The organism is Dyella sp. 01N448 (genome assembly GCF_056399225.1).
Genome location: NZ_JBFTQX010000009.1, coordinates 57,672 through 114,863 on the forward strand (window position 1 = coordinate 57,672; position 57,192 = coordinate 114,863).

Sequence of the window (57,192 nt, forward strand, 5' to 3'; positions counted from 1 at the left end):
CACGGACGAAACGGCGGGTGACATCGGCGGATGGGTTCTCCCGCTTGGCGAAAGAGTCGAAATGCGATTGGCCTACACGAAACGCAGTGGAAATTTCGTCGCGGAGGCTCAGGCCTCTGCGAACACCATAGGACTCAGGCGTCTGCTCCGACCCTTCCTGGCGATCAATGGCGGCAACCATTGCGGGGGCTATCAGTGTGCCCTCCAGGCTCAGGGACGGCCAAGCAGACATATCAGTCATAGGCATGCGTGCCATCTGTTCAAACCTCGCTCGGCACGAGCACGAACAACCCGACGACATCCGGCGGGAGCACGGCCTCCACGCTCACGCGGGAAATGGAACCTGCTGCCACACGTAAGCGCGCATGATCCTGCATGAGCTCATTCGCACGGCTGCGCACAAAGTCCGCCAATGGACCTTCCAGCAATCTGGGCAAAACCTCCTTTGCCTTGGTGATAAACCTGTCGCGGGCGGCCGCGGCAAGATCCATGGCCGCTGGCGCATTCAGGAGACTGCGTACAGCCTCACCAGCAGCGATCACCTGATTCTCCTGGAGCGCCACCAGGGCGGCCTCCTCAGCGAGCAACATGCGCTCCTTGCGGGCGTGGACTGTCAATTTGAATCGAATGCGAAGCAGTGCGATATGTGTGACCTGTTCCACAACTGCCGCAGGCCAGGCACCAACGCGACCGATGCCTAGTGTGGGAAGCGCCTCCGGATCTAGCGACGCTTCGACCAGCGCCTCCGCAAGAGTGGCTGTCATGGGATGCATGCGGGTAAGCAAAGCGGAGCCCGAAGGCGCAGGTTCAATGGTTGCCAAACGAATTGACCCGACTAGGCCGCGCTCAGCAAGGCGATCCTTCAGTCCGGCTTCGAGAGCCTGAATGTGCGCAACAAGCACCGACTTGCGAGGCTCAAGTGGAACGCCGAAGCGGGACATGGTTCGCTCGACGAAGATCCGTGCCTCATCAGGTGAACCCAGAAGTGATCGGACCTTGCTCCACTCCTGCGCGACTTCCTGGGGCCTCATCGCGTTCTGTGCGAAACGGGCGCGTGACTTCTTCTCGTTCTCAGAAACATCGCGCCAGCGCGCCTCCACGGCACGTGCGCCTTCATCCAAATTGAGATCAAGCGCCATCTGCCGTGTTTCCCCGCGGCGCAGCATCATCGACGCCATAAGCGCATCAGTCATAGGACCGCGCTCATCGGGTAGGGGCACTGTCACGCCAGTCGCCTTCCGAATCTCCTCTGCTTTGCGCAGGATGACTTCGAGCACTGCACCGTCGATGGCACTGTCCGGCGAATACATCATGATTGAGCGGACGACTTCGGCTGGCTGTCCGAACCGGTCCACCCGACCCTCGCGCTGCTGGAGTCGGGTCGGATTCCAACAGAGATCGTAATGAACGACCGTATCGAAGATCTGCTGCAAATTGATGCCTTCTGACAAGCAGTCAGTCGCGACGAGAATGCGCTGGGTGCAGGCTTCGTCATCTACAGACACCATGTCGGCAACACGGTCACGTCGCTCATCCGGTGTCAATACGCCGGTGACGGCTTCAACCTTAAGTTTGGGGAAAACTTTGCAGAGACAATCGCGCACGTACTCTGCTGTCGCAATGAATCGACAGAACACCACAGGATTGGCGCCTTGACGGATTAGCGGTTTGATGCCGTCGATCAGCGCGGCGAGCTTGGGGTCTGGCGTGTGGACAAGCTCTTCAGCCATACCCAGGAGTCCCAAGAGAGCCGGGTCGGTACCGAAGATGGCGTTTGGCTCGATGTCGACAGCATCTTCGTCATCACCGTTCTCGTCATAGATTTGAGGCTCAAGGCGATCGGCCTGGTTCGCCGCGCGATTGCGTAGCGCGCTCAAAGCGGCCGCAGGAGACGACCCCACACACCTCATCAGGGCCAAGGTGCCCCAAAATGCGAGGCGGCGGTCGCGTTGACCCTCACCCGCTCTTGAGACGACGCTCAGGCAATAATCGAGTACCGCCTCCTGAAAAGCTAAGTGAACGCTAGAAAGCCGGTAAGGAGACTCGCTGGCTTCGTGTTTCGGGAAGGTCCGATCCTCGTGCCATTCACCGGAAACGAGGTCGATTCGGCGCCGTTGCACGAAGTGCTGCGCCAAACGTTCGCGATAACGGGTGTCGTCGAAGTTCATTCCTTGGAATGATGGGCCGATGAGTGAAAGCAACCTCGCAAAGGCCTCTTCGTCGCCTGAATGCGGGGTTGCCGTCAGCAGAAGCATGCGGCGCTGAGGGTCCTTTGCTAGCCCTGAGAGAAGTCCGAAGCGTTGCTGCCTGCCTTTATGAGTCCCCACGCAAGCATGAGCCTCGTCCACGATGACAAAGTCTGGACACGCACGCGCAAACGTCTCGCGACGCTTCTCAGCCTTGATGTAGTCCAGGCTCACAACAGTGAAGGGATAGGCATCGAATAGCGTCTGAGCGAGTGGAATGCCTCGCTCCAGGCGAGCCGCGCTACTGGAAGTGACGGCGACCGCCTCGATCCCAAAACGGATCTTCAGCTCGATCATCCACTGCTCCACAAGATGGGGGGGGCACAAGACAGTGAAGGCGTCTACTTCACCTCGATCCATGAGCTCCCGCAGGATCAGCCCAGCTTCGATCGTCTTGCCTATGCCAACGTCATCGGCGATCAGCAATCGCGGCACCTGCAGACGCAATGCCATCAATAAAGGAACCAGCTGATAGATTCTGGGTTCGAAGGCCAGATGTGCGGCAGACCGGAAGGGCCCGGCACCGCGTCGCAACGTCAAGCGCAAAGCATCGGCGAGAAGTGCTGCCTTTGTCTGTACGGTATGGTGAGCGTCGGCCGGAAGATCAAAACGTGCCGGTTCGACCGGCACGAGCTCGACAGATGGATCAAGCAGGACCGAGTCGCCTTCACTCCCCGACAGTGGACGCAACGCCAGGACGCCGCTGCGCGGCGCTGGCAACGCTACCCACTCCCGCCCGCGCGCGCGAACGAGATCTCCTGGGGCAAAGCTCATAGCCATTCCATCAATCCTTCAGTAAAGCGCTAAGGGCCTCTGGCACGCCAGCCGAGATTGAATCCGGCAACCTCACCAGCGTCCAGCCCTTGGATTCAGCGAGCGAGGCCGCCTCATGAGTCACGCCGACCGTACAGGCCGCGACGCAGTGACCACGCCAGGCAAAGCTTGCTTCGATGCCAGAGAATGAGATCGGCACCGCATCGGGTGCTGGCAGTCCTAACTCCCTAAAAGCGGTAACCCACCCGTCCGGATCCGTCGTTCTTGTAGACCCAGTGAGAATAGCAACCTGACCACGCGCGAGGTCTATCAATAGCTGCCTAGCTTCCTTGCTAGTGCGATCAATCAGCTCATGGTCAGGCTGATTGAAGTACGACAGCAAACACCGATAGCAGCCTCGGACGCAAGCTTCGCCTTGCCGATCCTGCAGTAGGGTCGCGTCGCCCTCAGTAATCGCTGCATCGACATTATCGAAGTGCATCAGATCCAGTGCCTGACGCGCAACCCGCCCCAGCGCCCGACTGTCTTCAACAAGCCGGCTTAAGACGCCGGCCCCTCCCTCGGTGGCCTCGTAGGCAAGGATAGCGCGGCGGTTGTCGCGTGCGGGCAAGGGCTCACCCAGTATCTCGCCCTCTTCGAGCTGGAAGACAACCTCGATGCCCCGCATCAGCGCGTGCTGCACCGTAGCAAGTGTTTGAGGCGCATACCCCTGTGGCTCGCGGACGCGCACCAAGAGCGCATTCTTCCGATCCCTGACGATTGGCACGATCCGAACGGGCAACACCACATCGGGCGGCGCATCCGGTCCCGGCTCTTCGTCTGTCGATTTTTCCCACCGTCCAGTACGCGGATCGATATTGAAACCAAGAACCGTCTTGTTGGCGCGACGCTTAAGCCCTTTGTTGATGCGGCTGATCTCTGCGCTGTTCGCGTACTGCAAAGTGAGCAACGGAACATCTTCGCATCTAAATTCGGCCTCGGTAATCTGGAGCCGGCCGTCCTTTGTAGGCCACGAGAACACCGTTTGGATGTCAAATCCTTGACGGACTCGCTCTTCGTCGTTGGCGGTGATCCGCTCGGTTGGCGCAGCTTCTACATTGTCGATGCGAAGCGTGCGCTTCACTGGCACCTCGCCCGCCATCAGACTGGCACAAGCGTGGCAGCGCTCAACTTCTCCTTCATGGCATGCCCCACAATTTGAGCAGATGTAAATGTCCTTAGTAGCTAGTTCGGAACCGTCACCGGAACGCACCTCTGGGGGGAGCTTCGCTTTGACAACTCGATAGGCCCGCCCCTCGTGATAGATCAGACTGCGTGGGCCGAACTCTGAAATGGCGAGGAAACGGGCACGCTGCAAATAAGAGCCGGTCTTCCCATCCCCGGGGACAAAGGCATACAACGGCAGACGCGGAAAGTTGTAGCCAGGCAAGAATCCTTCCGTGGCAAGGTACCGGTAGGAATAGAAGTCTGAGCCATTCGAGGCCGTCCCCTGTTCCAAAATGGCAATCTGGTCGCTGGCCTGCATTTGTGCAGCCTTGATTCGACGACGGTCAGCGGCCGAAAGGCCGGCGATCTCGGACCTTGTATTGGCTTCCAGCAGCTGCGTCCGAGCTGAGTCATACAGCTCACGCCAGCGGTCAAACGATCGATCGAACTCCTCCGGTGCTTTCGTTGCAACCGCTAGAACGAACTCTTCGGGATCAAGAAGCCAAGCCGGCTGGCGGCCGTCGACTGCAGCCAAAATCTCGTTGAGCACGCGCCTCATGGGTAGGTGGGCTCGAGAAGGCAGCCCAGACATTCTAGTGACGTCGGTGACCTCTTTCCTTAGTGGATATCCCTGCTTTGCAAGATCCAGGATCTTCGGAATATCTGGGGAGAGCGCCAGCTTGGTCTCTGCAAGCCACACGGCGTGCAAATGTGAGCGAACCAGTTCCTCGTTGGTGATATCTAGGGAAGGGGGACGCACAACTCCAGCGACCATATCGTTGCGGCGCTGGAAAAAGTACTGATCGTGGGGAGACTGAGAGGCACAGTAGGTCAGAATCACTGCAGCCTGACCGGACCGTCCAGCACGACCTGCACGCTGCGCGTAGTTGGCAGGTGTTGGAGGGACGTTACGAAGGTAAACGGCGTTCAGTGCAGAGATGTCGACACCCAGTTCCATGGTAGGAGAACAAAACAATGCCGGTAGGAACTGCGTGGACTCTCCTGTCGCCTTGATGTCTGCCTCGTTCTCTTTCAGACATTGACGATCGGCATCCTCAAAACGAAAGCGCCACTCACGCCATTCGCGCTGCCTCTGAGAAACCTGGGCTGTATGCTCCCGCCCCTCCATACCCCAGTAAGCACTCTTTCCCGCGCCTAGATCCTTGGCGATGGAGCAGTAGAGCTCATGAAAATATCGATTGCCCTTTGCCTCGCGATTGCGGATGGCCGCGCCAGGTACCAGACGCACCGCATTGGGCGACAACCGCCAACCACGAACGTCCACCTCAAGATCCACCGGCGACACTAAACCCTCTTTAGAAAGGAGTTCCATCAATCCGCTCATGACAGCGAGATAGTCGTGCTTGCGCAGCTTTGTTCCCAACAGGCTCCTGCGGTTAATTAGCCTGGCGATGCGGGACGTATGTCCTGCCCGAAGGATAGTTTGTTCCTCCCGTAGTCCGACTTCCGCGCGGCCCGGAGCTTCGAACAACAGCGTTGTCCGGCCCCGCGGATTCTCCTTCTGATCAATGGCCCATGGCGTACGTAGCAGCGATCTTGATTTTTGGGCGATGGTGTCAAGTATCGGAAGGTCGAGGACCTCCGTTCCAATTGCCAACCCTTCCAGCATTGCGTGCAGCAACGTCGTCAGCAACTCTCTGCGCTTATCCAGCTCGAGCGACCCGAGCTCGGGGAGGACTGCGCGCAGGCTATCGACGTCCTCGATTACGTCCTCGAGACCAACAAACTCGACGTCAATCAGTTTCAAAACTGCGAGGCTTGGATTCGTGTAACGCCAACCACGGCGCAGGTCCGCCCAGGTTCGGTGGGCCAGTACTTTTGCAAGGACACGTTGCGCGTCCTCTCGGGTGACAGCTCCGCCATTGGGGTCGAGCATCCAGTGGGTCCTGGCTGACCGATTGGCCGCGGTGAAGCCCAGGGCCTTCACTACACGAAGGCCGAACTCTTCCTCGGTCATTCCACCATCACCAGCGTCCAATACCGCTCGAAGGATGGCACCCCGAAGCAGGCTTACGAACAGAAAATCGTTGAAGTGACCTGCCTGGAGTGCTGCATCCTGACGGTTATCGGTGAAGCCAAGCAATTTGCGCTTTTCGGCAGTGAGACCATTTCCGTCGTGATTCATCCAATCAAGCGCTGTCGACACTAACAGTGTCGTGGCCGAGCTACGTCCTTCGCCGGATAGGCCGGCCAGCTTGCTCCGCTCACGTGTATTCGGATGGGGCTCATCGAGGCAACAGGGGCAAAAGGCGAATCTGCCCGGCAGAAACCAGAACTGGCGACCGGAAACGCACAGCCTACCGTCTGGTCCGACAACAACTGGCTGCGGGACGCGCTTCTTTCGTCCACTGCGGAGCCTTGGCACCTCGTTGCGGAACTCCACCCAGCTTTCCGGGTACGTCTCTAAGTCGCCGGTAAAGAGATACTCCGCGTCGCCCCCGCCCATTGGAGTCAGATAGCCGGCGACGTCGGTTGCGTCCTCTGCGTTAATGGGCGTGTCGTCGATATTGCGCGGCACGAACAGCGCGCCCCGTTCGGTCTCTATCTCGAGCACGACGTGGAACTCGTGACCACATGTCCGGCAAAATCGAGTGGGATAGAGACGATGGCCCGGTGCCTGTGGATCCTCGAGTTGTCCTTCAAACAAAACCCGGCGTGGAACATCGCCCAACGATGTGAACATTTCGCCCGCACCGGAAATGAAACGGTGCAGCTTAAAAGCCAGAAAGGCCCCCTCCTTCTCTCCACCACGGTCCCTCTCCGGGAGGCTGACCCTTGTCAAGAACTCCTCCAAGCGATGACGACAAACGTCTCGTGCGACACCGCTGGCTCCCGCGAGGGCGTCCACCGCCTGCTCGAGCGGCACTGGTTTTTTTCTCTTAAGTTCCTGGCCATCTTCCAAGCCAAGCGCGAGCTCCGTCCAGACAGCCAGTGGATGTCGTCGGAGTGCTTCGTCCGTCAGCTGTTCCGGTAGAGGGGCTCGAAGGACGAAGGACAGTCCGGACTCGACGGCTTTCAGGGTAAGTGAGTCATCGGTCGCACGCTGGAGCGACTCGTTGATGATCCCGTCAGGGCCGATGACCGTGCCAAACAACCTGGAGGCGACTTCCGCTACAGATTCGGCCCGGCCCGCTTCGGACTCCTCGCTCGACATTGTGGCTGAGGTGCCAATGCAGATCGGCGTACGGTCTGGGGCGCATCTGTCGCGCAGGCGTCGAACCAAGATTGCCACGTCCGCGCCTTGTCGACCACGGTACGTGTGCAATTCGTCAAGTACGATGAACTCGAGTCCTCGTGCATTTTCAATGACGCGCGCATCCGTCGGATCCTGTCTAGTCAGCAGTAGCTCGGCCATCATGAAGTTGGTGAGCAAAATGTCGGGGGGATTGGCAGCGATGGACTCGCGCTCATCCTGTGTCTCTTGCCCGGTGTATCGGCGTACGACTGGCTTTTGTCCATCCGGGATGCCCGAGTTCGAGATGAACTTTTCGATCTCCTTGACCTGGCTGTTGGCCAGCGCATTCATCGGGTAGACGATCAGGGCTCGGGTTTTGGGGGGCTGGCCTGCTTTTCGGGCGCGAACGACCGCGTCGACAATGGGAATGAAGAAGCACAACGATTTGCCCGAGCCGGTGCCCGTAGTTACCACGTAACTCTGTTGGCCACGAGCCTTTGCTATCGCCTGTGCCTGGTGGCTGTGCAAGCGCAGTGGGGACGAACCAAATCGAAAGATCCTACCCGTCGCCTCATCGAGATCGCCGGAAACCACGAGTTCCTCGACGGTTGGCCCGGCAAGGTAATGCGGATTCAATGACAGCAGGGCGTCGGGCCAGAACCTTCCTTCCGCATATTCGCGGTCAATGGCCTGCGCGAGATCATTCGCTCTGATCGTCGTGAAGGAGCGCGAGAACCGCTCGTAGGTCTCAATCACGCGATGGTCGAATTCAAAGGCCTTCATCATAGCTCCCTGTTTGGCTTTTCAGCCACGCCACCACCCAGGCCTACAGCCACCACGCAGAAGCCACGGCACAGGCTGAATTCCCTTAAAATCAATGGCATGGATGCACTACTAATGCTTCAATGGATTGATTCTATTCGGCCACGCCTTGTCGAGCGAGCTCTCCGGCGATCAGTCGAATAGCTGATGCGAAGAAGTTGCTCAGAGTGGGAGAGTCGGCCGAGCACGTGGTGCACGTCCGTCGGTGTGCAGGATGAGGGTGCGCCAGGTGGGCCAAACGTCCCGCAGGCCCGTGTGCGATCGCTACGCTTCCTTCCTTTTCATAGCGGTCGACCCCAGAGGCCAATTTGTCATCGTGCGAAGTCAACCAGCTAAATGTGCTGCATAGGGGACGGGGGTCACCAATTGGTGCCCCCGTCCCGGAAACCGAGACACCATCACTGGATAACACTGCGTGGATTAACCGCAGTTGGAATCTCTTTTAGCTGCATTGGCCGCGAACTTACAACTTTGTTGGAAACTCTATTATTGAGTTGAAAACTTTATTAGGTCGCACCAGTACCAGAGCGCGCGCCTGTGCCGTTACTCCACCGTCACCGACTTCGCCAAATTACGCGGCTGGTCCACATCGGTGCCGCGCAGTACTGCCACGTGATAGGCGAGCAACTGCAGCGGCACGGTGAACACGGCGGGGGCGATGAAATCGCCGCCGCCGTTGATGCGCAGCGTGACGCCGCGGGCGCCGTTGCCTTCGAGGCTGGCTTCGCCATCGGCGAACACCAGCAGTTCGCCGCCGCGGGCGCGCACTTCCTGCAGGTTGGACTTGAGCTTGTCCAGCAGCGGGCCGTTGGGGGCCACGGCGATGACCGGCATGTCTTCATCGACCAGCGCCAGCGGGCCGTGCTTGAGCTCGCCCGCCGGGTACGCCTCGGCATGGATGTACGAGATTTCCTTGAGCTTGAGCGAGCCTTCCAGCGCCACCGGGTATTGCGCACCGCGCCCGAGGAACAGCGCATGCTGGCGATGGATGAGGTGCGCGGCCAGGTCGATCACCTGCGGTTCCAGCTTGAGCGCGTCTTCGAGCGCACGCGGCAAATGCTGCAGCTGGGCACAGAGATCGATATAGCGGGTGTTGTCCATGCCGCGGTGCTGCGCAAGATGAAGCGTCAGCAGGGCGAGCGCGGCGAGCTGCGTGGTGAACGCCTTGGTCGAAGCCACACCGATTTCCGGACCGGCGCGCGTCATCAGCTTGAGGTCGGCTTCGCGCACCACGGACGATTCGGGCACGTTGCAGATCGCCAGCGTCCCCAGATAGCCGCGGCGACGGGACTCGCGCATCGCCGCGAGGGTATCGGCCGTTTCGCCGGACTGCGAAATCGCCACGAACAGCGTGCCATCGGGCACCACGGCCTCGCGATAGCGATATTCGCTCGCTACTTCCACGCTCACCGGCAGGCGTGCGTGTTCCTCGATCCAGTACTTGGCGACCAGGCCCGCGTGGTAGCTGGTGCCGCAGGCAATGATGTGCAGGCCGCGCACCTTGGCGAGCAGTTCGTCGCCGTCCACGCCGAAGATGTTCGGCAACACGCCATGCGGACCGATGCGCGCTTCAAGCGTCGCGGCCACGGCGTGGGGCTGCTCGAAGATTTCCTTCTGCATGTAGTGGCGATATTCGCCGCGTTCCACCGCGTCGGCCGAAAGCTCGCTCTCGTGCATGGAACGCTCGACCCGCTGGCCGTCGAGATTGAATATCTCCACCTGGTCGCGGGTGATCTCGGCGACATCGTCTTCGTCGAGATAGATGATCTTGTTGGTGACCTGGATCAGCGCCTGGGCATCCGAGCCAAGGAAGTGCTCGCCAATGCCCACGCCCACCAGCAGGGGCGCACCGTGGCGCGCGCCGACCACGCGCCCCGGCTCCGTGCTGCTGATCACGGCAATCGCATAAGCGCCTTCCAGTTCGCGCACGGTGGCCAGCACTGCTTCGCGCAGGCTTACGCCGGACTGCACATGCTCGTTGATCAACGCCGCCATCACCTCGGTGTCGGTTTCCGAGGTGAACACATGGCCGCGCGCCTGCAGATCCGCGCGCAGCGTGGCGTAGTTCTCGATGATGCCGTTGTGCACCAGGGCCACGCTGCCGGCCATGTGCGGATGCGCATTCGCCTCATTGGGCACGCCATGTGTCGCCCAGCGCGTATGCGCGATGCCGGTGCCGCCGGGAAACGGATCGGCCAGATACAAGGCTTCCATCTCACGGACCTTGCCCTTGGCGCGCACGCGCTGGACTTCGCCTCGATCCAAAACGGCCAGGCCCGCCGAATCGTAGCCGCGGTATTCGAGCGCCTTGAGGCCGGCGATGAGCAAGGGGGCCACGTCACGCTGGGCGGCGGCGGCAACGATTCCACACATGAGCTGTTACTCCTTAGAACGAACGCGGCCAGTCACGGTCGCGAAACCGCGACTTTGGTCGCAGCCGATTTCAGCAAACTTTCGGGGGCCATGGGCGGTTGATCCGATGGCCTATGCTGGACGCACGCTTACACGGTCTTCAATGCACCTTGCGGCGTAGATAGTTCAGCAGATCAATGCGGGTGATCAGGCCCAGGAACTGTTCGCCGTCCACCACGATGGCCACATGGCCGCGGTCGAACACCGGCAGCAGGGATTCGATCGGCGAGCGCACGTCCAGCATGTGCAGGCTGGTGATCATGGCGGTGGATACCGGGTCGCGGAATCTGGCTTCGTCCGCATGCACGTGCATCAGCACGTCCGATTCATCGAGGATGCCGACCAGGCGGCTGCCATCCATCACCGGCAGCTGCGACACGTCGTACAGCTTCATGCGCGTATAGGCCGTCATCAGCAACTCGTTCGGGCCGATCACCACGGTATCGCGCTGGGCGAAGGGACGCAGCAGCAGGTCGCGCAGGTCGCCCCGCTGTTCGCGCTCGATGAAGCCGTTGTCGAGCATCCAGTAGTCGTTGTACATCTTGGACAGGTACTTGTTGCCCGTATCGCATACCAGGGTGACCACGCGCTTCGGCTCTGTCTGCTCGCGGCAATAGCGCAGCGCAGCGGCCAGCAGGGTGCCGGTGGACGAACCACCGAGGATGCCCTCCTTCGCCAGCAGCTCGCGCGCGGCCAGGAAGCTTTCCTTGTCGGGGATGGCATAGGCCTTCTTCACGCGCGTGAAGTCGCTGATGCTCGGCAGGAAGTCCTCGCCGATGCCTTCCACCATCCAACTGCCCGACTTGGTCGAGAGCACGCCTTCGTTGATGTACTGGGCCAGGATGGAGCCGACCGGATCGGCCAGCACGAAGTCGGTGTTGGGCGAATGCTCGGCGAAGAATTTGGACAGGCCGCTGAGCGTGCCCGACGATCCGCAGCCGACCACGATGGCGTCGACCTTGCCATCGAGCTGTTCGAGAATTTCCGGGCCGGTGGTGGCGATATGCGCGGCCGGGTTGTCCGGATTGCCGAACTGGTTGATGAAGTAGGCGCCTGGCGTTTCGCGCGCGATGCGCTCGGCCATGTCCTGGTAGTACTCCGGGTGGCCCTTGGCCACGTCCGAGCGCGTCAGCACCACCTCGGCGCCCATCGCCTTGAGGTTGAAGATCTTCTCGCGGCTCATCTTGTCGGGCACCACCAGGATCAGGCGGTAGCCCTTCTGCTGGGCGACCAGCGCCAGGCCCAGGCCGGTGTTGCCGGCCGTGCCTTCCACCAGGGTGTCGCCCGGGCGAATCCGACCGGCCCGCTCGGCGCCTTCGATCATCGACAGGCCGATGCGGTCCTTGACCGAGCCGCCGGGATTGGCGCTTTCCAGCTTCAGGAAGAGCTCGCACGGTCCAACGTCCAGGCGCTGCGCGCGTACCATCGGGGTACGTCCGATCAGTTCAAGGACACTGTTGTGGACCGACATAAAAACTCCTTCCTGTAGGCAGCGGCTGCTTCTTGGCGACCGCTCGGGAGGACGATGATAACCGAGCGGCTCTCACCCTTCGCCGACCCCAGAAACAACGCGGCCCCGGAGCCGTGAGGCGCCGGGGCCGCGTTCATGCGAAAACGTCGCAGATTCAGTTGATGTGGTGCGCTCGGCTATCCCACATGCGCTGGAGTCGCTCCTTCGCGTGGAGTTTCTCCTTCTTCATGCCCGATAACGTCATGTCATCGATGGGAAGCACGCCGATTTCGGCGTCGTGCACCTTGCTGTCGAGTTCTTTGTGGTGCTGATAGAGCCGACGGAATTCGGCATCGGCCTTCATCAAAGCTTCGACATCATCACGCTGCTGGTTTTCAAACATGATGGAACCTCCTCTGGAGAGTACGGCGGGGACCGTTTTGGGGACACCCGCTGACGAGGAATCACGCACACGCACCCGCCATCCATGCCGGTTGTCCGGTCCATGGAGATCGATAAAGGAGGAAGGTTGGGCGCATGACTCACGTCGGTGACCCAGGCGCGGAGATGCCCCTGGGAACTTGACCCTACTCCCCGATCTGGGGTCATGCAAGCGTCATATGAGCGGCAGGAAATAGCGGAACTTTCCTAAAAAAGACTGCCAGAACAGTCTTTTGCACAAGTCGAACGGCGGCGTCGCGAAATTTGAACAGAGCGGCTCGCGGCCGGCGATATCTCAGCGACACAGGGACAAAACAAAGGCCGGCGGGTTGACCGCCGGCCTCGTGAACACCTGGGCAGGACTTACTTGCCCTGGTCCTTGTTGGTCGTGCTGTCGCCCTGCATCTGCTGGCGCATGGCGCGCGCGGCCTGCGCGGCCAGGTCCGCTTGCTTCTTGGCGGCATTGGCGACCTTGGCCTGGGCGGCGGCCAGCTTCTTGGCCTGGTCGGCCTGGGCCTGGGCCTGGGCGGCGGCTTCGGCGCCGGCAGCGAGCTGGCGGGCCGATTCTTCCTGGGCGGCCTGGTATTGCAGGCGCTGGCGTTCGAGCTCGCGGCGCGCCATTTCCGTCTCGCGGCGGCTGCCGTCGAGCTGGATCTGGTCGTGTTCGCGATCGAGCTTGCCGATCTGCAGCTGCGCGTCCTGCAACTGGGCCGTGGCGCGGGCCAGGTCGACGCGACGCTCGGCGATGTAAAGCGCATGCACGCGGTCACGCGAACGGGCTTGGGCCAGCTGATTCACGGCGTCACGGGCGCGCGCCTGCTCGGCCTGGGCATAGGTGCCGATGGACGGATCGCTGGAGAGCTGGTCGAGGCTATTGGTGAGCCGGGCCACGTCCATATCGTCCTTGGCCGCATGGACGCTGCCCACGGCGGCTACTGCAAACAGCAGCGTCGAAAGGCGGAGGGTCAGGTGTTTCATAGATGGCCTCCCTGGTCAGTGCTCGACGGAGGTGCCGGCTGGTCGGGATTGGGATTCTGCGGGTAGGTCTGGAAGCCCTGCCCCTGCGGTACAGGCTCGCCCAGCGCGGAACTCGGCGGCGCCGGCATATCGCCGGTCTGCTGTTGTTGCGGCAGGCCGGACGCCTGGCTCTGGTTCTGCTGTTGCTGGTCGGCCAGGGACTGGTCGATCTGCTCGCGCAGCTGCTGGTTGGCCGACGTCTTGTTCTGGATCTGCGCCCGGGCGGCGCCCAGGCGGGCCTTGGTGCGGGCCAGTTCGGCGCTGGCCCTGGCCTCGTCGGCCAGTTGGGCGGCGACGTCGTAATCGCGCTTGGCTATCGCGTTCTGGGCCTGCTGGAACTTGTCCTGGGCATTGCCCAGGTCGATCGGGTCGTAGACCGCCGCATCGGCATCCCGTGCCGCCTGCAGCTGCATCTGCGCCTGATTCATGATCCCGTCCGGCGGTGGCGCGGACGCGCAACCCGCCAGCGCCAGCGTCATGGCCAGCGCCAGGGTGGATACCGCAAGGCGCGCGAACTTGGGTCGCTGCCCTGGCGGGGAAAAGATGTGCACCATCACTCAGTCCTCTCAGAGTGTCACAGCGTATTGTGGGCGGGCATAATCCACTTTAGCAATGCGCACGGAACTAGGGGATTCGAGTGGACATTGGTTATTTCCTCAAGCTAATGGTTGACAAGGGCGCGTCGGATATGTTCCTGACGACGGGCGCCCCTGTGAACATTAAGGTCGAGGGCAAGCTTTACCCGCTGGGCAATACCGGCCTGCCGAGCGGCATGGTCAAGAAAATCGCCTATTCGCTGATGGACGAGGGCCAGGTACCGCAGTTCGAGCGCGACCTGGAGCTGAACATGGCGCTGGCTGTGAAGGAAGCCGGCCGTTTCCGCATCAACGTGTTCAAGCAGCGCGGCGAAGTGGGCATGGTCATCCGTGCCATCAAGAGCGAAATCCCCAGCATCGACCAGTTGCAGCTGCCGAGCATCTTCCGTGAATTGATCATGGAACCGCGCGGGCTGATCCTGGTGGTGGGCGCCACCGGCTCGGGCAAGTCGACCACGCTGGCGGCGATGATCGACCATCGCAACCAGAATTCCTCGGGCCATATCCTCACCATCGAGGATCCGATCGAATACCTGCACCGCCACAAGAAATCCATCGTCAACCAGCGCGAAGTCGGCCTGGATACGCACAGCTATCACGAAGCCCTGCGCAACGCGATGCGTGAAGCGCCCGACGTGATCATGATCGGCGAAATCCGCGATACCGACACCATGGAAGCGGCCATCGCGTTCTCCGAAACCGGTCACCTCTGCCTGGCGACGCTGCACTCGAACAACGCCGACCAGACGCTGGAGCGCATCCTCAACTTCTTCCCGGAATCGGCGCACAAGAACGTGCTGATGAACCTCGCGCTCAACCTGCGCGCGGTGATCAGCCAGCGCCTGGTGATCGGCAAGGACGGACGCCGTCTGCCGGCTACCGAAGTGCTGCTCAACACGCCGCTGATCCGCGACATGATTCGCCGCGGCCAGGTGCACGACGTGAAGGAAGCGATGGATCGCAGCCTGCAGGAAGGCATGCGCACCTTCGACCAATCGCTGTATCGCCTCTACAAGGAAGGCCGCATCGAGCTCGAGGAAGCGCTCAACAAGGCCGACTCGCGCGATGGCCTGGCACTCAAGGTGCGCCTGTCCGATAGCGGCGGCAACACGGAAAACACCGAGCTGGCGGGTAACGATCCGTACGGGCTGGGCTTCTAAGTTCGATCCTTCAAGTCGAGGGGCGCACGCCGCCCCGCGCACTTTGCTCAGACCGCCGCCGGCGCATCCGGCTGTGCTTCCGGCGCCGCCCGCTGGAACGCCGGCAGCGCCTCGCAGGCTTCATGGATGCGACGAATGGTCGGGTAATCATCCATCGGCAGCTTCCAGCGCACTGCGTTATAGACCTGCGGCACCAGGCACGCATCGGCCATGCCGGGCGTATCGCCATGACAGAACCGGCCCGTCGCCACGTTGCCCGCCAGCATCGTTTCCATCGCCTGCAGGCCCAGGCTGATCCAGTGGCGGGACCACACGCCCTTGGTGGCATCGTCGACCCCGAGTTGCGAGCTCAGGTACTGAAGCACCCGGAGGTTGCCCAGTGGATGCAGGTCGCACGCGATGACCTGTGACAGCGCCCGGACACGTGCCCGCCCGACCGGGTCCGAAGGCAGCAACGGCGGCTCGGGACGGGTCTCGTCCAGGTATTCCATGATCGCCATGGACTGGGTGAACACCCGCCCGCCATCGACCAGGGCCGGCACCAGCTCCTGCGGGTTCAAGGCCTGGAAGTCCGGCAGATGCTGCTCGCCGCCGTGGTTCACCAGGTGTACCGCTTCGGACTCGTACGGCAAGCCCTTGAGGTTCAAGGCGATGCGCACGCGGTAGGCGGCGCTCGAGCGCCAGTAGCCGTACAACACCAGATCCTGCCCCATACCTTGTCCTCCAACCACGGTGAGGTTCATAGGATACCTGTCATACGGTTTGCATCACCGCGAACCGGGCGGGACAATAGGCGGTTCGCGCCCAACGGCGCCGCATTCATGAATCCAAACCAGGGAGTTGCGCCGTGTCCGTTACCCGCATGAGCGATCTTGATCTGCGCGGCAAGCGCGTGCTGATTCGCGAAGATCTGAACGTACCGATCGAGAACGGCCGGATCACCTCCACCCAGCGCCTCGATGCGGCGCTGCCGACGCTCAAGGCCGCCCGCGACGCCGGCGCCAGGCTGATGGTGCTGTCGCACCTGGGCCGCCCGAAGGAAGGCCAGTTTGACGCCGAGTCCTCGCTGGCGCCCGTCGCCAAGTGGCTGAGCGACAAACTGGGCCAGCCGGTGCGCCTGGTCGCCGACTATCTCGACGGCGTCGACGTTGCCGAAGGCGAAGTGGTGGTGCTGGAGAATTGCCGCATGAACGTCGGCGAGGGCAAGGACGACAACGCGCTGGCGAAGAAGTACGCCGCGCTGTGCGACATCTTCGTCATGGACGCCTTCGGCACGGCGCATCGCGCGCAGGCTTCGACCCACGGCGTGATCAAGTTCGCCCCCATCGCTGCGGCCGGCCCGCTGCTGTCAGCCGAACTGGACGCGCTGGGCAAGGCGCTGGAGCATCCCGCCCGTCCGCTGCTGGCGATCGTCGCCGGCTCCAAAGTCTCGACCAAACTCACCTTGCTGGAAAACCTCATCGGCAAAGTCGACCAGTTGATCGTGGGTGGCGGCATCGCCAACACCTTCATCGCGGCCATGGGTTATTCCGTGGGCAATTCGCTGTACGAACCCGACCTCATCGGCGCCGCCAAGAAAGTGATCGCCGACGCCAAGCGCCGCAACGCTGACGTGCCGCTGCCGGTGGATGTGGTCGTCGCGCCGGAGTTCTCGGCGCATGCGCCCGCCACGGTAAAGCCGGTGGACGCGGTCAAGGAAGGCGAGCTGATCCTCGACATCGGGCCGGAGACCGCGCGCCGTTATGCCGAGATGATCGCCAAGGCCGGCACGGTGGTGTGGAACGGTCCGGTCGGCGTGTTCGAATTCGACGCCTTCGGTCATGGCACCGAGACCCTGGCCCGCGCCGTGGCCGCCTCGCCGGCGTTCTCCATCGCCGGCGGCGGCGACACGCTGGCCGCCGTGGACAAGTACGGCATCGAAAAAGATGTGTCGTACATCTCCACCGGCGGCGGCGCCTTCCTCGAATTCCTCGAAGGCAAGGAGCTGCCCGCCGTGGCAGCCCTCAAGGCGCGCGCGGGCAAGTAATGCTGTGTCTGTTTGATCTCGATGGCACGCTGATCGATTCGGAGATCGGCATCCTGGGCTGCGTCCGCCATGCGCTGACGCAGCTGGGTGTGGCGCATCCCCCGGAGATGCGCCACTGGATCGGCCCGCCGCTGCGGCACAGCTTTGCGCCGCTGCTCGACCACGATCACGAGCGCATCGAACAGGCGGTGGAGTTCTACCACGAGCGCTTCCACACCATCGGCTGGCAGGAGCACTCGGTATACCCGGGCATCGAGGCGATGATCGGGCGCCTTCAGGCCGCCGGCCACACGCTGGCCGTGGTCACCAGCAAGCCGGAACGGCACGCGCGGCCGATCATCGAACACCTGCCGTTCGGTCCCGCATTTAGCCGTCTATATGGCCCGGACCCGAGCAGCCCGCACAGCGAAAAGGCAACCATGATTGCCGCCGCCCTGGCCGATTTCGGCGCCGAGCCGGAGCACACAGTGATGATCGGCGACCGGCACTTCGACATCGACGGCGCCGTGGCCAACCGCGTTCGCGGCATCGGCGTGCTGTGGGGTTTCGGCAGTCGGGCGGAACTGGAAAAGGCCGGCGCACATGCACTGGCTAGCGATCCCGAGGAACTGGGCAACCTCCTCCCGCCCTGACCTAGGCCGAGCGCCCGATTGTTTCTTTCCAACGCCCGCTGGCATGCTTGCCGGGCCGTTGGACGAGGGGGCGGCGCAGCCACAGGGATCAGACATGACGCAGCACGACGCCGCGCCGACGCACGGCAGCGGTTCTGAGCAGGAAACAGTGACGGCGCCCGCCCCTACGGTGGCGGCCGAATCATTCAAGGTGGAATTTGGCCTGCGGGTAGGCCTCAACACCACGCCGGCCGATTCGTTCCGTTTCGTCGGCAAGGGCAGCATCGCCTTCTCCGGCGATACCGTGACCATCGCCGGCGGCCGCAAGCGCCCGTTCATGACGAGCCTCAAGGAAACGCACCGGTTCGCGCGCAACGACATCATCAATGCAGCGCTGTCCGGCAAGACCGTACGTTTTCAGGTGCGCGGGGAAAACCAGCCGCTTCGCACGGTGCAGTTGTCGGCTGCCTCGGTGCCACAGGGCCTGGCGATCATGGCGCACTTGCCTGCGGAGCAGACGCAGGAGTTCGCGCAATCGCAGGCGGCTGTCGCCGATTTCCACCGACGCCTGGATCAGTTCAGCCCGCGCGCACCGGTCACGCCGACCCTGGTGGCCTTGAACGTAGCCATGTTTGTGGCGATGTGCATCGGCGGGATGAACATCCTCACGCCCGATGGCGAAACGGCGGTTCGCTGGGGTTCCAACTTCGGCCCGATGACCATCGGCGGCCAATGGTGGCGCCTGTTCTCGGCCACCTTCATCCACTTCGGCATCATCCATCTTGCGCTCAACATGTGGGCGCTCTTTCAGAACGGCCGCACGATCGAGCGCCTGTTCGGCAGCACGCGTTTTCTTCTGTTGTACGTCTTTGCCGGCCTGACCGGCAGCGTGGCCAGCCTGCTGTGGAATCCGCAGGTGAACAGCGCGGGTGCGTCGGGCGCGATCTTTGGCATCTTTGGCGGCTTGCTGGCATTTGTCATCAATCCTCGCAACGACGTCCCCAAGGAAGTGATGGCAGAGCATCGCAACAGCACCCTGCTGTTCGCCGGCTACTCGCTGTTCTACGGCTTCGCGCACAGCGGCATCGACAATGCCGCGCATATCGGCGGCCTGGCGGGCGGATTCCTGATGGGCCTGCTGCTTTCCCGTCCGCTCAATGCCGAACACCGGATCAGCCCGAATGTGCCGCGCCTGTTGCTGGCCGCGGTCTCCGGCGTCGTCGTGCTCGCAGCGATGCTTTGGCCGCTGGCCAATCCCAACAGCCAACGACAGGCGACGGCGCGCTTCGAGGGCAGCCTGATAACGTTCGACGCGCGCGAGAAAACAGTGATGGAAGCCACCACGGCGCTCTACGAAAAGGCCCACGCCGGAGCCATCTCGACGCAGGCCTTCGCCGACGGACTCGAGAAGGACGTTGCACCGCAGTGGGACGCCATGTACGCCGACGTGGTGGCCGTCAAGCTTGCTCCTGACAATCGTGACTACACCTTCCAGCAGGCCGTGCTGCATTACATCGATGCACGTCGCCAGGCAATTCACGCCTACGCCCATGCCACTACCGACGGTGGCTCGGCGGCGGAGCAAGCCGTGAAGGAGGCCAACCAGAACACGCAGGACGCGCTGGCGGAGCTCAATCGTTTGACGGCGGCCAGAAAGTAAGCGGGCGCACGCATGAAGAAAAAGCCGCGATTGTCGCGGCTTTTTTTGTTTTACCGCTCAAGGATCGACAGCATCATGCGGCTAAGCCCAACCCTTGTGGGAGCGCACCCTGTGCGCGACTGCAACCTGCAGGATTCCTGCTTTGTCGGGCCGTCGCGCACAGGGTGCGCTCCCACAGGTCGGGCGTCACGCGTCGTCGATCAAGCTAGACAAATCGGTCGAACCCACATCCACGCCGGCCTGTGTCAGCAGCGTCGTCACCTGTCCGCGATGGTGCGTCTGGTGATTGAAAAAATGCATGGTCAAAAAGAAGTACGGCTTACGAAAGGCTTCGCCACGGGTGTTCTGATAGGCCAGCGCGTGATCGAGATCTTCCTCGCTCACGGCGTCAGCCCATGCCTCAATCACGGCATCGAGAAAGCGACGATGCGAGGTCAAGGCAGCCAGATCGCCAAAGGGTTGCGCGGCGAGATCGCGTTGAATGGGCACGCCCCGCAACGGTTCCAGCGCCCCATAGTTCGCCGGATGCGCGGCGAAGCGTTGCAGCCAGATCGTGTCGGCCACCGCGATATGGCTGAGCGTGGCATGGATCGAACCGAAGAATGCGCCGCGATCCGTCATCACATCGTCAGGCCGAAGCGAGGCCGCCGCCGCATAGATTTTCTCGTTCATCCAGCGGTTGTAGGCGGCCATTTGCCGTAGGTGGTCGCGGCGCGAGGGAGCGTGTGTATTCATGGCTCAGCGACTTTGTTCCTGGAAAGCGCCAGGGTAACCAGCGGCGCGCAGGGAATCACGTGCCGGTGGGCGCACTCATAAAAAAAGCCGCGGCATGCCGCGGCTTTTTCATTCAACGCAATCGACTTAGCCGAGCACGCGCTTCACCGCATCGACCACATGGGCCACGGTGAAACCGAAGTGCTCGAACAACTGGGGCGCCGGTGCCGAGGCACCAAACGTGGTCATGCTGACCACGTCGCCGTCCAGGCCGACGTACTTGCGCCAGAAGTCGCCAGTCGCCGCTTCCACCGCGACGCGCGCGCGGCACCAGCCCGGCAGGATGGCCTCGCGATATTCCAGCGGCTGCGCATCGAACACTTCCGTGCACGGCATCGACACCACGCGCACCGGCACGTTTTGCTGCGCCAACGTGCGGGCCGCTTCCATCGCCAGCTCCACTTCCGAACCGGTGGCGATCAGGATGGCCTTGAACTTGGTGTCCTGCGGATCGGACAGCACGTAGGCACCGCGTGCGATATCGGCCACCTGCTGCGTGCTGCGCTGCTGGTGCTTGAGGTTCTGGCGCGAGAACACCAGGCACGCCGGGTTGCCCTTGCGTTCAATCGCGAGCTTCCACGACATCGCCGATTCCACCGCGTCGCACGGGCGCCACAGCTGGTTGTTCGGGATGTAGCGCAGCGCGGCGAGGTGCTCGACCGGCTGATGGGTCGGGCCGTCTTCGCCCAGGCCGATCGAGTCGTGCGTGTAGACGTGGATGGCGTGCGCCGGAATCAGCGCGCTCATGCGCACGGCGTTGCGCGCGTAGTCGGAAAACACCAGGAAGGTGGCGTCGTACGGAATGAAGCCGCCGTGCAGGGCCAGGCCGTTGGCGATCGCGGTCATGCCGAACTCGCGCACGCCGTAATACACATAGTTGCCCTTCGGGTCGAAACCGTTGCCGGCGTCGACGCTGCCCTTCCACTTGGTGAGGTTGGAGCCGGCAAGGTCGGCCGAGCCGCCGATCAGTTCCGGCAGCAGCGGCGCGAACGCGTCGATGGTCATCTGCGAGGCCTTGCGCGAGGCAATCTCCGGGCCGTCGGCCTGCAGCTTGTCGACGAAAGCCTGCGACTTGGCCGCCCAATCGGACGGCAGCTCGCCCGACACGCGGCGATTGAATTCCGCGGCCAGCTCCGGGAAGGCCGCCGAATATTTGGCAACCGCGTCATGCCACTTCTGCTCGCGCTCGGCACCCGACGTCTTGTGATCCCAGCCGGCGTAGATCTCGGCCGGAATCTCGAACGGTGCGTAACGCCAGTCCAGCGCGTCGCGTGCGCCGGCCACTTCGTCCTTGCCCAGCGCGGCGCCGTGGCTTTCTTCCTTGCCCTGCTTGTGCGGCGCGCCGAAGCCGATGATGGTCTTGGCGCAGATCAGGGTGGGCTTGTCGGACTGGCTGGTAGCGGCGGCGATGGCCTTCTTGATGGCATCGGCGTCATGGCCGTCGACGCCGCGGATCACGTTCCAGCCATAGGCCTCGAAGCGCTCCGGGGTGTTGTCGGTGAACCAGCCGTGCACTTCGCCGTCAATGGAGATGCCGTTGTCGTCGTACACAGCGACCAGCTTGCCGAGCTTCCAGGTGCCGGCGAGCGAGGCGACCTCATGCGAGATGCCTTCCATCAGGCAGCCATCGCCCAGGAACACATAGGTGTGGTGGTTGACGATCTCGTGGCCCGGGCGGTTGAAGTGCGCGGCGAGCACCTTCTCGGCCAGCGCAAAACCGACCGCATTGGCCAGACCCTGGCCGAGCGGACCGGTGGTGGTCTCCACGCCTGGGGTTTCGCTGGCTTCCGGGTGGCCGGCGGTCTTGGAATGCAGCTGGCGGAAGCGCTTGAGCTGATCCATCGGCAGGTCGTAGCCGGTCAGGTGCAGCAGCGCGTACTGCAGCATCGAGCCGTGGCCGTTGGAGAGCACGAATCGGTCGCGATTGAACCACTTCGGGTTGGTCGGATTGTGCTGGAGGAAGTCGTTCCACAGCACTTCGGCGATATCCGCCATGCCCATGGGCATGCCCGGGTGGCCGGAATTGGCCTTCTCCACAGCGTCCATGGCTAGGGCGCGTACGGCATTGGCAAGTTCGCGACGGGTTGTCATCTAGGGGTCTCCGGGGAAGGCGGCCATAAAAGTACGCATTGTCGCCGATCCCGCTTACCCCTGTCGCCACCAGGGATGCTCTGAAGTCATGCCGTCCATGTGGAATAGATCAGAGCATCCCCACGCCCTCTTGCCCAAATGTTAAGAAAATTAACTCCGCCTTAATAATGAACTAACCAGTATTGAAACTAATCGACCCACTCACCATCTAAGTAAAAGTACCGGGTCCACAAGGTACCCAGCCGCGCTCCACCGAACCCCCGGCGCCGCGGACTGGCCCAATAAGATGATGAGGAGTCCCCCATGAAGAACACCATTCTTGCTCTCGCCCTGGCTACGGCCGGTCTCGCGGTCGTCCCGGCGGCTTTCGCCCAGGACGCCGCTCAAGGCAACGCCCAACAGGGCTGGTACGTCGGCGCCAACGCCGGCTACGCCCAGACGCAGAAGGGTCCTTACGACAACGGCAATTTCGCCGGTGGCGTGAAGGGTGGTTACCGCTTCGCCCTCAACCCGGATACCTCCCTGGGTGCGGAAGTGGGTTACGTCTACCTGGGCCGCGCTGACGCGCGTGGCCAGTACACCCAGAATTACGCCAACTACAACGGCGACAACGGCAAGTCCAAGCTGCAGGGCGCGACCGCCGGCCTGAACCTGCGTTACAGCTTCAGCCCGAACTGGTACGGCGAAGTCCGTGGCGGCGCCTTCTTCGCCAAGGGCTCGGGCCTGACCAACGACAAGACCAACCCCGAGATGGTCAACTTCAACAGCACCCGTTACTACGCCGGCCTGGGTGCGGGCTACAACATCAACAAGAACATCAGCGTCGGCCTGAACTGGGATTACTACGACGGCAGCCAGAGCGACAAGAACATCCACCTGCCGACCAACCTGTACAGCGTCAGCGCGGAATACCGCTTCTGATCTTTCAGATAGTGCGAAACAAAAACGGGCGCCGCGAGGCGCCCGTTTTCTTTTGCAGCGATGAGAAGCGGTCGCTTACTTGGCGTTCCACTGACCCAGCGCGGCCAGGCCGTTGTCCTTGGCGCGAGCCAGGACCGTCTTCTGCGCGTCGGCGAAGTTCGCCTTCATGTCCTTGGACCACAGCTTCAGCGCGGCCTGCTGCATGGCGCGGCCGTAGGAGAAGCTCAGCGGCCACGGGTGCGGGCCCATGCGGTTCATCGCATTGAGGTGAGCGGTGGACTGCTCGTCGGTCTGGCCGCCCGAGAGGAACACGATGCCCGGCAGCGTGGCCGGCACAGTGGTCTTGAGCACGCGCACGGTGGCTTCGGCGACTTCTTCCACTTCGGCCTGCTCGTCCGAATCCTTGCCCGGAATGACCATGCTGACTTTCAGGATGGTGCCTTCCAGCATCACGTTCTGCTCGTACAGCGCGTTGAACAGGCTGCGCAGCACGGCTTCGTGCACTTCGTAGCTGACTTCGATGCTGTGGTCGCCGTCCATGATCACTTCCGGCTCGACCATCGGCACCAGGCCGGCTTCCTGGCACAGCGCGGCATAACGGGCCAGCGCGTGGCAGTTCGCTTCGATCGCGGTGGAGGACGGGTTGTCTTCGCTGATGTTGATCACGGCGCGCCACTTGGCGAACTGCGCACCCAGCTTGACGTACTCGGCGAGACGCTCACGCAGGCCATCGAGGCCTTCGGTGATCACGTCGCCCGGGAAGCCGGCCAGCGGCACCGGGCCCTTGTCGACCTTGATGCCCGGGATGATGCCGTTCTTCTTCATCACCTGGGTGAACGGCACGCCGTCCTTGGTCGACTGGCGGATGGTTTCGTCGTACAGGATCGCGCCGGAGATGTGCTCGCTGAGGTTCGGCGCCGTGAGCAGCAGCTCGCGGTAGGCGCGACGGTTCTCTTCGGTGTTGTCGATGCCGACGGCCTCGAAACGCTTCTTGATGGTGTTGGTCGACTCATCGATGGCGATGATGCCCTTGCCGGGCGCAACCATTGCGAGGGCAACGCTTTCGAGATCTTCGATGCTCATGACAACTCCGGATACTTAGGCGGTGTGGGCCGCACAAGGTGATGCCGCCCGGGGGCGGCAAGGTCGTGAAAGGCCGCGATTATAGGTCATAAGGCCGCCGAGGGCCGGATTGGCCCTGAACGGCGCCAGCGCTGGGCCGGCGCGGCCCTCAGGCCTGGTCGAAGTTGGGCAGCTTGCAGGCGTCGATGATGGCCTGCTTCTGCGCGGCATCGGCGGGCAGGTTGAACGGCACGATGTAATAGGTGGTCACCGGCTCATGCGTGCTGTTCTTCAGCGACGGACCATAGCGAAGATTGGTCACCACGCTCTTGGCCACGGCGTCCAGATCGCTCTGCGGAACCACCTTGCGCACGGTGACGTTCTGCGGAACGCCGTCGGTGCCGATCATGAAGCTCACGGCGACGCAGCCGGGCTTGTCCATGTTGCGGCCGCTGTTGGGGATGTCCGCGTCGACCTTGGTGTTGAGCATCAGCCAGTACGCCTGGATGTGCTCAGGGCCGACCATGCGGGCCTGGGATTGCGCGATGGCCGGAGAAACCATGCCGGCAAAAGCCATGGCGGCGGCCGAACAGATCGTTAAAAGCTTCATTTGCATGATCGTCTCCCAAACCGCGGCGTGCGGCACGCGGCTAGTTTAGCCTTCACGAGCCTCGTCGACTGCAATGGCCACCGGCTGCCCAGCCGTTCGCAATTGCTGCAGATACGCCGTCAAGCCACGTGCGCCAAGCGTCAGCGCGAGACCCGCCACCGTGGCCACCACGTACTCCACAAACATGGTCTTTTCGTAAGGGGGCACAGATACCGGCACGCCACCTTCCATCATGTGGTTATAGGCCAGCAGATTCAGGCCATGCGCCAGCATGCCCGCAAGCCCGGTGATGAGCTTGTAGATGCCCGCCACCGAAAACGCGATGTACTGCAATTGTGTCGCGCTGATATCGCTTTCGAACACATCACGGTGGGCGCTACCTGCCGCCCACCAGGCCAGTAGCCCGGGCTTGATCCACAGGACAAAGGCGAGCACGAGACCCAATCCATCCAACACCAGGGCATCGATCGCCACTTGTCCATCGGCGCGAATGACGAATAGCCGTGGCCATTGCTCGATCAGACCTACCGCCATGAGCACGGCGCCTAGCCTGATGGCCATGCAAAGCACGCTGTACAACGTCGTTTTCATGCATCCCCCTGATGGATTGCCTGACGAAATCCTGCCTAGACAGTATCAGGTTGACGGAGAGCCATCGTCCGCCGACCGGGCCCACACCCGGTCGGCGGACGAGGTATCTCAACGATCGCTTAGAGGTCGCGCAGGCACTCCACCACGCCTTCAGCGCCCACCGAGAGCAGCTTGAGGGTGTTGGTGCCGCCGCCCTGGCCGATGTGATCGCCATGGGTCAGCACCACGCGATCGCCCTCGACGAGCTTGCCGGCGAGGAACAGCTGGCGCACCGCGTCGCGCGCCGAACCGGCCGGCGTCTGCGAGATATGCGTGAACTTCACCGCGGTGACGTCGCGGAAGATGGACATGCGGCGGCGCGCATCGTCGAACGGCGACAGCGCATAGATCGGCACCGCGCTGCGATAACGCGAGAGCCACTGCGCCGTGGCGCCCGACTCGGTCAACGCGACGATGGCGCGTACGCCGAGCTGGCTGGCCAGCACCATCGCTGCGAGCGCAATGGCCTGGTCGGTACGATCGAGCAGATGACCCTGCGTGGCGGGATCTTCCTTCGGCTCGAACTGGCGTTCGGCGCCCAGGCAGATGCGGCGCAGCGCGGCCACGGCCTTGTCCGGATGCGCGCCGGCGGCGGATTCTTCCGACAACATCACCGCATCGGTACCGTCGATGACGGCGTTGGCCACGTCCATCACTTCGGCGCGGGTCGGGATGGGCGAGCGCACCATCGACTGCAGCATCTGCGTGGCGGTGATCACAGCGCGATTGCGCTGCACCGACTCGCGGATGATCTTCTTCTGCAGGCCCGGCAGCTCGGCATCGCCGATTTCCACACCCAGGTCGCCACGCGCCACCATCACCACATCGGAGGCGTCGATGATTTCGCCGAGCACCGGAATGGCGTCGGCGCGTTCGATCTTGGCCACCAGCGAGGCCTTGCCACCGGCTTCTTCGAGCAGGCGACGTGCCTCGTGCATGTCGTCGGCGGAGCGCACGAAGGACACGGCGAGGAAGTCGCAGCCGATTTCGGCGGCGAGCTTGATGTCTGACTTGTCCTTCTCCGACAGTGCGGTCACGGACAGGCCACCGCCCTGGCGATTGAGGCCCTTGCGATCGGACAACTTGCCGCCGATCAGCACACGGCAGCGGATTTCCTGGCCGACCACCGCCTCGACGGTGAGCGCGACGAGACCGTCGTCGAGCAGCAGCACGTCGCCGGCGGAGACGTCCTTGGGCAGGTCGTAATAGCTGACGCCGACGCGCGTGGTATCGCCCAGCGGCGCGCCCGGGCTGCAATCGAGCACGAAACTGTCGCCCACTTTGAGTTCGATCGGGCCGTTGGCGAAACGCTCGACGCGAATCTTCGGACCTTGCAGGTCGGCGAGCACGCCTACCTCGCGACCCAGCTTGGTCGCCGCATCACGCACGGCCACCGCGCGGGCGCGGTGATCGTCCGGCTGGCCATGGGAGAGGTTCAGGCGAACCACATCCACGCCTTCGGCGATGATTTTTTCGAGCATGCCAGGCGCATCGGTAGCAGGACCGAGGGTGGCAACAATTTTTGTGCGGCGCAGCGGATTTTCAGTAGTCATACATCGAGACTAGCAAAATCACGCGGATCTTCCAGAGGGTTGGCGCAGGCTTTTTTGTCCTGTTTTCCTTTGCCCAAGTGGACTGCTTGTGGCATGCGTACCACAGGCCTGCACTGGTATTGCGCATTGACAGTGAGAATGGGGTCAAGACAAATAACTGGTCTGCTCGATGGACGCAGAGACGTCCAAACACTGGTGTCATGGCGAGCCGTCTTCAATTCCACTCTGCCGATCTTCAATGGCCGCAGAGGCATCGGGCAGCAGCCGCCTTTGCGGCGCCCTCCTAGGCGGCGCCATTTCATTTTGCGCCGCACCAAACATGCTAGAAAAATGATCAGCCACGGATGACACCCCTGCACGTCGCATGGACTTGCGACAGCCCATCGGCCATGCGCTAGCATCGCCGGGCGGATGGAGGGATCCGCGAAAGGGACTTAAGGGGAACGCTCATGCCACGTTTCATCCGCACGGCCTTGTTGGCCGCCATGGTTGCTGCCTGCGTGGCGCCCGTCTCGGCGTCGTCCACTGAGGGCGCCGCCAACACCCCGCCGTCGGTGAGCGATTTCATCCGCCCCGCCGAGTTCAGCGAGGTGCAACTCGCACCCGACGGCAAGCACATCGCGGCGCTGGTGCCGCGACCGGACACCCCGTACGAAAACATGCTGGCCGTCATCGATACGGCCACCAGCAAACCGGTGGCGACCATCCGCTCCGGCAGCCGCACCATGATCCGGCGCTACCGTTGGGTCAACGACCACCGCCTGGTCATGGCGCTGGCCGTGCGCACCAGCAGCCTGGAAAAGCCCGGATACACCGGCGAGCTGATCGCCTTCGATGCCGATGGCAGCCACGGTGTTTACCTGTTCGGCGCGCGCGGCGGTACGTATGCCGACAGCAATCACATGCTGCATGGCGGCCAGCGTCGCGAGGCCTATGCGAGGTTGATCGATACAACCCCGCTGCAGGATGGCCGCTACCTGCTAGTGCAGACCCAACCGTTTACCGATGACCCGGCCGGCAGCGTGCCCTCGATCGAGCGCCTGGATACAGTCAGCGGCGACAGCAAGCGCGTGATCGGCGGCCCGGCGCCGGATACGGACATCATCGTGGATCACCAGGGTGAGCCGCGCGCCGCACTCGGCGGTACTTATCATCGGCCCAAGTTGTGGCTGCGCGAGGCCGGCAAGGACTGGAGCTTATTCAACGACTCGGGCAAGACCGGGGTCTCGATCGTGCCGCTCAGTTTTCAGCGCGATGACCACCGGCTCTACGTGCTGGTGTCGCATGAGGAAGGCCCCAGTTCGGTCGAGCTGCTCGATCTGCAGACCGGCCAGCGTAGCCCGGTCTACCGCGGCGTCTTTGGCGATCCCGGCGCCGGCCTCGCCACGGCGGACGGCAAGGACGTCTATGGCATCGTCACCAATGATGGCGCGCGCGGCATGCACTACCTCGACCCCGCCAGTCATGAAGCACAAATCAGCGTAGCGGTGGGCAAGAGTTTCCCTGGTCAGTTGGTCGAGCTCACCTCGTTTACCGACGATGGCGGGCTTGCCATCGTCAAAGTCAGCGGCGATCGCGATCCAGGCGATTACTACTTGTTCGATCTGGACAAGCAGCAGGCCCGCTACCTCTTCAGCGAACGTCGCTGGCTTTCGCCCAAGCAGATGCACGCGATGACGCCAGTCGAACTGGCGGCGCGCGACGGCGTGACCTTGCACGGCTTTCTCACCGAGCCATCGGGCCGCGGCCCCTTCCCCTTGGTCGTGGTTCCACATGGCGGCCCGCATGGTGTCGCCGATCGCTGGGACTTCGATGAGGAGACGCAGCTATTGGCATCACGTGGTTATGCCGTGCTGCAAGTGAACTACCGCGGCTCAGGCGGTTTCGGCTCGCATTTTGAGGCGCTCGGCTATCGCCAGTGGGGAGCCTCGATGCAAGACGACCTGACCGACGCCACCCGCTGGGCCATCCATGAAGGCCATGCCGATGCCCAGCGCATCTGCATCTATGGCACCAGCTATGGTGGCTATGCCGCTCTAGAGGGTGCGGTACGCGAGCCCGACCTGTATCGATGCGCCATTGGCTATGCCGGTATCTACGACCTGCGCATCCAGCTGGACAAGAGCGACACCAAGCGCTCCGACGCGGGCGTCGACTACCTGAAGATCGTGCTCGGAGACGATCGCGCCGAGCTGTTGCGCCGCTCGCCCTTGGCCGGCGTAGACCGCATCAAGGCCAATCTTTTACTGATCCATGGCGGTCTCGATGCGCGCGCCCCGTACGCCAACTTCAACGTCTTCACCTCGGCATTGGACAAGCAGGGAAAGCACTACGAATCGCTGACCGAGGCGCAGGAGGGGCATGGCTTCTTCCTGCAGGAACATCGCCTGGCGATGTACAACAAACTGCTGGACTTTCTCGACCGCAACATCGGTCCGGGCAGCAACGGCGCGACAACGAGTGCCGCGCCGTAACGTTCGCCCACTCAGCCCTTGGCAAGCGTCAGGTTGAGCACCTCGGCAAGGCGACGGCCCGCTTCGCGCAGGCGCAGCTCGGCGATCGGCAGCTCCTTCTCCACATAGGCCTGATCGATCTTGTGGCCATCGGGATAGATGTCGCGCGAGATTGTGCACGACTCTTCGGCCCACTGCGCGTACGCGTTGTCGAACGGCGCGATCGGCTTGGGCAGGGTGACGGTGCCTTCGGCCTCCAGCTTGTCAGCGTAGGCCTTGTAGTCCAGGCCGCGGGTCTTGAGCAGGCCCGAGTCCCACACGCTATGCAGGTTGGTGCCCTTGTCCTGGAACTGCACCTGGTAGGCGTTGCCGCCCTTGTCGTCGCGCGAACCACCGTGCAGCGGCTGATGCTCGTCGCCGATGAAGTGCACCACGAACTTCAGCGCCTCCAGTCGCGTTGCATCCGACTGGCTCTTGTCGCCAAGGATCTTCACGTAATGGTCGATGCCCTCGACCACGCACTGTCCATCCTTGCAGTCGCGCGGCGGCGTGTAATTGCAGTCGCCGGCGGTGAAGTCGACGTAGTGCAGTGCGCGCGTCTGCTTCCACAACGCGTCCTTGGTCGGGTCGTTGCGGATTTCATCCGGCCAGCTGGCGATGTCGGCCAGCGCCTTGGTGTGCTCGGGCGCCAGCAGGCGCTCCACTGCCGCTTCCGCCGCCGGGCTCAGGTGACGCTGGGCCAGATCGGCCACCACGCTATGGCCTAGCTGGCCCCAGGCATGGACAGCGGGCGTCAGGGCGAGGCAGATGAAAGCGGCAGCGGCAGTTCGGCGCAGGAATGGCATGGTGCAGTGGATCTTGTCAGGGGAAAAGCGAAGTCTGCCACAGCCTCGTGACAGCTCCGCGCCAACCTCGGTCAGACGGTCTCCGGCAGCGGGAGCAGCTTCCCTTCCCCGTCGTGCACGCTCACATCCACCTTGATGCCCTGGCGCACGCTCTGCGTGGCGATGCAGAAATCCTCGAACTGCGCCAGCGCGCGATCGAGATGCGCGAGCACTTCCGCCTTGTCGGCCAGCTGCAGGTCCACGCCGATGTGGGTGACGCGCAGCCGGCCGTGCTCGTTGCGGGTCATGGTGAGCTTGGCCTTGGCGCCGATCTTGCCGGGTGAGTTCTTGTACTTGCGCAGCGCGAACAACAGGCTGGCCGCCAGGCAGTTGGCCACGGCGGTGGCAATCAGGTGCGTGGGGTTGGGCCCCGCATCGCCACCCAGCGGCGAGGTTTCGTCGGTGATGAGGTCGGGAATCGCCGTGCCGTCGAAACGGACGCGGAATTCATAGTCCGACACCTGCTCCAGGGTGATCCCAAAGCTCTGTTCTGCCTCGCTCATACCACTCTCCTGCTCGGGCCGCTGCCCGAAAGTAGCCGATTCAAGCGCTTCTGGGCTCCCCTGAACAGCCCCTTCCGGGGGAAACCGCGGCCCGGATGGGACCGCCCGGCCGGTTCAGGCTAAAATGACGGTTTTACGGCGGTCCCACAGCCGCTACTTTCGCCATCCCATCGGAGGACGCTGTCCCATGGCAATCAAGGTCGCCATCAATGGTTACGGTCGCATTGGCCGCAACATCCTGCGCGCGCTGTACGAAGCGGGTCGCACCAACGAGATCCAGATCGTTGCAATCAATGACCTCGGCGACGCCGAGACCAATGCGCACCTGACCCAGTACGACACCGCCCACGGCAAGTTCCCGGGCACCGCGACGGTGGACGGCGGCGATCTGATCGTCAACGGCGACCGCATCAAGGTCTGCGCCGAGCGTGACCCGTCCAAGCTGCCGTGGGGCGCCCTGGGCGTCGACGTGGTGCTGGAATGCACCGGCCTGTTCACCTCCAAGGCCAAGGCCAGCGCGCATCTCGCCGCCGGCGCCAAGAAGGTGATCATCTCCGCCCCGGGCGACAAGGACGTGGACGGCACCTTCGTCATCGGCGTCAACGACGACAAGCTCACCTCCAAGCTGGAAGTGATCTCCAACGCTTCGTGCACCACCAACTGCCTCGCTCCGCTGGCCAAGGTGCTGCACGAGAAGATCGGCATCCAGCGCGGCCTGATGACGACCATCCACGCCTACACCAACGACCAGGTGCTGACGGACGTCTATCACTCGGACCTGCGCCGCGCCCGTTCGGCCACGCACTCGCAGATCCCCGCCAAGACCGGCGCCGCCGCCGCGGTAGGCCTGGTGCTGCCGGAGCTCAACGGCAAGCTCGACGGTTTCGCCATCCGCGTGCCGACCATCAACGTGTCGGTGGTCGACCTGGTGTTTGACGCGGCGCGTCCGACCACCAAGGAAGAGATCGACCAGGTGATCAACGAAGCCGCCAATGGCCCGCTGAAGGGCATCCTGGCCGTCAACACCAAGCCGCTGGTGTCGATCGACTTCAACCACAACCCGGCTTCGTCCACCTATGACGCCACGCAGACGCGCGTCATGGAAGGCACGCTGGTCAAGGTGCTGTCGTGGTACGACAACGAGTGGGGCTTCTCCAACCGCATGCTCGACATGACGGTGGCGATGATGGCTGCCAAGTAAGCCAAGCGCATCGCTGTGAATGCAAAAGCCGGGCATTGCCCGGCTTTTGTTTTTCTCGCCCTGGCGCGCAACACGCCATCGCACCGCGCCCATGGATGTGGGGCGAAGCGACTCAGCCCAGCGCGGCGAGCGCGGCGTCATAGTTGGGCTCGTGCGCGATCTCGCCCACCAGTTCGCTATGCACGACCTTGTTGTGCTCGTCGAGCACCACCACGGCACGCGCCGCCAGACCCGACAGCGGGCCGGACGCAATCGACACGCCATAATTCTTGAGGAAGTCGTGACCGCGCAGCGTCGACAGCGTCACCACGTTGCTGAGGCCTTCCGCGCCGCAGAAGCGCGCCTGCGCAAACGGCAGGTCGGCGGAGATGCACAGAACGACCGCATTGTTTAGCTGGCTGGCGTCCTGGTTGAAGTGACGCACAGACATGGCGCAGGTCGGCGTGTCGACACTCGGAAAGATGTTCAACACTTTGCGCTTGCCGTCGAAGCTGGCGAGCGTGACGTCGGCAAGGTCCTTGCCGACCAGCGAGAAGGCCGGTGCCGCTTCACCCTTGGACGGGAAATGACCGTCGACCTGGACCGGATTGCCTTTGAGCGTGACGTTGGACATGGGACACCTCGTTGGATGGGGTCCACAAGTAGAACATGCCGACGGCCGTCAGGACGATAGGCCGCCCGGGCCGACGGGTTCAGATCGTGCGCGAGTAGCGTGGCCTAGCGGCACTCTTGCCCAGATAGGCGTCAAAGCACATCGCAATATTCCGCAGCAGCGGCCTGCCGCGCGGCGTCACCTGGATGTCGTCGCCATGCCGCGCCACCAGGCCGTCATCGATCAGGGGCTGCAAGCGATCCAGGTCCTGGGCGAAGTGAGCCTCGAAGTGCAGGCCGTGACGTTCGCCGAACTCCCGCATGTCCAGTGTGCCGTGACACATCAGTTCACCGATCAACTGGCGACGCACCATATCGTCGCGGCTCAGCTCGATGCCCTTCTTCACCGGCAGCTGGCCCGCCTCCAACGCCGCGTAGTAACTGAGCAGATCGCGGGCGTTCTGGCTGTAGGTGTCGGCGATGCGGCCGATGGCGCTGACACCCAATCCCACGATGTCGCAATCGCCATGCGTGGAATAACCCTGGAAGTTTCGTTGCAGGGTTCCTTCACGCTGGGCGCGCGCGAGTTCGTCGTCCGTGCGCGCAAAGTGGTCCATGCCGATATACACGTAGCCCGCCGCACCCAGCTTTTCCCAGGCCAGCCCCAGCAGCGCCAGGCGAGTGGCTGCGTCGGGCAGGTCGCCATCGTTGATCCGCTGTTGGGCCTTGAACAAATGCGGGAGGTGCGCATAGCCGTAGATCGCCACGCGATCCGGCGACAGCGCGATCACCTCGTCCAGCGTTCGATCAAAACCATCGAGCGTCTGGCGCGGGAGCCCGTAGATGAGGTCGACGCTCGCCGAGGTGAATCCCCAATCGCGCGCCGCACTCAATACTTCGGCCGTCTGCGCCACGCTCTGCACGCGATTGACTGCCTTCTGCACGGCGGCGTCGAAATCCTGGATGCCCACCGAGATGCGATTGAAGCCTAGTCGGCCGAGCTCGCGGATATAAGTCGCATCGACGTCACGCGGATCGATCTCGATGCCCCACTCGCGTGAGCACGACTGCTGCATATCGAAGTGTCGCTCGAGCATCTCGAACAGGCGTTGCATCTGGGCGATATCGAGAAAGCTCGGCGTGCCTCCACCGAGGTGAAGTTGTCGCACTTCCCGCCCGCGTTCAAACAACGGACCAAGCAGTGCGAGCTCCTTTTCCAGATAGTCCAGATACTGCGTCGCCTTGCGCGCATCGCGGGTGATCACGCGATTGCAGCCGCAGTAGAAGCACGGACTGAAGCAGAACGGCACGTGCACATAGATCGACAGGGGGCCAGCGCGTTCGTTGGAATCGTGCACGGCTCGACGCAATGCGGATTCGCCGAAGCCGTCATGGAACTGCGGTGCCGTGGGATAGCTGGTGTAGCGCGGGCCGGCCACGTCGTAGCGGGCAATGAGCCGGGGATCGAACTCGGGCGCGATGGTAGGTTGACGCATGGGCGACAGTATCGTCGCCGGGTCCCGACCAGCGCCTGATGGGCATCATCGTGGCGCGTCACTTTGCCGCCCGCCGCCGCGCAAGGCGACGGCGGGCCGGTGGACTCAGCGCTAGAGCGGCGCGATGGCCTGTTCGATCGAGCCGAAGATCGACGCGCCCGAGGCATCGGTCACATCGATGCGCAGCGTGTCGCCAAAGCTCAGGAATGGCGTGCTCGGCTTGCCGTCACGCAGGGTCTCCACCGTGCGCTGCTCGGCCAGGCACGAGGCGCCCTTGCCGGTGTCTTCGTTGGCGATGGTACCGGAGCCGACGATGGTGCCTGCCGTGAGCGGACGCGTCTTGGCCGCGTGCGCCACCAGCTGGGCGAAATTGAACTGCATGTCGACGCCGCACTCGGCCTCGCCGAACCACTTGCCGTTGAGCCAGGTGCGCATCGGCAGATGCAGTTTTTCGTCCTGCCAGGCGTCGCCCAGTTCGTCCGGCGTCACCAACACCGGCGACAGCGCGGAGCGCGGCTTGGATTGCAGAAAACCGAAACCCTTGGCGAGCTCGCCGGGAATCAGGCCGCGCAGCGAGACATCGTTGACCAGACCCACCAACTGGATATGCGCCGCGGCCTGCGCAGGCGTCAGCGCCATCGGCACATCGTCCGTGACCACCACCACCTCGGCTTCCAGATCGATGCCGTAGTCCTCGCTCGGCACGACCACCGGATCACGCGGACCCAGGAAGCCGGCACTGGTGGCCTGATACATCAGCGGATCGGTGTAGAACGACTCCGGCACCTCGGCGCCACGTGCGCGCCGCACGCGCTCGACATGCGGCAGATAGGCACTGCCGTCGACGAATTCGTAGGCGCGCGGCAGCGGCGAGGCAAGCGCCTGCATGTCGAGCACGAAGGCACCAGTTGCGGTGCCTCCATTCAATTCTTCGTACAGCGCGTTCAGGCGCGGCGCGGCACTCGACCAGTCATCCAGCGCAGCCTGCAGCGTCGGCGCGATGCCGGTGGCCTTGACCGCCTGGGTCAGCGCGCGATTGACGACGATCAGCGTGCCGTCCCGACCGCCTTCCTTCAATGAACCCAATTTCATGCTATCGCTCCAACGGGCAGCTCTCAGCTGCACCCTTCCACGTAATCGATTTGTGGCGGCACGCCCACGCGCCACGCCTTTACCTTGCCGTCGGCGCCGATGTCGAAGATCAGCACGGCACCGCTCTCACCATCCACACGAAACACGCTGGCGTCCGGATCGTAATTGTTCGCCCCTTGCTTGACCTTGCCCGCATAGAGCGCCATCACGTCCGCCTTGGCCATGCCGACCTTGCCACCGCCCGGCGCCGTTTCTTTGTCGCCACGCACGTCATAGCGAACGAAACGACCGTGCTCGAGCATGAAGGTGAGTTCGAATGGCGGCTTCGCCCACACCGGAGCGTACATGGCGCAATCGGAGCCCACTTGCGCCCCGCCCTTCAACTCGCCGCCCCAGGCTTTGCGGAACGACGGCTCGTCCATGCCAAAACGCATGTCGCCAAAGCCCTGCCAACGGGCCTGACTCAGCGCGTCGCGATCACCGGGTGCCGTCGCGGTCGACGCGGGAGCCTGCGCCGGTGCCTCGTCGTGCGACTGGCACGACGCCAGCATCACGCATAGCCACAACAGGCAGAACCGGCGCAACGTCATCGCTTCAAGCTCCGCCGAAATGCTTTTGGATGCCCTGCCAGCATTCGTAGTAATTGCCCTGCAGCTCCGGCGATTCCAGCGCTTGCCTGGTCGGATGAATCACGCGGCGCGTCTCGAACATGAAGGCCATGGTGCCCGTGATGACATCGGCCTGCGACAGATCGCGCGTCGACGCCTTCTCATACGTGGCCGCATCGGGACCGTGACCGCTCATGGAATTGTGCAGCGAGGCGCCGCCCGGCGAAAAGCCTTCGGCCTTGGCGTCGTACTCGCCGGTGATCAAGCCCATGAACTCGCTAGCGATATTGCGATGGAACCAGGGCGGACGGAAGGTGTGCTGCGCCACCAGCCAGCGCGGCGGAAAAATCACGAAGTCCATGTTGCTCACGCCTTCGCTGTCGCTGGCCGAATGCAGCACCAGGAAGATGCTCGGGTCGGGATGATCGAAGCTGATCGAGCCGATGGTGTTGAAGCGGCGCAGGTCGTATTTGTACGGCGCGTAATTGCCGTGCCAGGCCACGACGTCCAGTGGCGAATGATCGATCGCCGCGCTCCACAGCTTGCCCTGGAACTTGGCGACGAGTTCGAACTTGCCTTCGACATCTTCAAACGCCGCCACCGGCGTGAGGAAATCGCGCGGGTTGGCCAGGCCGTTGCTGCCGATCGGGCCCAGATCGGGCAGACGCAGCATCGCGCCGAAGTTTTCGGCGATGTAACCGCGCGCGCTGTCGTCCAGCAGCTCCACGCGAAAACGCACGCCGCGCGGAATCACGGCGATTTCCAGCGGTTCAAGCTCGATGACGCCCATCTCGGTCGCCAGTTTCAGGCGCCCTTGTTGCGGCACGATCAGCAGCTCGCCGTCGGCGTTGTAGAAGTAGCGGCCCTGCATCGACCGATTGGCGGCATAGACGTGGATACCCACGCCGGTCTGGTCCGCCGCACCGCCGTTGCCCGCAACGGTGAACAGGCCATCGAGGAAATCGGTGGGCTTGGTCGGCAGCGGGAACGGGCTCCAGCGCAACTGGTTGGGGTTAGCCGGCACCTCGTTGAAGCGGTTGTGAAAGCGGCCGTCGGGCATCGCCTCGAACGGATGGTGCATGGCCGCGGGGCGGATGCGATACAACCAGCTGCGGCGATTGCTGTGGCGCGGGGCCGTGAAGGCCGTGCCGGAAAGCTGTTCCGCGTACAGGCCATGGGGCGCGCTCTGCGGCGAGTTCTGCCCGTCGGGCAGCGCGCCGGGCAAGGCCTCGGTGGCGAATTCGTTGGCGAACCCTGTTTGGTACTGCTGGTGGCTGGCTGACATGAAAGCTCCGCAATCTGCCGAGGCGAGAGGTCACAACGCGACCCACGCGATCCTATTACTCTTGGCTTACGACTGTTGGCACCGCCTCGCGCAAGGGAAGAGGCGACGTTCATTCACTGCAATGACACTCAAGGAAACCGCATGTCCGACTCGTACTCCTCGCTGGGCCAAGCTACCGGGAATCCCTCGATCCAGGACCTCAGCCAACCGCTTGCTTCAGGCAAGGGATGGATGAAGTTCGTCGGCATCGTCTTCATCATCCAGGGCGCCCTCACCGCCATAACCCTGGTCGGCATCATCATCGCCTGGCTGCCGATCTGGATCGGCGTGCTGGTGATGCAGTCGGCCGGGGCGATCGAGCGTGCCCAGCTCAGCGGCGATGCCGTCGCCCTGAAAGAAGCACTTGCCAAGCTGCGTACTTACTTCGTGATCCAGGGCGTGCTGATTCTGGTCGGCATCATCCTGTGGGTGCTTGCGATGTTCTTTTACGGCGCCGTGTTCCTCACCATGCTGCACGGCGGCGGCTCCTGGCGCTGAACCGGCGGCACCAAGGCCGCCCTCCATGGGCGGCCTTGTGGCCAAGTCTTACAGGAAGCCGCGCTTCATCTGGTCGCGTTCGATCGACTCGAACAGCGCCTGGAAGTTGCCTTCGCCAAAGCCCTCGTTGCCCTTGCGCTGGATGATCTCAAAGAAGATCGGGCCGATGTTGTTCTGCGTGAAGATCTGCAGCAGCTTGCGCTGCTTGGTCTCCACGTCGGCATCGATCAGGATCTTGTTCTTGGCCAGGCGCGGCACGTCCTCGCCGTGGTTGGGGATGCGCATGTCGATCACGTCGAAATACGTATCCGGCGTGTCGAGGAATTCCACGCCCGTCGCGCGCATCGCTTCCACCGTCTCGTAGATATTGTCGGTGAACAGGGCGATGTGCTGGATGCCCTCGCCGTGGTACGCGTCGAGGTATTCGTTGATCTGCGACTTCGGATCGCTCGACTCGTTGAGCGGAATGCGCACGATGCCGTCCGGCGCGGTCATGGCCTTGGACACGAGACCCGTCTTGGCGCCCTTGATGTCGAAGTAGCGGATCTCGCGGAAGTTGAACAGGCGCTCGTAGTAATCGGACCACTTCTGCATGTTGCCGAAGTAGAGGTTGTGCGTCAGGTGATCGATGAAGGTGAGGCCAAAACCCTTCGGGTGCTGCTCGGCGCCGGCGATCGGCTCGTAGTCGCCGTCGTAGATGCTGCCCTTGTCGCCGTAACGGTCGATCAGATACAGCATGCAATCGCCGATGCCCTTCACGGCGGGCGCGTTCACGGCCTTGGTGGCTTCGGCCTTCTGGTTGACCGCTTCGCCGCCGTTGCCGAGCACCACGCCGAGCACGTCCTTGGACGGCTTCTGGAAGCGGATGGCGAAACCGGCCGCGCATGGACCATGGGCCTGGGCGAATTCGGCGGCGTAGGATTCGGGGTCTTCGTTGACCAGCAGGTTCACGCCGCCCTGGCGGTAGACCGTGATCGGGCGCGACTTGTGCTTGAGCACGGCGCTGAAACCCATCTTCTTGAACAAGGTGTGCAGCTCGTGGCCGCGACCGGCTGGCGCGGCGAATTCGACGAATTCAAACCCATCGATACCCATGGGGTTTTCGAAGGTGGTGACCTGCATGCCAAGATTGGGCTGCGCGCTCATGGGGCTCTCCGGGTGGATGGCTGCTCAATGGCCTACGTCCAAGCGTGCGACCATTCTCATAAGCCCTACGTTATAGTTACATATGAAACCATTTGCAAGGAGCGCCGCAGCAGTGCCCGACGAACATCACCCCGACCACGCACCGCTGGAGCTGGAACATTTCCTGCCCTACCGGCTCTCCATCCTGTCCAACGCGGTCAGCCAGGCCATTGCCGACGACTATCAGCGCCGCTTCGACCTGAGCATGACGGAGTGGCGCGTGATGGCGGTGCTGGCACGTTTCGACGGCCTGTCCGCGCGGGAGGTGGCCGAGCGCACCCTGATGGACAAGGTGGCCGTGAGCCGCGCCCTGTCCAAGCTGGTGGAAACCGGCTGGGTCACCCGCGCCATCCACGACGGCGACAAGCGCCGCTCCGTGCTGGGCCTGAGCGAGGCCGGCTGGGCCATTCACGAAGTCGTAGCGCCGATGGCCCGCGAACATGAGCGCAACCTGCTGTCCAAGCTGGACGACGAGGAGCGCAGCTGGCTGGTGCGCATCCTGGACAAGCTGCAGGCGATCGAGCCGAAGTGACCGCTCAGGGGCGAGTGAAAGGGCGCACGCTGCTCCTTCGCCCCTACTTCACCCCGTGCATCAACCGATTGATCAACGGCGCGATCACGAACAGCAGCACGCCGGCACCCGCCAGCAGATAGAAGCTGAAGGTGAAGCCGCTGAGCGCCGAGGCCACGGTCATGCCGCTCTCGCCGCTGATATGGCCGGCGAACAAGCCGGACAAGTTGTTGCCGATCGCGGTGGAAAGGAACCAGCCACCCATCGCCAAGCCCACCAGCCGCGTTGGGGCGAGTTTCGTGGTCATCGACAAGCCGATTGGCGACAGGCATAGCTCGCCCGCCGTCTGCAGCACATAGCAAAGCGCCAGCGGCCAGAACGGAATCATGCCGTCGCTGCTGACCAGCTCATCCAGCGCATACATCAGCACCACGAAGCCCAGCGCATTGCCGAGCAGACCCAGGCCGAATTTGCGCGGAATCGAGGGCTCGATGCGCCGCTTGTCCAGAAAGCCCCAGGCCACCGACACGATCGGCGCCAGCACCACGATGGCCACCGGATTGACCGACTGGAACCAGCCCACCGGGAACTCCCAGCCGCCGAACATCTGGCGATCCACGATGTTCTGCGCAAGGAAATTGAACGAGCTGCCGGCCTGCTCGAAGAACATCCAGAACAGCACGTTGAAGGCAAAGATGATCAGCATGGCGATCACGCGCTGCACCTGCACGTGACCATTGCGCACCGCCTCGATCACCAGCATCACGCCCACGCCGACGAACAGCGCAGTAAGCAGCCACTGCAGCACCACGGCGCCGGCCTTGGCCATCAGCAGGTAGAACACCGGGATCGCCACCAGCATGCCCAGCGACACGTAGACCACGCGCATGCGGTTGGCCTGGTCGGGTGCGGGACGGCCCACGCCCTTCAATTGGCGGCGACCGATCCAGAACCACAGCAGGCTGATCAGCATGCCCACGCCGGAGGCACCGAACACCAGCTTGTAGTTCTGCTGCATCGGGGTCTCGGTGAAGTGGCTGGCCAGCCAGCCGGTGAGCAGCGGCGCGATCAGCGCACCCCCGTTGATGCCCATGTAGAACAGCGTGAAACCGCGGTCGCGGCGCGAATCGCCCTGCGCGTAGAGCTGCCCCACCATCGAGGAAATGTTCGGCTTGAACAGGCCATTGCCGACGATGATCGTGGCCAGACCCACCAGGAAGATCTGCTCATTGGGCAACATGATCATGAACAGACCCACCGCCATCACGCTGGCGCCCAGCAGGATGGAGCGCTGGTAGCCGATGATCTTGTCCGCCACGTAGCCGCCGAACACGGCGGTGGCATACACCAGCGCCAGATAGGCGCCGTAGGTGCGGCTGGCGAAGGCCTGGCCGGAAGCATCGCCGTTGAAGAACGCCGCCACGATGTACAGCGTGAGCGCCCAGCGGATGCCATAGAACGCAAAGCGCTCCCAGAACTCCGTCATGAACAGCATCCACAGCGGGCGTGGGTGACCGAGGGTCTGCGGGTAGTCAGGCACCGTCGAGGCGCTGGTTGTGTTCGTACTCATGTGCTGCCGTCATCCGTCGTAATTTCTTGCGCAACGACTTCTAACCGGGACACGTAACGCCCGTCAAATGCACTGCACCAAAAAGCGAGGAGTGAGTTGAGAGGAGTGAGAAGTGAGAGAAAGCCGCAGACCAAGCTCTACTCTCACTTCTCACTCCTCTCCCCTTACTCCTGCTTCATCGCACCCTGTGCATCAGGCGATTGATCAGCGGCGAGATCAGCAAGAGGAAGACGCCTGCGCCTGCCAGCAGCCAGAAGCTGAAGGTGAAACCCGCCAGCGCAGACGCGGCCGTCATGCCACTTTCGCCACTGATGCGCCCGGCCAACAGGCCCGACAAGTTGCCACCCACCGCCAGCGACAGGAACCAGCCGCCCATGGCCAGACCCACCAGGCGCGGCGGCGCCAGCTTGGTCACCATCGACAGGCCGATCGGCGACAGACACAGCTCACCGATGGTCTGCAGCACATAGCAGGCCGTCAGCGGCCAGAACGGGATCAATCCCTTGCTGTTGACCGAATAGGTGAGCGCATACATCAGCGCGGTGAAGCCCAGGCCGTTGAACAACAAGCCGAGGCCGAACTTGCGCGGAATCGACGGCTCCTTGTGGCGTCGCGCCAGGAACGACCACACCTGGGTCACCAGCGGTGCCAGCACGATGATGGCTAATGGGCTCACCGACTGGAACCAGCCCACCGGGAACACCCAGCCGCCGAACATTTCGCGATCGACCATGTTGGCCGCGAGGAAGTTGAACGAGGTGCCGAGCTGGAAATAGAACATCCAGAACAGGATGTTGAACGCAAAGATGATCAGCATCGCGTACACGCGATGCAGCTGCACGCGGTCGTGGCGCATCGCCTCCACGATCAACATCGCCGCCACGCCAATGAACAGCAGGCCCAGCAGCCACTGCAGGCCATTGGCGCCGACAAAGGCCAGCAGCAGATAAACCAGCGGCACCGCCACCACGATGCCCAGCAGCACCCATAGGACACGCATGCGGCTGGCCGCTTCTGGCGCCGGACGACCCACCCCGTGCAGCCCGCGGCGACCAAACCAGAACCAGAACAGGCTCAGCACCATGCCCACGCCGGCCGCGCCGAACACGATCCGGTAGTTCTCCTGCATCGGCGTGTCGGAGAAATAGCTCGCCAGCCAGCCGGTGAGCAGCGGCGCCAGCAACGCGCCGCCGTTGATGCCCATGTAGAACAGAGTGAAACCACGGTCGCGGCGTTCGTCCGTCGGGCCATAGAGCTGCCCGACCATCGAGGAAATATTCGGTTTGAACAGGCCGTTGCCCACCACGACCATCGCCAGGCCAAACAGGAACAGGTCCTTGCTTGGCAGCATCACGACGAACAGGCCCAGCGCCATGACCGCCGCGCCGATCAGGATCGAGCGCTGGTAGCCGATGATCTTGTCCGCCACGTAGCCGCCAAAAATGCTCGAGGCGTAGATCAGCGCCGTATAAGCTCCGTAAATTTTGCTGGCCCACGCTTCGCCGGACGCATCGCCGTGATAAAAATGCGCCACGATGTACAAGGCCAGGGCCCAGCTGACGCTGTAAAACGCGAAGCGTTCCCAGAACTCCGTCATGAACAACATCCATAGCGGACGCGGATGCCCCAGCGTCTGCGGAAAATCAGGCGCCGACGCGTGCGCGGTCTCAGTGGTGTTGCTCATGCATGCCCCTTTGCAAACGAAACGGCGCTGCACGCGCCGTCAGTAGTTATCGAATGATGAATGTCGAAGATGACACGCACGATCAGGTGCCCAGTTCGGTGCGCACGTCCAGCAACTCCGGGAAAAACTCCAGGTCCAGCGCCTTTTTCAGGAAGGACACGCCGGAGGAACCACCGGTACCGCGCCGGTGTCCGATGATCCGCTCCACCGTTTTCATATGGCGGAAACGCCAAAGCTGGAAACTCTCTTCCACATCCACCAGCTGTTCGCACATGTGGTATTCGGGCCAGAACGTTGCACGGTTTTCGTAAATGCGCTTGAGCACGGGCAACAGGCCGTCATGCCGCTGATAAGGCTGGGACCAGTCGCGTTGCGTCAGCTCGCCCGGCACGTCGTGGCCGCGCCGCGCCAGATAGCCGAGGAATTCGTCGTACAGGCTGGGCGCTTCCAGCACGGCGCGCAGCGTGTCCTGCGCCGCAGGATCGTACGCAAACACCTGCAGCATCTGCGCGTTCTTGTTGCCGAGCAGGAATTCGATCTGCCGGTACTGCAGCGACTGGAAACCCGAGGAAGGCCCGAGCACACCGCGAAATTCCAGGTACTCGGCGGGGGTAAGCGTTTCCAGCACACCCCATTGCTCGAACAGCTGGCGCTGCACCTGTTTCACGCGCGCCAGGATCTTCAGGCATGGATCGATCTCATCGCGGCGCAGGTGCGCCACGGCGGCCTTCAGCTCGTGAATGATCAATTTCATCCACAGCTCGGCCACCTGGTGCTGCACGATGAACAGCATTTCGTCGTGGTGCGCCGGCTGGCTCAGCGGTTGCTGGGCCGACAGCAGGGTGTCCAGCCGCAGGTAGCCGCCATAGGTCAGTCGACCATTCAGGTCGAGTTCGATACCGGCCTCGAGGTCGCGCTGATTCTCGGTCATGGCCTTCCCTGTAACGGAAAAGCGTCATGGTAACCGGTGTTTGGGCCCACCCCGTACCACCCCGCATGCTGCACCGTGCCTTGCAGCGCAACATGCCCCCCTGTAATCATTTCCGTCTTGCTCAGGGCTTTACGTCCGCTGCTGGCCCCACTGGATGGGCCGCCGACGCCCGGCACCCCACTTTCTCATTACTCACTCCGGGAGCGAGTCGTGTCTATCGCCGCCAAGTTTGAAATCGAATACCTCCAGTATCTCGATGCTGAAGGCAAGCAGGTCCGTGACGATCTGCCTGAATTCGCCAAGGATCTCGACCACATGGTCGAGCTGTACAAGCTGATGCTGTCGACCCGCGTGTTCGACGCCAAGTCGGTCGCCCTGCAGCGCACCGGCAAGCTGGGCACCTATGCCAGCTGCCTGGGTCACGAAGCAGCGCATGTGGGCATCGGCAGCGCCATGAAGCCCGAAGACGTGCTGGCCCCCAGCTACCGCGAATACGGCGCGCAGCTGTATCGCGGCGTGCAGCCGCGCGAGGTCTACATGTACTGGGGCGGCGACGAGCGCGGCAACGACTACCAGAAAGAACCGGCCCGCCACGACTTTGCCTGGTCGGTGCCGATCGCCACGCAGTGCCTGCATGCCGCCGGTTCCGCGCTGGCGTTCAAGATCCGCAACGAGAAGCGCGTGGCCGTGTGCACCATCGGTGACGGTGGTTCGTCCAAGGGTGACTTCTACGGCGCCATCAATATCACCGGCGCGCAGAACCTGCCGATGGTGGCGGTGATCGTGAACAACCAGTGGGCCATTTCGGTGCCGCGCAAGATCCAGTCCGGCGCACCGACGCTGGCGCAGAAGGGTATCGCGGCCGGCCTGTTCTCCATCCAAGTCGACGGCAACGACATCATCGCCGTGCGCAAGGCGATGGAAGACGCGCTGGACCGTGCACGCAACGGCCAGGGTGGTTCGGTGATCGAGGCGGTGACCTATCGCCTGTCCGATCACACCACCGCCGACGATGCGCGCCGTTACCGTGGCGAGCAGGAAGTGAAGGACGCCTGGGCGAAGGAGCCGATGAAGCGCCTGCGCAACTGGCTGGTAGCCAAGGGCGTGTGGGACGACGCCAAGGAAGAAGCCTGGAAGGCGGAATGCGACGACTGGATGGACAACGAGGTGAACGCGTACCTCGAGACCAAGACCCAGCCGGTCACGGCGATGTTCGACTACACCTTCGCCGAAGTCCCCGCCGATCTCGCCAAGCAGCGCGATCTCGCCATCCAGCTCGACAAGAAGGCCCATTAAGTCATGGCACAGATCACCCTTATCGAAGCCGTCACCCAGGCACTCGCCTATGAAATGGCCCACGACGAGAGCGTCATGGTGCTGGGCGAAGACGTGGGCGTGAACGGTGGCGTGTTCCGCGCCACCCAGGGCCTGCAGGAAAAGTTCGGCGAACTGCGCGTGCTCGACACGCCGCTGGACGAAACCACCATTGCCGGCGTCACCGTGGGCCTCGCTGCCCAGGGCATGAAGCCAGTCGCCGAAGCGCAGTTCGAAGGCTTCATCTACCCGATGATGGAGCAGATCGCCTGTCACGCCGCGCGCATGCGCAACCGCACGCGCGGCCGCATCACCGTGCCGGCCGTGTGGCGCGCACCGTGGGGCGGCGGCATTCGCGCGCCGGAGCATCATTCGGAAGCGAACGAGCACCTGTTCACCAATATCCCGGGCCTGCGCGTGGTGATGCCGTCGTCGCCGGCGCGTGCCTATGGCCTGCTGCTCGCCGCGATCCGCGATCCGGATCCGGTGATGTTCTTCGAGCCCAAGCGCATCTACCGCCAGTACAAGGAAGAAGTGCCCGATGACGGCGAAGCCTTGCCGTTGGACGTGTGCTTCGTGCTGCGCGACGGCACCGACGTCACCCTCGTCTCGTGGGGCGCACAGGTGAAGGAAGCGCTGGAAGCCGCCGATGCGCTGGCTGAGGAAGGCATCAGCGCCGAAGTCATCGACGTGGCCACGCTGACCCCGCTGGACTTCGACACGATCGCCGAATCGGTGCAGAAGACCGGCCGCTGCGTGATCGTGCACGAAGCCCCGAAAACCGCGGGTTTCGGCGCCGAAATCGCCGCACGCCTAGCCGAGGAATGCATGTACGACCTGCTCGCGCCGGTCGAACGCGTCAGCGGCTACGACACCCACATCCCGCTGTTCCGCCTGGAAATGAAGTACATGCCGAGTGCCGAGCGCGTGGTGGAAGCCGCCAAGCGCGCACTGGCTGCCAGCTAAGAACATGCCCTTCGATGTCCCGGCCATGCCGGGCATCGCACAATGAACACTCCGCCTGACCACGGAATCAATCTCATGGCCGACATCAAGACTTTCTATCTGCCCGACCTCGGCGAAGGCCTGCCCGACGCCACCATCGTCGAGTGGCACGTGAAGGAAGGCGACACCATCAAGCTCGACGCACCGCTGTGCTCGATGGAAACCGCCAAAGCCGTCGTCGACGTGCCTTCGCCGTACACCGGCAAGGTGACCAAGCTGCACGGCGCCGCAGGCGACATCATCGAAACCGGTTCGGCACTGGCCGAATTCGAGCCCGATCCGAACGCCAAGCAGCGTGCCGAGGCCGAGTCCACCGGCCACCACCACGGCCCCAAGAAGGGCACCGGCAGCGCCACGGCCGATACGCACAAGGTCGTTGCCTCCGATGAAGGCGGCGAGATCGACAGCGGCAATGGCAAAGCCGATCGCGAAGACGAAGGCACCGTGGTCGGTGCGATGGTCTCCGGCAGCCACGTGCACGTGGAGCAGGCCTCCAGCGTCGGCGGCGTCAAGGCCGTGCCGGCGGTGCGTGCGCTCGCCAAGAAGCTCAAGGTCGACCTCGCCCGCGTGCAGCCCTCGGGCGCCGACGGCGTGGTCACCATGCAGGATGTGAAGAACGCCGCCGCCAACGGCAGCGCCGCCCTGGGCGCCGCACCGGCTCGCAGCAGCGTGCCGGCTTCCGCCGGTCGTCACCTGGCCCCGCAGCTGCCGGAACCCGACGCTCCGCGCACCGCCACCTCGCTCGCCGGCAAGCCGGTGCGCACCGCGCCGCCGAGCGTGCAGGCCAGCGGCCAGCCCGAACAGCTCAAGGGCGTGCGCCGCAATATGGCGCGCGTGATGGCCGAAGCCCACGCCAACGTGGTGCCGACCACCCTGGTGGACGACGCCGACCTGCACGCATGGATCGGCAAGCAGGACATCACCGCCCGCCTGATCCGTTCGATCGTGGTTGCCTGCAAGACCGTGCCGGCGCTCAACGCCTGGTTCGACGGCAAGAACCTCACCCGCACGCTGCACCCGCATGTGGACATCGGCATCGCCGTGGACACCGAGGAAGGCCTGTTCGTGCCGGCCCTGCGCAATGCCGACGTGCTCGATGGCGCCGGCATCCGCGCGGCGATCAAGCGCCTGCGCACGTCGGTGGAAGACCGCACGATTCCCGCGTCGGAACTCAGCGGCTACACCATCAGCCTGTCGAACTTCGGCATGTTCGCCGGTCGCTACGCCACGCCGGTCGTTGTGCCGCCGTGCGTTGCCATCATCGGTGCGGGCAAGCTGAGCCACGACGTGGTGGCCGTGATGGGCGGCATCGAAGTGCATCGCCGCATGCCGATCTCGATCACCTTCGATCACCGCGCCGCCACCGGCGGTGAAGCGGCACGCTTCCTCAAGGCGCTGCTCGACGATTTGTCGCTGCCGAACTAAGGCAATCTAAGCGTACGAAGAGCCCCGGCCATGCCGGGGCTTTTTTTATGCGCGAAACGTTGACGGCCCCTGCACCCGGCCTCGCACTACGATCGATGGCCGCTCATCACGGGACCGCCGCCATGCATCACAGCCGACTGTGCACCATCGTGATCGACTGCAAGACGGACAACCTGGCCGATGCCGCCACCTTCTGGAGCCACGCCCTGGGCAAATCCATCGTCACCCTGGACGAGGATGGCGATGGCAAGTACGCCCGGCTTGCGTCCGCCGATGACGAGCCCATCATCCTGTTGCAACGCGTCGAGCACGACAACCGCGTGCATCTGGATATTGAAACGGACGATATCGAAGCCGAAGTGCAGCGCATGGAGAAGCTCGGCGCCACGCGGGTCCATTACGTGCCCGACCGCTGGTGGGTCATGCAGGCGCCGAGCGGGCATCGCTTCTGTGTGGTTCGCCCGCAGCGAGAGGAATTCGGGCCGCATCTCAATCGCTGGGGTTAGTGCCACCTAGAGCACCATGCCACACCTGTGGGAGCGCACCCTGTGCGCGACGCAGCGCCACGTCGCTTCCGCTCCGTWGGTTTGTCGCGCACAGGGTGCGCTCCCACAGAAAATCCAGACACCCTACCCTTGTAGGAGCGCACCTTGTGCGCGACCGCGGCGCGATGGCGTCTACGCTCCGTAGGATTGTCGCGCACAGGGTGCGCTCCCACAGAAGATCAGCGGTGGTGTTTCAGTAATCGCGAATATCCAGCGCCACAAACCCGCGCACGCTGTAACCCTTCTCCGCTGCAGGCCACGAGAGCGACGCCAACAGGCGATCGCCGGCCGGCCACGCGGCATTGTCGAGCAAGGCCTCGGCGGTAACCGCGCCATCGTCGCCACGACGATAGAACAGCCGCACCCAATGCAGCTCCGGGTTCAACGACTCGCTCTGCAACGCAGTGCGAAGCTGGGCGACCAAGCCGGCGGGCGGCTCCACGCCATCCTGACTCGACAGCCACGGCGCAACGAACACATCCCACGTACGGATACCAAAATCCCAACTCTGCAGCTGCATGCGCCGATCGTCGGTGACGTACCAGCACGCCGCCAGCAACACATGGAACACGCCATGCTCAAACGCGCGCAGCGCATCCAGGCAACCCGCTTCACCACCGCCAACGCCGGCGAAACTCTCTTCGATATGGCGATCCTCACTGATCACCACATCGACATCCAGACGGCCGGGTTCGCCCGCGGCGCCTTCGAACCAGCTGGCGCGCACGGCGGGGAAATCGCCGTCCGTCATCAGCCACTCTTCGTCGGGTTCCAGTTCGACGTCATGGCGTTCGAACAGGCGCAGTAGGTATCGCTGGAGGTCGGCGTCTTGCATGGTCGTTTCCTGCTTCAGTGCGCGTGAGGGCGCCATACGAGCTGGCGCACGATCAGCGCCAGCACCAATACCACGACGCATGCGCCGTAACCGTAGAGCGCCGGCAGCACCTGCTGCCAGATGGCGCCGCTGGAAGGGCCGTACTGGCCCACCGTGGGCACCGTCGCCGTATCGAACGCCGTGCTCGCACACTCCACCGCGGCGAACGCAGCGAGCAGCAAGGCCGCCACATCGAAGTATCGGCGCAGGCGCGTGCGCGGCAGGCTCTTGGGATAGGACCAGAACGCCCAGCCCAAGATCAGCAACCAGGGCGCGAGCATGAGGATGGCCAGATAACGCATACGTCAGTTCACTCCATGAAAGCCGAGCGCTTTATTCTTGCGCTGCCAGTTGGTCGAGCGCGCCGCGCAGGCGATCGAGCGCTTCGTCGCGTGCCTGCTCGCCGTCGTATGCCGGCGTGGCGCCGACCTGGTCGCCGTCGATTTCCAGCACCAGGGCCTGCGGCTGCACCTGCACCACGGCCGATACGCTGCCCAGTTCCTTGATGCGCTTCTGCATCGCGCCGGCTGCCTTGGGATCGGCAAACGAACGCGACAGCAGCAGCTCTTCGCCGTCGGCGGAGAACAGGCGGAAACGGAAACTGCCATCGGCATCGCGGAAGCTGGCGAAGCGCGCGGACTTGCCACCCTTAGCAGCAGTCGCCTTGGTGCCACCGGTGCCCGATGCCACCGCTGCACCCGAACGCAGGCCAATCGCATCACGCAGTTCTGCAATCTTGGGCGCAGCAATCGCACGCGCCTTCTTGGCGCCTTCCTGCAGGATCTCCTCGATCACCGCCGGGCGCGCCATCAAGGCGTTGTAGCTTTCTCGCATCGGCGCAACATCCACTTCCAGGCGCTCGAACAACACCTGCTTGGCCTCGCCCCAACCCAGTCCATCGACCAGTGCCTGGCGGAACGCGGTGGACTCGGCGTCGCTGGCGAAGGCGCGGAAGATGGTGAACAGCGAGGAGCTGTCCGGATCCTTCGCTTCGCCCGGCAGGCGCGAATCGGTGACGATGCGCATGATGGAATCGCGCAGATGCTTCTGCCCACCCGCGAACAGCGGAATGGTGTTGTCGTAACTCTTGGACATCTTGCGGCCATCGAGGCCGGGCAGCGTCGCCACCTGTTCCTCGATCACCACTTCGGGCAACGCGAAGAATTCGCGGCCGTAGATATGGTTGAAACGCTGAGCGATGTCGCGCGCCATTTCGATGTGCTGGATCTGGTCGCGGCCCACCGGCACCTTGTTCGCGTTGAACGCGAGGATGTCGGCCGCCATCAGCACCGGATACATGTACAGGCCGGCGGTGATGCCGGCATCGGCGTCCTCGCCGCTTTCCGTGTTCTTATCCACGGACGCCTTGTAAGCATGCGCGCGATTGAGCAAACCCTTCGCGGTGACGCAGGTGAGGAACCAGGTCAGCTCGGGTATTTCCGGAATATCGGACTGGCGATAAAACGTGACCTTCTGCGGATCCAGGCCCGCGGCCAGCCATGTGGCGGCAATTTCCAGGCGAGAACGCTCGATGCGCGCCGGATCGTCGCTCTTGATCAGCGCGTGGTAGTCGGCCATGAAGTAGAACGCATCCACGTCGTCGCGCCTGCTCGCGGCAACGGCCGGGCGGATCGCGCCGACGTAATTGCCCAGGTGGGGCGTGCCGGTGGTGGTGATGCCGGTGAGTACGCGGGTCTTCATGTGCTGGTTTCTTCGTATTGTTTGGTGTTGGCGATCAGCGGATCAGCGTGGACTTGCCGAACAGCGACTCCACCAGGTCCACGGCCAGGCGCGCGGTCTGGTTCTTCTTGTCGAAGGCGGGATTGAGTTCGACGATGTCCAACGAACTGACGCGGCCACTGTCCGCGATCATCTCCATGCACAGCTGTGCCTCGCGATAATTCGGGCCACCGCGCACGGTGGTGCCCACGCCCGGCGCGATGGTCGGGTCGAGGAAGTCCACGTCGAAGCTCACGTGCAGATGCGTGTTTTCGTCCACACCGGCGAGGGCTTCTTCCATCGTGCGCTTCATGCCCACTTCGTCGATGTGGCGCATGTCGAAGATGCTCACCTGCGACTCGCGCACGAGACGCTTTTCGCCCTCATCCACCGAACGGATGCCGATCTGGCGGAACGCCGCCGGAGAAGTAGCCGGCACATGGCCACCCATCTCGACCAATTCCTTCGGTCCATTGCCGCACAGGCAGGCCACCGGCATGCCGTGGATATTCCCCGACGGAGTGGCATCGGCCGTGTTGAAGTCGGCGTGCGCATCCAGCCACAGCACGCGCAGCGTCTTGCCCGTGTCGCGGCAATGACGCGCGATGGCGCTGATCGAACCGATCGCCAGGCAATGATCGCCACCCAGCATCACCGGCACGCGACCGGCGGTGAGTTCGGCGTAGATCGCCTCATGCACGGCCTGGTTCCAGGCCACCACTTCTGGCAGATGGCGATAGCCGTTCACCGGCGGCTGCCACGGATTGAGCGGTCCCTGCAGGTTGCCGCGATCGACCACTTCCAGCCCGCGCTTGGCCAGCCGGGCGGCGAGGTTTGCTACGCGCAGTGCTTCGGGTCCCATGGACGCGCCGCGATGCCCCGCGCCAATGTCCGTGGGAACGCCGATCAGGGAGAGTGCCTTGTTGACCATGAAAACCTGCAGTGTCAAAGCGGAATACGAGTCGTCCTAGTGTGCCAGAGGCAGACGACGTTGCCGCCATGTGTTCAAACTGCCGTCCAGCAGACGCACATGGGTATAGCCCAACGATGTAAGCGTTTCCTGCGCCCTGGCAGCGCGCTTCCCGGAGACGCAATACACCACGATCTCGCTGTCGCGGGGCACGCCGAGAACGCCGGCGCGGCTGGCCAACTGGTCGACGGGGATATTGAGTGCGCCTGCAATGTGGCCGTCGAGGTATTCGTCGGACCCGCGCACATCGACCAGCACCGGCGCCTGCCCGGCCTGCTGGCGTTGCAGCAGTTGCGAGGCGTTGATTGGCGCATCTGCCCCGATGGCGGTACCCATGCCCGCCAGCATCAGCAGTGCGGCCAGGTGGGCCTTGAGCATGCGGGAAACCCTCGATCTGGTGCCGGCAGCAGGAGTCGAACCCGCGACCTACTGATTACAAATCAGTTGCTCTACCAACTGAGCTATACCGGCGAAGAAGCGAAGTCTAACAGGCCCCCGCGGTGCAACGCCAAAGGCCTCAGAAGCAGCCGGTGCTATGCGAACCCACGCCGCGCACGCGATTGCGCCAGTCGGTGTGGCCGTTGTCGGCGATCACTACGTCCAGCCAGTACTCGGCCACGCTTTCGGTGCGTTCGGTCATCTGGGCCGGGAATCCGGCGGCGACCACTTGTTCGCGACGGCGGCGGGCGTTGGCGGGATCCTTGAACAGCCCCAGCGAAATCGTGTTGGACTGGTCACCGGCGCTGACCACGAAGTATTCGCCGACATTGGCCGCGGCCAGACGGCGGCCCAGCTCCAGCGCCTTGTCGCGGCTGCCACCGCCCGGCAGGTAGACCCACCACCCGGTGGTCTGCGTGGTTTGTTCCTGGCGCTGGCGCATGCGTGCCGCCTGACTGGTCAGCGCGCTGCGCGCGTTGCGCATGTCGGTTTGCGTGGCGAACGGGCCCAGGGCCATGCAGGTATAGGTGTTGGGTCGCGATGGCGGCGGCGGCGCGGGCGCGGGGGGCTGCGCCACCGGCGCGGCATTGGACGTCGGGCCTGCTGCGGTCGCCGCTGTCGCGGCGCCAATGGTCGTTGTCGGCGACGCCGGTGCCGGTGCGCTCGAGGGCGCCGGCGGGCGCTCGCTCAGCAGGTGCAGTTCGGGCACGCCGGCATCGGTGGCGCTGCGGCCGTGCACGTCGTCCTGGCCCAGCAACAGCCACGCGCCTACCGCAATATTGAGTGCGATCAGCAGGACAAAGAGCAGGCGCAGGAACATCGATGATCCGTCAGGCAAGCGGCGGGAGAGCTGGCATTCTAGGGAGCCTGCTCGATGGGTGAATGTGCGTCGGACCACACGGATAGTCCGCGCAGCACACTGTCCTGACTCAGCCGCGCCGGATGGGCGATCAATGGCGCCAGCGCCTCGGCATCGCCGCCCCCCAGGATCAGCTGCGGGGAACCGCCCAGCGATGCGGACATATGCGCGACGAAACGTTCCACCAGCGCCGCAGCAGCCTGCCAGCAACCCGATGCCACGGCATCGGGCGTGTTGTCGGCCACCTCCAGCACCTGGCCGGGGCGGTCGACCAGCACGCGCGCGGTCGCGCCCAGCAGCGACTGCTGCATCAACTGCGGTCCCGGCGCGATCAAGCCGCCGAGGTGGCGGCCATCGGCGTCGAGTGCATCGAGGGTCAGCGCGGTACCCACGCCAGCCATCACACACGGGGCCAACCCTTCGGCGCGAGCGGCCACCATGCCGAGGAAGCGGTCCACGCCCAAGCGGCCTGGTTCGGCATAGGCGTTGCGCACGCCACAGGCTTCCGCCGGCGTGCGCAGCCAGGTCGTGGTCCGCGCAAAACTGGTCGACACCACGGCGGCAATCTGCGCTTCGCGAGCGCCATCCACCACCGAAGCGCCGAATACATCGCCGGGTATCGACAGCTGCCGCCATGCCTCATGCAGCACCAGCGCAACGTCCTCGTTCCATGCGACGGCGCCCTGCTCGCGCCATTGCGTGCCCTCGCGCAGCGCCCACTTCAGGCGCGTGTTGCCCAGATCGAGCAGGAGCCTCATGCGCGACGCACCGTGACGTCGGCGCTGTCGATGCGATGCAGGCCATCCTCGGCCTGCAGCAGCAAGGCGCCGCGCGCATCCACGCCGGCGCCCACGCCTTCCAGCATGGCCTGCGGGCCTTGCACGCGCAGCGGCTTGCCACGCAGCAGGTCATGGCGTGCATATTCATCGACAAAGGCCGCAAAACCCTCTCGCTCGAACTGTTCGAGCCCTTCGGCCAACGCAGTCATCAGAGCCGCCGCCACGCGATTGCGATCCGGCGCCCGACCCGCCAGGGTGGCGAGATCATTCACGGGCTGACCCGCCTGTTCGTGCAGGGCCGCGGTGAGGCGCACGTTCAAACCCACGCCGACGATAGCCGCGCATGGCCCCTGATATTCGCCGCCGAGTTCGACCAGGATGCCGGCGAGCTTGCCGCCGTCGCTGAGCACATCGTTGGGCCATTTCAAGCCGGCGCCTTCGATGCCCAAGGAAGCGAGCGTACGCATCACGATGACGCCGACCGCCAGCGACAGTCCCGACAGCGCGGCAAAACCGCCATCGAAGCGCTTGAGGCAGGACAGATACACATTGAGGCCCGGCGGCGACAGCCATGACCGGCCGCGACGGCCGCGTCCGGCGGTCTGGGTTTCCGCCAGCACCATGCTCAGGTCGGGCAGATCGGCCTGGCGGCGCTGGATCTCACTGGAGGTCGAGTCGATCTCCCAATGCAGCTCCAGCGTGCCCAGGCGTTTGCCCAGCCTGGCAGGCAGCAAGTCACGCAGCGTGGGCAGGTTCAACAACTGCACCGGCCAGGGCAGGCAATAACCAGCCGTGCCGCGCGACTCCACCGGAACGCCGCGTGCACGCAACGCCTCGACCTGTTTCCAGATGGCTGCCCGGGTCACCCCTGTGCGCTCGGCCAGCTGGGCGCCCGACACCATGCCGCCGTCCGCCAAGGCCACGAGCAAGTCCTGTGGCTGCATCAGGCGGCATCCCGCGCCGATCGACCGCGTTGGCGGCGTCCGTGGCGAGCTGGGGACGGGATCAGGGAGCGTGACATCCAGCGATTCTAGCCTGCCGAGCCTGCCCTACGCCGCTCGCCACACCGCTCGGGGTCCGTGACTTCTGGGACTCGCAAGCCTTGCACGAGGGTTACGCAGGCACTGGTATCACCGCGATTTTTCTGCCAGCATCAAGCTCTTCGATTGCGGATCAAGGGGTTGAGCCGCCATGGGTGTCGCGAAGTTCTTGTTTGGCTGTGTTCTATGCGTCGGCGGCGTCAGTGCTGCATCGGCCATGGATGCGGACGGCCAGGATCTGAGCTCGATGCAGCGCACCGTGGACACCGGCTCCGGCAGTCACGACGGCGCGAGCGGCAGCGGGGGCGATGCCCTGGGTCTGTCGCGCGAGGCCAACACCGCCCCTGCCGCTTCTTCTTCGTCCAGCGACAACTGCCCCACCACGGCCCCGGCGCGTGCGCCGCGCAGCCGCCAGAACCACATCGGCTGGCAGTCCTTGTTGCCGGGCTCCATCCAGTAACGACCCAACTCGTGTCGGCTGCCTGGTGGCGGCGCTTACGCGCCTATGTCACGCCTCCCCCGCTTGCTGACGAACCCTGGCGCATCGCGCTGCAGGGTTGTCCGCTGGCTCAACGTCTCGATCACGCGCGTCAGAACGAATTGCGTCGACTCGTTGGTGTGTTCCTCGCACGCAAGCGCTTCCATCCTCTGGGCGGTGTCGAACTGTCTGACGCCGATTGCGCCTTGATCGCCATGCAAGCCTGCGTGCCCGTGCTACGCCAAGGCCCGCGCAACCTGCGCGGCTGGCGAGACATCCTGGTGTATCCCGGCGAGTTCCGCGTCAAGCGCAGCCATCACGACGACCGCAGTGGCGTGGTCACCGAAAGCGAGGACGTACTGATCGGCGAAGCCTGGGAACACGGCCCGCTGGTGTTGTCGCTCGCCGACGTGCAGCTCGACCTCGCCCATCCGTGGGACGGCTATAACGTGGTCGTGCACGAGATCGCCCACAAGCTCGACATGCTCGACGGGCCGCCTGATGGCGTGCCGCTGCTGCCTGCGAACATTCCACGACGACAATGGATTGTTGCGTTCCAGCGCGCGTTTGATTTGTTGTCAAATGACGTGGCGCGTGGACGGGACACCTTGATTGATCCGTACGCTGCCGAAAGTCCGGACGAATTTTTTGCCGTGGTGAGTGAGTTGCATTGGTCGCAGCCGTCGGTGCTGCGTCGGGCGGATGCTGCTGTCGCCGGATTGCTTGAGGCGTATTACGGGCCGTCGCCTGCGCCAGGTTGATGCTGCGTAAAAGCGGCCATCCGCAGCACATCACTGTGGGAGCGCACCCTGTGCGCGACTAGCCTACGGAGAGATACATCCCAGCGCTGCGGTCGCGCACAAGTGCGCTCCTACAAGGGTTACGCAGGTTCGTGGGTTGAGGATCAATCTTGCCGGTCGGCTCTTCTGTGGGAGCGCACCCTGTGCGCGACGAACCTACGGAGCGGTACACCCCTGCGTGGCCGTCGCGCACAGGGTGCGCTCCCACAGACAAGCCAAGCGCCAGGCGCGGCATCAAGTGCGCCATCTGTGACCCACAGCCGATGCGCAGCGAGGCCCCGCTTTAAGTCCTCAGCGATTCGGGCGCGTTGCGCAGCGCATTGAGGTATCCGCTGTGTACCCTCGGAGGTTGTCCCACAACGACGCGCCTCAAGCGTTCGGGCTTATCCCAACACGATGCTGCGGGCGTTATCAGGCCATTCTCTTTGGGTTACTTTCGACGCGAAGCTAGTCCCGAGGGATCTCTTGGGCCAGCAAGAGAAAAGTGACTCGAGCGGCGGCAGCCGATCGAAACGCCCGCCGCGTCCCACAGGGACTAGCTTTGCGTCGTAGGCGGCACGCTGGCGGGATCGCGACAACCGAGCGGCACCGCTACTGGACCCCGGCCTACGCCGGGATCACGAGCAAAGACGGGGAAGATGGGGGCCAACCTCACCCCGGCGGAAACGTCACACTAAACCGCGCCCCATTGAACTCCGGCGACCGATCCACCACCAACTCGCCGCCATAAGCGCGAATAATGTCCTGCACGATCGACAAGCCAATCCCGTGCCCCTGCACGCGCTCATCACCGCGCACGCCACGCTGCAGCACCGCTTCGATCTTGTCGTCATTGATGCCCGGACCATCGTCCTCGACGCTCAACCACAAACCAGGACGCTGGCGACCCGCAACGGGACGCATCTTCACCACCAGCAACACCTGATGGCGCGCCCACTTGAACGCGTTCTCCAACAGATTGCCCATCAGTTCGAGCAGATCGCCCTGCTCGCCGTAGAACGCCGCGTTGTCGTCGATATCGAATTCGCACAACACGTTTTTGGCGGCGTAGACCTTCTCCAGACTCTGCACCAGATCTTCCGCGTGACCGGCAATGGGAATGGCGGTGGTAGCAAAGGTCTGGCGGCCGGAGGTGGCGGCGCGCGCAAGCTGGTAAG

The 57,192-nt window shown here is 63.5% G+C and carries 50 protein-coding genes and 1 tRNA gene (2 of these 51 running past the window's edge); 15 read left to right on the plus strand and 36 right to left on the minus strand.

Translation table 11 applies throughout. The features are described from left to right. The 8 genes from AC1DKY_RS15660 to AC1DKY_RS15695 all read right to left on the minus strand — a co-directional run. Positions 1-181: the 5' portion of an Eco57I restriction-modification methylase domain-containing protein gene (locus AC1DKY_RS15660; protein ID WP_477180016.1), read on the minus strand. The gene continues 4,148 nt to the left of window position 1, outside the view; the window shows 181 of its 4,329 coding nt (coding positions 1-181); its start codon is at positions 179-181; the stop codon falls past the left edge of the window. Between the two features lie 79 nt (positions 182-260). Continuing rightward, positions 261-3,026, minus strand: coding sequence for a helicase-related protein (locus AC1DKY_RS15665; RefSeq protein ID WP_477180017.1), 2,766 nt, complete (start codon positions 3,024-3,026; stop codon positions 261-263). Positions 3,027-3,030: 4 nt separating this feature from the next. Beyond that, positions 3,031-8,205, minus strand: coding sequence for a DEAD/DEAH box helicase (locus AC1DKY_RS15670; RefSeq protein ID WP_477180018.1), 5,175 nt, complete (start codon positions 8,203-8,205; stop codon positions 3,031-3,033). Between the two features lie 582 nt (positions 8,206-8,787). Beyond that, a complete protein-coding gene (gene glmS, locus AC1DKY_RS15675) occupies positions 8,788-10,617 on the minus strand; it encodes a glutamine--fructose-6-phosphate transaminase (isomerizing) (RefSeq protein WP_441604673.1) in 1,830 nt (609 codons plus the stop codon). Positions 10,618-10,756: 139 nt separating this feature from the next. Beyond that, entirely contained in the window at positions 10,757-12,127 is a 1,371-nt protein-coding gene (locus AC1DKY_RS15680) for a pyridoxal-phosphate dependent enzyme (RefSeq protein ID WP_441604674.1), read from the minus strand. 154 nt (positions 12,128-12,281) lie between these two features. After that, positions 12,282-12,509: an HP1242/YdcH family protein gene (locus tag AC1DKY_RS15685; protein WP_046972765.1), complete on the minus strand. Its 228-nt coding sequence runs from the start codon at positions 12,507-12,509 to the stop codon at positions 12,282-12,284. Positions 12,510-12,910: 401 nt separating this feature from the next. Then, positions 12,911-13,525, minus strand: a complete 615-nt coding sequence (locus tag AC1DKY_RS15690; RefSeq protein ID WP_441604675.1) for a hypothetical protein — start codon at positions 13,523-13,525, stop codon at positions 12,911-12,913. Continuing rightward, a complete protein-coding gene (locus AC1DKY_RS15695) occupies positions 13,522-14,118 on the minus strand; it encodes a DUF4398 domain-containing protein (RefSeq protein WP_441604676.1) in 597 nt (198 codons plus the stop codon). The genes AC1DKY_RS15690 and AC1DKY_RS15695 overlap by 4 nt, the downstream gene beginning before the upstream one ends. A 110-nt stretch (positions 14,119-14,228) precedes the next feature. Here AC1DKY_RS15695 and AC1DKY_RS15700 point away from each other — a divergent pair, with 110 nt between their 5' ends. After that, entirely contained in the window at positions 14,229-15,320 is a 1,092-nt protein-coding gene (locus AC1DKY_RS15700) for a PilT/PilU family type 4a pilus ATPase (protein ID WP_441604763.1), read from the plus strand. Between the two features lie 47 nt (positions 15,321-15,367). On the opposite strand, the gene maiA is transcribed toward AC1DKY_RS15700, so the two are convergent. Further along, positions 15,368-16,033, minus strand: a complete 666-nt coding sequence (gene maiA / locus AC1DKY_RS15705; RefSeq protein ID WP_441604677.1) for a maleylacetoacetate isomerase — start codon at positions 16,031-16,033, stop codon at positions 15,368-15,370. A gap of 134 nt (positions 16,034-16,167) precedes the next feature. On the opposite strand from maiA, the gene AC1DKY_RS15710 reads away from it, so the two are divergent. The 3 genes from AC1DKY_RS15710 to AC1DKY_RS15720 all read left to right on the plus strand — a co-directional run bounded on the left by AC1DKY_RS15710 (position 16,168) and on the right by AC1DKY_RS15720 (position 19,617). After that, entirely contained in the window at positions 16,168-17,346 is a 1,179-nt protein-coding gene (locus AC1DKY_RS15710; RefSeq protein ID WP_441604678.1) for a phosphoglycerate kinase, read from the plus strand. Further along, a complete protein-coding gene (locus AC1DKY_RS15715; protein ID WP_441604679.1) occupies positions 17,346-17,978 on the plus strand; it encodes an HAD hydrolase-like protein in 633 nt (210 codons plus the stop codon). Before AC1DKY_RS15710 ends, AC1DKY_RS15715 begins: the two co-directional genes overlap by 1 nt. A gap of 94 nt (positions 17,979-18,072) precedes the next feature. Beyond that, entirely contained in the window at positions 18,073-19,617 is a 1,545-nt protein-coding gene (locus tag AC1DKY_RS15720; RefSeq protein ID WP_441604680.1) for a rhomboid family intramembrane serine protease, read from the plus strand. Positions 19,618-19,803: 186 nt separating this feature from the next. Here the strand turns inward: AC1DKY_RS15720 and AC1DKY_RS15725 are convergent, their stop codons facing one another. Beyond that, a complete protein-coding gene (locus AC1DKY_RS15725) occupies positions 19,804-20,352 on the minus strand; it encodes a DinB family protein (RefSeq protein ID WP_441604681.1) in 549 nt (182 codons plus the stop codon). A 126-nt stretch (positions 20,353-20,478) separates the two neighbouring features. Beyond that, the gene (gene tkt, locus AC1DKY_RS15730) at positions 20,479-22,482 is read right to left on the minus strand and encodes a transketolase (RefSeq protein WP_441604682.1); all 2,004 of its coding nucleotides are present in this window, start codon (positions 22,480-22,482) and stop codon (positions 20,479-20,481) included. Positions 22,483-22,785: 303 nt separating this feature from the next. Between tkt and AC1DKY_RS15735 the strand changes: the two genes are divergently transcribed. Further along, positions 22,786-23,403, plus strand: coding sequence for an outer membrane beta-barrel protein (locus AC1DKY_RS15735; protein WP_441604683.1), 618 nt, complete (start codon positions 22,786-22,788; stop codon positions 23,401-23,403). Positions 23,404-23,478: 75 nt separating this feature from the next. Here AC1DKY_RS15735 and AC1DKY_RS15740 read toward each other — a convergent pair whose 3' ends face one another. The 4 genes from AC1DKY_RS15740 to pyk form a co-directional block, all read right to left on the minus strand. After that, positions 23,479-24,486: a class I fructose-bisphosphate aldolase gene (locus AC1DKY_RS15740; protein WP_441604684.1), complete on the minus strand. Its 1,008-nt coding sequence runs from the start codon at positions 24,484-24,486 to the stop codon at positions 23,479-23,481. Positions 24,487-24,634: 148 nt separating this feature from the next. Next, positions 24,635-25,075 (minus strand): energy transducer TonB, encoded by a 441-nt coding sequence (locus AC1DKY_RS15745; RefSeq protein WP_441604685.1) that lies wholly within the window; start codon positions 25,073-25,075, stop codon positions 24,635-24,637. A gap of 45 nt (positions 25,076-25,120) precedes the next feature. Next, a complete protein-coding gene (locus AC1DKY_RS15750; RefSeq protein WP_441604686.1) occupies positions 25,121-25,666 on the minus strand; it encodes a hypothetical protein in 546 nt (181 codons plus the stop codon). Positions 25,667-25,785: 119 nt separating this feature from the next. Then, on the minus strand, positions 25,786-27,258 hold the full coding sequence (gene pyk / locus AC1DKY_RS15755) for a pyruvate kinase (RefSeq protein WP_441604687.1): 1,473 nt from the start codon (positions 27,256-27,258) through the stop codon (positions 25,786-25,788). Between the two features lie 449 nt (positions 27,259-27,707). On the opposite strand from pyk, the gene AC1DKY_RS15760 reads away from it, so the two are divergent. Further along, positions 27,708-29,732: an alpha/beta hydrolase family protein gene (locus AC1DKY_RS15760; RefSeq protein WP_441604688.1), complete on the plus strand. Its 2,025-nt coding sequence runs from the start codon at positions 27,708-27,710 to the stop codon at positions 29,730-29,732. 11 nt (positions 29,733-29,743) lie between these two features. Here AC1DKY_RS15760 and AC1DKY_RS15765 read toward each other — a convergent pair whose 3' ends face one another. Both AC1DKY_RS15765 and AC1DKY_RS15770 read right to left on the minus strand, forming a co-directional pair. Next, complete coding sequence (locus tag AC1DKY_RS15765) at positions 29,744-30,556, minus strand: S1/P1 nuclease (RefSeq protein WP_441604689.1); 813 nt, start codon at positions 30,554-30,556, stop codon at positions 29,744-29,746. 71 nt (positions 30,557-30,627) lie between these two features. Beyond that, positions 30,628-31,098: an OsmC family protein gene (locus AC1DKY_RS15770; RefSeq protein ID WP_441604690.1), complete on the minus strand. Its 471-nt coding sequence runs from the start codon at positions 31,096-31,098 to the stop codon at positions 30,628-30,630. Between the two features lie 187 nt (positions 31,099-31,285). Here AC1DKY_RS15770 and gap point away from each other — a divergent pair, with 187 nt between their 5' ends. Then, positions 31,286-32,299: a type I glyceraldehyde-3-phosphate dehydrogenase gene (gap, locus tag AC1DKY_RS15775; protein WP_441604691.1), complete on the plus strand. Its 1,014-nt coding sequence runs from the start codon at positions 31,286-31,288 to the stop codon at positions 32,297-32,299. 112 nt (positions 32,300-32,411) lie between these two features. Here gap and tpx read toward each other — a convergent pair whose 3' ends face one another. From tpx to hmgA, 5 genes are all read right to left on the minus strand, one after another. Then, the gene (gene tpx, locus AC1DKY_RS15780; protein ID WP_441604692.1) at positions 32,412-32,912 is read right to left on the minus strand and encodes a thiol peroxidase; all 501 of its coding nucleotides are present in this window, start codon (positions 32,910-32,912) and stop codon (positions 32,412-32,414) included. Positions 32,913-32,991: 79 nt separating this feature from the next. Then, positions 32,992-34,386, minus strand: coding sequence for an oxygen-independent coproporphyrinogen III oxidase (hemN, locus tag AC1DKY_RS15785; protein WP_441604693.1), 1,395 nt, complete (start codon positions 34,384-34,386; stop codon positions 32,992-32,994). A gap of 111 nt (positions 34,387-34,497) precedes the next feature. Continuing rightward, positions 34,498-35,478 carry a fumarylacetoacetate hydrolase family protein gene (locus tag AC1DKY_RS15790; protein ID WP_441604694.1) on the minus strand — a complete coding sequence of 327 codons (981 nt, stop codon included), beginning with the start codon at positions 35,476-35,478 and terminating at the stop codon, positions 34,498-34,500. Between the two features lie 23 nt (positions 35,479-35,501). Beyond that, positions 35,502-36,068: a lectin gene (locus AC1DKY_RS15795; RefSeq protein ID WP_441604695.1), complete on the minus strand. Its 567-nt coding sequence runs from the start codon at positions 36,066-36,068 to the stop codon at positions 35,502-35,504. Positions 36,069-36,072: 4 nt separating this feature from the next. Then, on the minus strand, positions 36,073-37,371 hold the full coding sequence (gene hmgA, locus AC1DKY_RS15800; RefSeq protein ID WP_441604696.1) for a homogentisate 1,2-dioxygenase: 1,299 nt from the start codon (positions 37,369-37,371) through the stop codon (positions 36,073-36,075). 141 nt (positions 37,372-37,512) lie between these two features. Here hmgA and AC1DKY_RS15805 point away from each other — a divergent pair, with 141 nt between their 5' ends. Continuing rightward, a complete protein-coding gene (locus tag AC1DKY_RS15805; RefSeq protein ID WP_441604697.1) occupies positions 37,513-37,908 on the plus strand; it encodes a DUF5362 domain-containing protein in 396 nt (131 codons plus the stop codon). A 48-nt stretch (positions 37,909-37,956) separates the two neighbouring features. Here the strand turns inward: AC1DKY_RS15805 and hppD are convergent, their stop codons facing one another. Then, positions 37,957-39,054 carry a 4-hydroxyphenylpyruvate dioxygenase gene (hppD, locus tag AC1DKY_RS15810; RefSeq protein ID WP_441604698.1) on the minus strand — a complete coding sequence of 366 codons (1,098 nt, stop codon included), beginning with the start codon at positions 39,052-39,054 and terminating at the stop codon, positions 37,957-37,959. A gap of 82 nt (positions 39,055-39,136) precedes the next feature. Here hppD and AC1DKY_RS15815 point away from each other — a divergent pair, with 82 nt between their 5' ends. Beyond that, entirely contained in the window at positions 39,137-39,625 is a 489-nt protein-coding gene (locus tag AC1DKY_RS15815; RefSeq protein ID WP_046972790.1) for a MarR family winged helix-turn-helix transcriptional regulator, read from the plus strand. A 43-nt stretch (positions 39,626-39,668) separates the two neighbouring features. Here the strand turns inward: AC1DKY_RS15815 and AC1DKY_RS15820 are convergent, their stop codons facing one another. The 3 genes from AC1DKY_RS15820 to AC1DKY_RS15830 all read right to left on the minus strand — a co-directional run bounded on the left by AC1DKY_RS15820 (position 39,669) and on the right by AC1DKY_RS15830 (position 43,789). Next, positions 39,669-41,174: a peptide MFS transporter gene (locus AC1DKY_RS15820; protein ID WP_441604699.1), complete on the minus strand. Its 1,506-nt coding sequence runs from the start codon at positions 41,172-41,174 to the stop codon at positions 39,669-39,671. Positions 41,175-41,349: 175 nt separating this feature from the next. After that, positions 41,350-42,858 (minus strand): peptide MFS transporter, encoded by a 1,509-nt coding sequence (locus tag AC1DKY_RS15825; RefSeq protein ID WP_441604700.1) that lies wholly within the window; start codon positions 42,856-42,858, stop codon positions 41,350-41,352. A gap of 82 nt (positions 42,859-42,940) precedes the next feature. Then, positions 42,941-43,789 (minus strand): tryptophan 2,3-dioxygenase, encoded by an 849-nt coding sequence (locus tag AC1DKY_RS15830; protein WP_441604701.1) that lies wholly within the window; start codon positions 43,787-43,789, stop codon positions 42,941-42,943. Between the two features lie 210 nt (positions 43,790-43,999). Here AC1DKY_RS15830 and pdhA point away from each other — a divergent pair, with 210 nt between their 5' ends. The 4 genes from pdhA to AC1DKY_RS15850 all read left to right on the plus strand — a co-directional run bounded on the left by pdhA (position 44,000) and on the right by AC1DKY_RS15850 (position 48,039). Beyond that, on the plus strand, positions 44,000-45,085 hold the full coding sequence (pdhA, locus tag AC1DKY_RS15835; RefSeq protein ID WP_204636063.1) for a pyruvate dehydrogenase (acetyl-transferring) E1 component subunit alpha: 1,086 nt from the start codon (positions 44,000-44,002) through the stop codon (positions 45,083-45,085). A gap of 3 nt (positions 45,086-45,088) precedes the next feature. After that, positions 45,089-46,069, plus strand: coding sequence for an alpha-ketoacid dehydrogenase subunit beta (locus AC1DKY_RS15840; protein ID WP_441604702.1), 981 nt, complete (start codon positions 45,089-45,091; stop codon positions 46,067-46,069). Between the two features lie 75 nt (positions 46,070-46,144). Further along, positions 46,145-47,533: a dihydrolipoamide acetyltransferase family protein gene (locus AC1DKY_RS15845; protein WP_441604703.1), complete on the plus strand. Its 1,389-nt coding sequence runs from the start codon at positions 46,145-46,147 to the stop codon at positions 47,531-47,533. Positions 47,534-47,655: 122 nt separating this feature from the next. Beyond that, the gene (locus AC1DKY_RS15850) at positions 47,656-48,039 is read left to right on the plus strand and encodes a VOC family protein (protein WP_441604704.1); all 384 of its coding nucleotides are present in this window, start codon (positions 47,656-47,658) and stop codon (positions 48,037-48,039) included. A 232-nt stretch (positions 48,040-48,271) separates the two neighbouring features. Here AC1DKY_RS15850 and AC1DKY_RS15855 read toward each other — a convergent pair whose 3' ends face one another. The 9 genes from AC1DKY_RS15855 to AC1DKY_RS15895 form a co-directional block, all read right to left on the minus strand. Continuing rightward, complete coding sequence (locus tag AC1DKY_RS15855; protein ID WP_441604705.1) at positions 48,272-48,913, minus strand: DUF6348 family protein; 642 nt, start codon at positions 48,911-48,913, stop codon at positions 48,272-48,274. 14 nt (positions 48,914-48,927) lie between these two features. Continuing rightward, on the minus strand, positions 48,928-49,254 hold the full coding sequence (locus tag AC1DKY_RS15860) for a hypothetical protein (protein WP_121877849.1): 327 nt from the start codon (positions 49,252-49,254) through the stop codon (positions 48,928-48,930). A 31-nt stretch (positions 49,255-49,285) separates the two neighbouring features. Continuing rightward, positions 49,286-50,653, minus strand: a complete 1,368-nt coding sequence (locus tag AC1DKY_RS15865) for a tryptophan--tRNA ligase (protein ID WP_441604706.1) — start codon at positions 50,651-50,653, stop codon at positions 49,286-49,288. Positions 50,654-50,687: 34 nt separating this feature from the next. Further along, positions 50,688-51,602, minus strand: a complete 915-nt coding sequence (rocF, locus tag AC1DKY_RS15870) for an arginase (protein WP_441604707.1) — start codon at positions 51,600-51,602, stop codon at positions 50,688-50,690. A 36-nt stretch (positions 51,603-51,638) separates the two neighbouring features. Beyond that, on the minus strand, positions 51,639-52,019 hold the full coding sequence (locus AC1DKY_RS15875; protein WP_441604708.1) for a rhodanese-like domain-containing protein: 381 nt from the start codon (positions 52,017-52,019) through the stop codon (positions 51,639-51,641). Positions 52,020-52,036: 17 nt separating this feature from the next. Then, positions 52,037-52,112 (minus strand) — tRNA-Thr (locus tag AC1DKY_RS15880). A gap of 46 nt (positions 52,113-52,158) precedes the next feature. Continuing rightward, positions 52,159-52,899, minus strand: a complete 741-nt coding sequence (locus AC1DKY_RS15885; RefSeq protein ID WP_441604709.1) for an SPOR domain-containing protein — start codon at positions 52,897-52,899, stop codon at positions 52,159-52,161. Positions 52,900-52,937: 38 nt separating this feature from the next. Beyond that, the gene (locus AC1DKY_RS15890) at positions 52,938-53,696 is read right to left on the minus strand and encodes a type III pantothenate kinase (RefSeq protein WP_441604710.1); all 759 of its coding nucleotides are present in this window, start codon (positions 53,694-53,696) and stop codon (positions 52,938-52,940) included. Then, entirely contained in the window at positions 53,693-54,661 is a 969-nt protein-coding gene (locus tag AC1DKY_RS15895; protein ID WP_441604711.1) for a biotin--[acetyl-CoA-carboxylase] ligase, read from the minus strand. Before AC1DKY_RS15895 ends, AC1DKY_RS15890 begins: the two co-directional genes overlap by 4 nt. Positions 54,662-54,908: 247 nt before the next feature. Here AC1DKY_RS15895 and AC1DKY_RS15900 point away from each other — a divergent pair, with 247 nt between their 5' ends. Both AC1DKY_RS15900 and AC1DKY_RS15905 read left to right on the plus strand, forming a co-directional pair. Further along, entirely contained in the window at positions 54,909-55,217 is a 309-nt protein-coding gene (locus AC1DKY_RS15900) for a hypothetical protein (RefSeq protein ID WP_441604712.1), read from the plus strand. A gap of 11 nt (positions 55,218-55,228) precedes the next feature. Continuing rightward, on the plus strand, positions 55,229-55,996 hold the full coding sequence (locus tag AC1DKY_RS15905) for a M90 family metallopeptidase (protein WP_441604713.1): 768 nt from the start codon (positions 55,229-55,231) through the stop codon (positions 55,994-55,996). Positions 55,997-56,686: 690 nt separating this feature from the next. Here AC1DKY_RS15905 and AC1DKY_RS15910 read toward each other — a convergent pair. Then, positions 56,687-57,192 carry the 3' end of an ATP-binding protein gene (locus tag AC1DKY_RS15910; RefSeq protein WP_441604714.1) on the minus strand. Its footprint extends 913 nt past the window's final position, so the window shows 506 of its 1,419 coding nt (coding positions 914-1,419); its start codon lies off the right edge, out of view — the gene reads right to left on this strand; the stop codon is at positions 56,687-56,689.

What these genes read in the sequence shown, in the direction of transcription:
- AC1DKY_RS15805 (WP_441604697.1), top strand. Translation starts at nt 37,513, where the DNA reads ATGTCCGACTCGTACTCCTCGCTGGGCCAAGCTACCGGGAATCCCTCG.
- AC1DKY_RS15725 (WP_441604681.1), bottom strand. Translation starts at nt 20,352, where the DNA reads ATGAATACACACGCTCCCTCGCGCCGCGACCACCTACGGCAAATGGCC.
- AC1DKY_RS15900 (WP_441604712.1), top strand. Translation starts at nt 54,909, where the DNA reads ATGGGTGTCGCGAAGTTCTTGTTTGGCTGTGTTCTATGCGTCGGCGGC.
- AC1DKY_RS15665 (WP_477180017.1), bottom strand. Translation starts at nt 3,026, where the DNA reads ATGGCTATGAGCTTTGCCCCAGGAGATCTCGTTCGCGCGCGCGGGCGG.
- AC1DKY_RS15830 (WP_441604701.1), bottom strand. Translation starts at nt 43,789, where the DNA reads ATGACCGAGAATCAGCGCGACCTCGAGGCCGGTATCGAACTCGACCTG.
- hmgA (WP_441604696.1), bottom strand. Translation starts at nt 37,371, where the DNA reads ATGTCAGCCAGCCACCAGCAGTACCAAACAGGGTTCGCCAACGAATTC.
- AC1DKY_RS15895 (WP_441604711.1), bottom strand. Translation starts at nt 54,661, where the DNA reads ATGCAGCCACAGGACTTGCTCGTGGCCTTGGCGGACGGCGGCATGGTG.
- rocF (WP_441604707.1), bottom strand. Translation starts at nt 51,602, where the DNA reads ATGGTCAACAAGGCACTCTCCCTGATCGGCGTTCCCACGGACATTGGC.
- AC1DKY_RS15890 (WP_441604710.1), bottom strand. Translation starts at nt 53,696, where the DNA reads ATGAGGCTCCTGCTCGATCTGGGCAACACGCGCCTGAAGTGGGCGCTG.
- AC1DKY_RS15790 (WP_441604694.1), bottom strand. Translation starts at nt 35,478, where the DNA reads ATGAAATTGGGTTCATTGAAGGAAGGCGGTCGGGACGGCACGCTGATC.
- AC1DKY_RS15875 (WP_441604708.1), bottom strand. Translation starts at nt 52,019, where the DNA reads ATGCTCAAGGCCCACCTGGCCGCACTGCTGATGCTGGCGGGCATGGGT.
- AC1DKY_RS15740 (WP_441604684.1), bottom strand. Translation starts at nt 24,486, where the DNA reads ATGAGCATCGAAGATCTCGAAAGCGTTGCCCTCGCAATGGTTGCGCCC.
- AC1DKY_RS15825 (WP_441604700.1), bottom strand. Translation starts at nt 42,858, where the DNA reads ATGAGCAACACCACTGAGACCGCGCACGCGTCGGCGCCTGATTTTCCG.
- AC1DKY_RS15855 (WP_441604705.1), bottom strand. Translation starts at nt 48,913, where the DNA reads ATGCAAGACGCCGACCTCCAGCGATACCTACTGCGCCTGTTCGAACGC.
- AC1DKY_RS15680 (WP_441604674.1), bottom strand. Translation starts at nt 12,127, where the DNA reads ATGTCGGTCCACAACAGTGTCCTTGAACTGATCGGACGTACCCCGATG.
- AC1DKY_RS15815 (WP_046972790.1), top strand. Translation starts at nt 39,137, where the DNA reads ATGAAACCATTTGCAAGGAGCGCCGCAGCAGTGCCCGACGAACATCAC.
- AC1DKY_RS15750 (WP_441604686.1), bottom strand. Translation starts at nt 25,666, where the DNA reads ATGAAAACGACGTTGTACAGCGTGCTTTGCATGGCCATCAGGCTAGGC.
- AC1DKY_RS15720 (WP_441604680.1), top strand. Translation starts at nt 18,073, where the DNA reads ATGACGCAGCACGACGCCGCGCCGACGCACGGCAGCGGTTCTGAGCAG.
- AC1DKY_RS15885 (WP_441604709.1), bottom strand. Translation starts at nt 52,899, where the DNA reads ATGTTCCTGCGCCTGCTCTTTGTCCTGCTGATCGCACTCAATATTGCG.
- AC1DKY_RS15765 (WP_441604689.1), bottom strand. Translation starts at nt 30,556, where the DNA reads ATGCCATTCCTGCGCCGAACTGCCGCTGCCGCTTTCATCTGCCTCGCC.
- tkt (WP_441604682.1), bottom strand. Translation starts at nt 22,482, where the DNA reads ATGACAACCCGTCGCGAACTTGCCAATGCCGTACGCGCCCTAGCCATG.
- gap (WP_441604691.1), top strand. Translation starts at nt 31,286, where the DNA reads ATGGCAATCAAGGTCGCCATCAATGGTTACGGTCGCATTGGCCGCAAC.
- pyk (WP_441604687.1), bottom strand. Translation starts at nt 27,258, where the DNA reads ATGACTACTGAAAATCCGCTGCGCCGCACAAAAATTGTTGCCACCCTC.
- tpx (WP_441604692.1), bottom strand. Translation starts at nt 32,912, where the DNA reads ATGTCCAACGTCACGCTCAAAGGCAATCCGGTCCAGGTCGACGGTCAT.
- AC1DKY_RS15735 (WP_441604683.1), top strand. Translation starts at nt 22,786, where the DNA reads ATGAAGAACACCATTCTTGCTCTCGCCCTGGCTACGGCCGGTCTCGCG.
- AC1DKY_RS15715 (WP_441604679.1), top strand. Translation starts at nt 17,346, where the DNA reads ATGCTGTGTCTGTTTGATCTCGATGGCACGCTGATCGATTCGGAGATC.
- hemN (WP_441604693.1), bottom strand. Translation starts at nt 34,386, where the DNA reads ATGCGTCAACCTACCATCGCGCCCGAGTTCGATCCCCGGCTCATTGCC.
- AC1DKY_RS15670 (WP_477180018.1), bottom strand. Translation starts at nt 8,205, where the DNA reads ATGAAGGCCTTTGAATTCGACCATCGCGTGATTGAGACCTACGAGCGG.
- AC1DKY_RS15795 (WP_441604695.1), bottom strand. Translation starts at nt 36,068, where the DNA reads ATGACGTTGCGCCGGTTCTGCCTGTTGTGGCTATGCGTGATGCTGGCG.
- AC1DKY_RS15690 (WP_441604675.1), bottom strand. Translation starts at nt 13,525, where the DNA reads ATGAAACACCTGACCCTCCGCCTTTCGACGCTGCTGTTTGCAGTAGCC.
- AC1DKY_RS15850 (WP_441604704.1), top strand. Translation starts at nt 47,656, where the DNA reads ATGCATCACAGCCGACTGTGCACCATCGTGATCGACTGCAAGACGGAC.
- AC1DKY_RS15695 (WP_441604676.1), bottom strand. Translation starts at nt 14,118, where the DNA reads ATGGTGCACATCTTTTCCCCGCCAGGGCAGCGACCCAAGTTCGCGCGC.
- glmS (WP_441604673.1), bottom strand. Translation starts at nt 10,617, where the DNA reads ATGTGTGGAATCGTTGCCGCCGCCGCCCAGCGTGACGTGGCCCCCTTG.
- AC1DKY_RS15860 (WP_121877849.1), bottom strand. Translation starts at nt 49,254, where the DNA reads ATGCGTTATCTGGCCATCCTCATGCTCGCGCCCTGGTTGCTGATCTTG.
- hppD (WP_441604698.1), bottom strand. Translation starts at nt 39,054, where the DNA reads ATGAGCGCGCAGCCCAATCTTGGCATGCAGGTCACCACCTTCGAAAAC.
- AC1DKY_RS15760 (WP_441604688.1), top strand. Translation starts at nt 27,708, where the DNA reads ATGCCACGTTTCATCCGCACGGCCTTGTTGGCCGCCATGGTTGCTGCC.
- maiA (WP_441604677.1), bottom strand. Translation starts at nt 16,033, where the DNA reads ATGGGGCAGGATCTGGTGTTGTACGGCTACTGGCGCTCGAGCGCCGCC.
- AC1DKY_RS15700 (WP_441604763.1), top strand. Translation starts at nt 14,229, where the DNA reads ATGGTTGACAAGGGCGCGTCGGATATGTTCCTGACGACGGGCGCCCCT.
- AC1DKY_RS15865 (WP_441604706.1), bottom strand. Translation starts at nt 50,653, where the DNA reads ATGAAGACCCGCGTACTCACCGGCATCACCACCACCGGCACGCCCCAC.
- AC1DKY_RS15840 (WP_441604702.1), top strand. Translation starts at nt 45,089, where the DNA reads ATGGCACAGATCACCCTTATCGAAGCCGTCACCCAGGCACTCGCCTAT.
- AC1DKY_RS15820 (WP_441604699.1), bottom strand. Translation starts at nt 41,174, where the DNA reads ATGAGTACGAACACAACCAGCGCCTCGACGGTGCCTGACTACCCGCAG.
- AC1DKY_RS15745 (WP_441604685.1), bottom strand. Translation starts at nt 25,075, where the DNA reads ATGAAGCTTTTAACGATCTGTTCGGCCGCCGCCATGGCTTTTGCCGGC.
- AC1DKY_RS15845 (WP_441604703.1), top strand. Translation starts at nt 46,145, where the DNA reads ATGGCCGACATCAAGACTTTCTATCTGCCCGACCTCGGCGAAGGCCTG.
- AC1DKY_RS15685 (WP_046972765.1), bottom strand. Translation starts at nt 12,509, where the DNA reads ATGTTTGAAAACCAGCAGCGTGATGATGTCGAAGCTTTGATGAAGGCC.
- AC1DKY_RS15770 (WP_441604690.1), bottom strand. Translation starts at nt 31,098, where the DNA reads ATGAGCGAGGCAGAACAGAGCTTTGGGATCACCCTGGAGCAGGTGTCG.